The following is a 57,671-nucleotide window of genomic DNA, read 5'->3' as shown; positions in this document are numbered from 1 at the left end:
GGACCATGTCCGTGCACCAGACCTGATGCGGGCAGCCTTCGCGCAGGCTGAGCAGGCCGGTGGTGTGGTCGATCTGGCTGTCCATCAGGATGATCGCGCTGATGCCGGTGTCACGCAGGGCACGGCCCGGTTGCATCGGGGCGAAGCTCTGGAGCTGCGCGCGGATGTCCGGCGAGGCGTTGCACAGCACCCAGTTCACGCCGTCATCGGAAATTGCGATAGACGATTGGGTACGGGCCTTGGCATTCAGGCTGCCGTCGCGAAAACCGGCGCAATTGACGCAGTTGCAGTTCCACTGCGGAAAACCGCCACCGGCGGCCGAACCCAGAATCTGGACGAACATGAACGCTCCATCATTTCAACGCTGAAAATAAAACGCCCCGGCGAGCCGAGGCGTTGCACTGCAATTCTGACGAGGCAGAACTCAGCGGCTGGCGAAGTACATGGTGACTTCGAAGCCGATACGCAGGTCGGTGTAAGCAGGTTTGGTCCAAGCCATCGGGTGACTCCTTCTTCAGGTGGGTGAGATAGCGCTATCCATAGGTATAGTCCACGGCAGCGCTGAGATGTTCCAAATAGTTAGGTGGCTATGTTACTCAAAATTTCAGGGGGTTGGCCCGTGAATCTTTGAGAAAGCTCCTTGCAGCCCCGGTAATGATCATTTTGCCGCTTGCCATGGCGCGCCTGGCGCAGGGTCGCTGGACAGACCGTGCCAGCCGCCTTCGGCGCGGATCAGGCGTTGTGCGGCGGCCAGCAGTGCCGGGCGATCCAGTTGAACGATGGCGCTACGTAGCTGTGGCAGATAATCCGACGAGTGGCCGGCGAGCCGGGCCTGCCACAGGAGCTCGGCTGCCTCTTTGCCGGACAGGACGCTGTCATCGAACTGATCGGCAAGCGTCTGGCGTTGCTGGTCAAGGCTGGCGTCATCGAGTTGTTCGATAAGGGCCGGCAAGCTGTCGAGGACCTGTTGAATGTGCACGAGCAATTGCGCGGCGCTGGTCGTTGGCGATTGCACACCGAACAACAATCCGCTTTGGCCATGGATCTGGCGCAACCCGCTGAAGACTGCATAACCCAGTTGCAGCTCGACTCGCAGGCGTTGGTAGAACGGCGTCTGGCACAGGTGCGCGAGCAGACGCCACGCGGCGTCGTCAGCGATTTCCTGGCTGGCGGCAGGACAGAACAGTAGCAAGGCGTGTTCGCTGGAGTCGCTTTCGATTTGTTGCCACGAGTATTGGGTGTGGGTTGTCGAAGGGGCGGGCAATTGATTGTCCGGTGTGCCGGGGATGCGACTCAGGGCCAGGCCCATGGCGGATTGGGTCTGTGGATTGAGGCCCAGCGCCAGACCGTCCCAACGGGAAGTTGTCCACAGGTGCGCGGCGTCATCGGATTCGCCTACCGTTGGCAGGCACTTTTCGGGCAATGCCTTGAGCAGTTGGCGGATCGGTATCAGCGCAGGTTGCAGCTCGCCTTTCGCGGATTCGGCGCTTACTTGTGTCAGAGATTTCAGCGCATGTTCCAGCACAGCGGGCAGCGTGTCCTGCAGACCGGTCACTTTCAGCAGCCACTGATTACCCGTGGTGCTGAACGACAACTCGACCCCGGACTGACGTGCGTCGCCCGACACTTCCCGCAGACTGTGTTGCAGTTTCGCCTGCAGCTCAGCCGTGGCCGCTGCTTCCGTTTGCCAGCGCACATACACCGCGCCTACGTCGCTGTTATCCGGCAGTGCCTGACTGAACTGCATCGGCGAGCGTTCGCGGCGGCTGCGCGAGCGGTCCTGAGCAAACGTGCGCAGACCCCGGTGAGCGCTGGTCTGGCCACGAATCAGGCCGGCGTTGGCCAGCGGTTCGGCTGTGCGCAGGAACGGGTTGGCGCTCGGCAGACGCCAATGGGGGCTGAAGTTATCCACAGTGCCGATTTTGCCGAGAACCGCTTTGAGCGCCGTAACGGCCGATTCGGACAGGCCGCTTTCGAGTTGTTCGCTGTCGAGCCGCGCCAGTTGCAGTGCACCGCTGACTTGCTGCTGACGCTGAAGCAGTTCCGCGTATTCTGCTCGCAATGCCGGCCAGTCCTGCTGCGCTGCGAAGTAGCCCAGCCAATCCAGAGATTGCGCTCTGATGGCATCGAGTGACCCGTATACGCCAGTGAACTGAAGATGCAGCAACACCTGTCCGGCAAACTGATATTGCACGCAAGCTTGCAGACTGTTTGCGAGACCCTGCTGCTGCAAATGCGCGAGCAAGCCACCGGGTTTGGCGCTGTTCAGCCAGTGACAGAGAAACGCCAGCGCTTCGGCCGACGGCTCCGGCAGGTCTTCCAGCGCAAACAGCAGATTGCCGTGCCGCTCGCCGACCTGTTGATAACTTGCCTGTGGATTGTCCATCAAGCGAACGGGGGCTGCCTGTACAGTTTTATCCCCAGGTGTCAGCGCAGCAGCAAACTGCTCGGCCAGCGTTCGCAGCTCTTGAATGTTCTGCGGTCCAACCAGGCTCAGTGTCATCTGCCCGGTGCGATAAAACTGCTGGTGGAAGTCTTTCAACGCCTGCTGAAACTCCGCTCGTTCTACCGGCAGGCTGTCGCGGTTCCCGGCATGAAAGCCGCGCAACGGATGCGCTGCTGACAGCCCTTCGAACAGCGCTTCTTTCTGTTGAGCAGCGGTGTCCTGCGACCATGCGACAAACTCTGCCTGCAGCACCTCCCGTTCCCGCAACTGATCGTCCGGATTCATACGCGGACGGGCGAGCATGTCTGACAGACGCTCAAGCCCGCCGCTGAAGGACGCTGTCGGCAATTCAAAGAAGAAATCGGTGGTGCGCTCGCGGGTGCTGGCATTCACCTGGCCGCCGTGACCTTGTACGTAGGCCATCAGCCCTTGCTGTGCAGGAAAACGCTCGGTACCGAGGAACAGCAAATGCTCAAGAAAATGTGCCAGTCCCGGCCACGCCAACGGCACGTCATGACTGCCGACAGCCACCCGCAACGCGGCGGCGCTGCGCTTCAGGCCGGGCACGTGACGCAGGGTCACGCGCAAGCCGTTGGCCAGGGTTTCGGTGTGGGGGCGGGGGTGAGTCGGCGCAGGCATGGGCACTTCCAGAACAGTGAAGTGCCCATGCTAGCGGATTAGCGCTTGTTGAGCGCGTCGTAAAGTTCGGGGCGGCGGTCGTTGAAGTAGCGGTTGGCGCTGCGGGAGTCGACCATCAACTGGCGATCCAGCTCACCGACGATCAGTGCTTCATCCAGCCCGGCCTGGGCGATGCGGTTGCCATCCGGCGCGGCAATGCTGCTTTGTCCGCAGTAGTGGATGTCGCCTTCGTGGCCGCAGTAGTTGGCGTAAGCCACGTAGCACTGGTTTTCGAAAGCGCGGGAGCGCACGGAAACATCGGCAATGAAATCGAAAGGAATCATGTTCGCCGTCGGCACCAGAATCAGCTCGGCACCTTCAAGGGCCAGGCGCCGCGCGTTTTCCGGGAACTCCAGGTCGTAGCAGATCAGGAAGCCGAGCTTCCAGCCGTTGAGCTCGACGATGGGAAACTCGCCATCGCCGGGGCTGAACATCGAACGATCCAGATCGCCGAACAGGTGCGTCTTGCGGTAATTGCACAGGCGCTCACCGTTCGAGTCGATCAACTGTACGGCGTTATAGATCTGCCCTTCGGCGGTACGCTCTGGGTAACCGTAGAGAATCGCCAGGCCGGCAGCCTTGGCGATCCGCCCGACCTGTTGCGCCCACTCACCGTTGTAGACCTCGGCCAATGTCGCGACCGCTTCCTTGCCGATGTTGTAGCCGGTCAGGAACATCTCCGGAACCACCAGCAGGTCGGCACCTTTGGCCTCCATCGCCAGTTGATGCAGGCGCTGGAGGTTGGCGGCCGGTTCCAGTGGCAGCGGTGGGCATTGGTAAAGGGCTACACGCATCGGGGATTCCTCTTACTCGGGCAGGGCGATCGGGCCGATGTCGTTGAACACATCACCCGGGCCGGGGTTCTCTTTATGTGTGGACCCGCCAAAGTGCTTCATGATTCCCCACACCGCGTTGAGCGAAGTCTGCACCGCGCCCTCGACCCAGGCCGGCGTCCACGACACGTCGTCGCCGGCGATGAAAATCCCGCGCTGTTCCGGCGGCATGTCGTCCTGCATGAAGTGCGCGTACATGCGCTGGTTGTAGCGATAGTGGCCGGGCAGGGCGCCCTTGAACGCGCCGAGGAAGTGCGGGTCGGCTTCCCAGGACACGGTGATCGGATCGCCGATGATCCGTGCGGCGATGTCAACTTTCGGGTAGATCTTCTTCAATGCGTCCAGCGCCAGTTTCACGCGTTTTTCCACCGGGTGCGGGAGCATTTTCAGCGCATCGCTCATCCACGAGTACGACAGGCAGATCACGCCCGGCTTGTCGTCGCCGTTGTCGAACAGGTAGGTGCCACGGGTCAGGCGATCGGTGAGGGTCATGCTCATCAGGTCGCGGCCGGTTTCCGGGTCCTTGTCCTTCCAGAATGGGCGGTCGACCATCACGAAGGTCTTCGACGATTGCATGTAGCGCGTGCGGTCCAGTGCCATCCACATTTTTTGCGAGAACAGGGTTTCGTCGCATTCGATCTGGGTGGTCAGCAGCCAGCTCTGGCAGGTGGTCAGTACGGCGGCGTATTCACGGGTGTCGCCGTTGTTGTCGGTGACCGCGAAACGCCCGTCAGGCGCGTGGGCGATTTTCTTCACCCCGAGCGCGGCGCGCCATGGTGCAACGATTTCAGGCTGGTGCCTTGAGGCCAGTGCACGCAGCGCTCCGGCGCATGACGCCAGATGCCTTGTGGCACTTGTTCCACACCGCCGACCACCAGGTGCTGGTGATCGTCGCAGTTGGTCATCACCACGCGGAAGATTTCCAGCATCGAGTTGGGGAAGTCAGAGTCCCAGCCGCCGGTACCGAAACCGACCTGGCCGAATACTTCGCGGTGATGGAACGACAGTTTGGCGAAGGCTTTCGACGTGGCGACGAAGTCGTAGAACGTGCGGTCGTCCCACAGCGGCACCAGGGTGTTCCACAGCTCCTTGAGGCGTGGCACATCGCGGTCGCGGATCGCTTGCTGGATATCGGCGAACTGTGAACCAGCTTCGAGAGCATCGGCCCAGGCATCGGCCACTTCCTGGAATAGTGCAGGAAGATCTTTCAGGCTCTGTGCGTAATGGGTTTTGCCTTCCAGGTCGATCACGGTGCTGCCAGAGGCTGGCGTCAACGGGTTGGGGAAGGGCTTGGTCTCCAGGCCGAGTTTGTCGACGTAGTGATAGAACGCGGTGGAGGACACCGGGAAACGCATGCCGCCAAGCTCGGCGACGATGCCGTCAGTGCCGTTGAAGGCCTGGGAACGCAGACGGCCGCCAAGCTTCGAGGCCTCGTAAACGACCGGTTTCAAACCAAGTTTCATCAGCTCGTAAGCGGCCACCAGACCTGCAATGCCGGCACCGACGATCGCCACTTCGGCACCGTGGTTGTGCTCGGGAATGCTGCCCAGACCGGCGGGGTGCTCGATCCAGTCGTCGAAGGCGAACGGAAAGTCCGGGCCGAAAATGGTGATCGGTTTCTTACCGTCTGCAGGATGGCGATTGTTCTTGTTCATGGCTGACCTTGCTGGCGACCCGACGCCGGATGCGCGTCTGAGTATAGGAAAAGATGCCAGCCATTCTAGGGAGCGTAGAACACGTTAATAAGACGCAAAGTGTCGTCGTTTTGAGCGCTGGCGCTGCAATCTGACGAGTGTGATGATCAGACTGGATGCCCGCGATCAATCTTGCTGCTGAGGATGATCGAGGTCGTGGTCTTCTCGACGCCGTCTACGCTGCCGATCTGATCCAGAAGTTGATCGAGCTGTTCCGGCGAGTCGGTTCGCAGCCACGCCACGTAATCAAATTCGCCACTCACCGCGCACAATTGCTGCACCTGGGCCATCGCGCTCAAACGTCGCAACACCTCTTTACCAGAGCGCGGTTGCACCTTGATCCCGACGTACGCTTGCAACCCGCCATCCACCACGCGCTGACCCAGGCGCACGCCATAGCCGGTGATGACTTTGGCCTTTTCCAGTCGCGCCAGCCGCGAAGTCACGGTCGTGCGGGCGATCCCCAATTGCCTGGCCAGCATCGCCACGCTTTCGCGGGCGTTGATTTGCAGGGCAGCGATCAGCTGGCGGTCGATTTCATCGAGCACGGGTGGGCGGATGTCGGGCAAGGGCAGGCTCCAGCGGTACGGATCAATGGGGTCGCATGTTACAGGCTCGTCACGCGAGGCGCTTGTGAGTGCTGATTGAGCGGCTGGGGCCAGGCAGCCGCCGCATCGGGGGATTTTACTGAAACAAAAGATCAGACAAATGATTTGACTTGCCTGCGGCCTTTATCAAAAATGGCCTCAAGAGCGCGAAATCTGCTGCCTTGCAGGGCTTCAGCAGACGTAGGTACCTCAGCGATGCTGCAACATCGGTGTAAGGTGAGACCTCTTCATCCCATTTCCTGAGGATGCCAATATCAGGATTCAAATACTCAAGGGGAGCCAACAGGCTCCCTTTTTGTTTGTCCTGAAGAACGTACCTCTTGTAGAGAAGTTCGCCCTGGCGGTGCTTGTTCATCGCTCTTGCCGAGGCATGCATGAAGTTCCACAGGACGTGTCCGTGCCTGACATCCACCACGACGAGCATGTCATTCTTTGCCTCGTAGGCGTTGATGAAAGCCATGCGGTATCCGCCGTTGTCGTACAGCACTCTCCATATTTCAAAAGGTCCCGTCAGCGTATCAATGGCATGCCGAACGTAGCGCTCTCGTGAGTCAGCGCGTTTTTCGACGATGTGGGCGAGCTTGTCTCTCATGACCGCAACGTTTCCGATCGGGGTGAGGATAGTGACTGCCAGTAATGCCTCATCGATAAATCCGAAGTGAGCCAAGAGGATTCTGAGTGCTCCTTGCGCATCGTCTGCCCTTTTCACTTCCTCAATGGCGGCTGAGCGAAGCTCTCTGGTCAGTGTCCGCAGGTCGGGCAAAGCTAAGTCGATCCATGTTTGTTGGCCACCTGCTTCTTTGACCAGTGGCGCAGCACTCACGAGCATGAAAGTAATCCTTGGCGGGCGGCGGCGCCCGGAGATTACTCGCTCGGAGAAAAGGCCAACAAGGCCGAAAACTGAGTGAAAACACAGCTTGGGAAATAACCTACAGACCTTGCGGTAGTCTTCCGAACATTGCGCTTGTGAAGAACGTAAACGCCAAACGACAGGCGAAAAAAAAGCCGCGCGAGTGCGCGGCTTTTTTCATGTTTGGTGGGCCCACACGGACTTGAACCGTGGACCAAAGGATTATGAGTCCTCTGCTCTAACCAACTGAGCTATAGGCCCTCAGTAGGCCGCGGATTATAGCGACGGTTTCTCGGCTGTGCTATCCGAAAAATCTGATACGGCTATGCGAAGAAACGTCGCGGCGAATTCTTCCGGTGGCAGCGGCAGACTGACGATGTAGCCTTGGATCTGTTCGCAGCCTTCGGCGGCGAGGAATTGTTGTTGGGCCTGGGTTTCCACGCCTTCGGCGATCACGGTGAATTGCATGCTGCGGCCCAGGGCAATGATGGCGCGGACAATCGCCGCGTCGTGGGGGTCGTCGGGCAGGCCACGGACGAAAGACTGGTCGATCTTGAGGATGTCCAGCGGCAGGCGTTTGAGGTAGCTCAGCGAGGAATAACCGGTGCCGAAGTCGTCGATGGCCAGTTGCACGCCGAGGTGTTTGAGTTGGTGCAACACGGCCAGCGCCTCTTCGGCCTGACTCATGATGAAGTTTTCGGTAATTTCCAGTTGCAGTAAATCCGGCCTGAGGCGGTTGTCCTTGAGCAGTTGTTCGATGCGCCCCAACAGGTTCGGCTGGCGCAATTGTGCGCCGGCGAGGTTGACCGAGAGCGGGCCCAGGGATTCGTAGATCTGGCTCCACTCGAACATCTGCCGGCAGGCGGTTTCCAGCACCCAGTCGCCGATTTGCAGAATCATCCCGTTCTCTTCCGCCAGCGGGATGAAATGTTCCGGAGGCACCTCGCCGAAGGTCGGGTGGCGCCAGCGGATCAGGGCTTCGGCCCCGACCAGGCTGTGATCGTCGAGACTGATTTTCGGCTGGTAGTAGAGGTACAGCTCTTCGCGCTCAATGGCCCGGCGCAGTTCATGTTCCAGCGCCACCCGTTCGCTGGCCTGGGCGGTGAGGTCGCGGGTGTAGCTTTCGACACGGTTGCGGCCCTTGGCCTTGGAACGGTACATCGCCGCGTCGGCGTTTTTGATCAAGGTGGCGACGTCGCAGCCGTCACGGGGATAGAGGCTGGTGCCGATGCTGGCACTGATGAAAAACTCGTGCTCGCCGGCCTGAAACGGTGCGCCGAAGCAATTCAGCAGTTTGGTGGCGATGTTGTCGGCATCACCGGCCTGTTGCAGCCCCGGCAGCAGGATGATGAATTCGTCGCCACCCAGTCGCGCCACGGTATCGATATCGCGTAACTGTTCCTTGAGGCGTACGGCGATGCCCTTGAGCAGCAGGTCGCCAACCGGATGGCCGAGGCTGTCGTTGATGTGTTTGAAGCGATCGAGGTCGAGGAACAGCACCGCACCCAGACCGCCGTTTTCTTGCTGGCCGTTCAGCGCCGTCAGCAGACGGCTTTCGAACAGTGTGCGATTCGGCAGGCCGGTCAGTGGGTCATGGTGGGCCTGGTAATCGAGTTTGGCCTGGGCATGCTTGAGGCTGGAGATATCGGCAAACACCGCGACGAAGTGAGTAATGAACCGGTCGCGGTTGCGCACGGCGCTGATGGTCAGCCAGCTCGGGTACAGCTCGCCATTCTTGCGTCGGTTGGAAATCTCGCCCTGCCAGTGGCCTTCGTCAGTCAATTGATGCCACATCGCTGCATAGAATGCGCTGTCGTGCAGCCCGGAAGCCAGCAGGCGCGGGGTATGGCCGAGCGCTTCGCTTTCGCTGTAACCGGTGATTTCGGTAAAGGCGCGGTTCACAGCACTGATGTGCTGTTGCGTATCGGTGATCAATACGCCTTCGGCAGTGCTCTCGAACACCGTTGCGGCCTGTTGCAGCTTTTCCTGCATCAGGTGGCGTTCGGTGATGTCCCGGGCGATGGTCAGCATGCAGTCTTCGTCGCCAATCGGCAGCGGACGGCTGGACACTTCGCAGAGGCGGATTTGCCCGTCGCTGCGGCGGATGTGGCAGGTGAAATCGCGAACGAAACCGTCACGATGCAACAGGTCGAGCATCTGTTTGCGTTCGTTGAGATTGACCCAGATCCCCAGATCCAGCGCCGAGCGATCCACCGACATGGCGCTGTTGAAGCCGGTGATGCGGCTGAAACCTTCGTTGACCTCCAGCAGCAGACCATCGCTCTGACGCGATAGCAGCAGGCCGTCCGGCGAGGCGTGGAAGGCCTTGGCAAACTTTTCTTCGGAGGTTTGCAGCAGCTGTTGGGTTTCCTTGAGCTGGGTGATGTCGCGCACCACCACGACCAGCGCCGGTGTGGTGTCTAGCTCGAACGGTTCGGCGGAAATCAGCCCGGTGAACACCTGCCCGTTGCTGCGACGAAAGGGCATCTCCAGGTTGCGAATACTGCCGGCCTGCAAGCGTTGCAGCAGACCGGGCCCGACGCCGGGAATGCCCCAGATATTGAGCTCGGTAGCGGTCTGGCCAATGACGTCTTCGGCTTTGAGCCCGATCTGTTCTTCAAAGGCTTCGTTGACCTCCAGCAGACAGCCGTCGGACAGCCGCGCAATCACCAGAATGTCCGGGCATTGCTGGAACACCGAGGCGAACTTCTGCTCCGACAGGCGCAAGGCTTCTTCGGTACGCTTGGTTTCGCTGATGTCGATCATCAGGCCGCGCATCACCGGCTCGTGGCCGTGCTCGATCAGGCTGACGATGTCGCGCACCCACAGGCAACGGCCATCAGCGGTGATCACCCGGTAATCGAGACTGTGATCGCGCCCGGCGAGGACTTCGTGATCGCAGAAACTCTGTGCGCGGGTCAGGTCGGCGGGGTGGATAATGTTGCGCCAGAAGCCCGGAATCAGCCAGTGCGACAGTGGATAACCCAGCAGGTCTTCGGCGTGGGGCGACACGTAGCTATAAGTGAAATCGCTGATGCGCGCTTCCCAGGCAATGGCAGACAGGCTCTCCACCAGGCCGCGATAGTGATATTCGCTGCTGCGCAGTTCCTGTTCGAGGTCGATGCGCCGGGCGATTTCCGAGCTCAAGCGGCGGTTGATGCGGATCACCACTGCCAGGATGATCACCAGCAACAGCAGGCCTGGCAGGCCATAGACCAGCAGATCCGACCAGAATGTCCGATGATCGAGGACGTTGCCCACCCAGTGTTCCTGGATGCTGCTGATCTGCTCCGGGGACATGTCGGCCAGTACTTTATCCAGAATACCCACCAGCATTTTGCTGTCCCGGGGAACTCCCATTGCCAGTTGATAGCGATAAGGGGTTTCGCCGCTGACATACAGCCCGTCGAGCTTGAGCTGGCGCAGGCTCCAGACACTGGAGGCGAGATCGCCGACCACCGCGTCCACTTCGTCGGTGGCCAAGGCCTGCAGCGCCGAGCTGACATTGGGCATGGCAACCAGATTCAGATCGGGGTGATGGGTGCGCAGGAGTTCATGGGGGGCGTAGTTTTCGACGACGGCGATCTTCAGCCCGTACAGATCCTCGATCTTGCGCGGCTGCGGGCCGCCGACATGGGCGAGGATGACGATCGGAAAATCCAGGTAGGGTCGGGTGAAGGCCAGGTAATTCTGGCGTTCCGGGGTGGACATGATGCCTGGCAGCAGATCGATCGTGCCGTTTTTGGCCTGTTCGAGCACGGCTGTCCAGCTCGAGGGTTCGATGGGCGTAAGTTTGATGGCCAGACGCTGGCGGATCACGTCGATATAGTCCGCCGCCAGGCCCTGATAGCGGTTCTGGTCATCGCGAAACTCGAATGGCGGCCACGACGCATCGACACCCAGGCGCAAGTCCGGGTGAGCCGCCAGCCAGCTACGTTCTTCGTCGGTCAGAGTCAGCGCGTCAGCCGTTGCGGTCCAGATCATCAGTGACAGCAAAAAAAGCACGGACGCCAGTCTGGGCATAACGGTCTCGTTATGGCACGGGGGAATGTTTCGAGTGTAGACGGGCTGTGCGCGGGGGAGGGCGGTGCGAGGTATTTAATCTGCCATATAAACAAAACCCCCGGCCTGGGCCGGGGGTTCTGGTATTACTCGTCGAGGAACGAACGCAAGTGTTCGCTTCGCGTCGGATGGCGCAGCTTGCGCAGCGCCTTGGCTTCGATCTGACGGATCCGCTCACGGGTCACGTCAAACTGTTTGCCGACTTCTTCGAGCGTATGGTCGGTGTTCATGTCGATACCGAAACGCATGCGCAGTACCTTGGCTTCACGGGCAGTAAGGCCGGACAGCACTTCGCGAGTCGCTTCTTTCAGGCTCTCGACAGTGGCGACATCGATTGGCGACTGCATGGTCGAGTCTTCGATGAAGTCACCCAGATGAGAGTCTTCGTCATCACCGATAGGGGTTTCCATGGAAATCGGCTCTTTGGCGATCTTCAATACCTTGCGGATCTTGTCCTCAGGCATCTCCATGCGCTCACCCAGCTCTTCCGGGGTCGGTTCGCGACCCATTTCCTGCAGCATCTGGCGGGAAATGCGGTTGAGCTTGTTGATCGTCTCGATCATGTGCACCGGAATACGGATGGTGCGGGCCTGGTCGGCGATCGAGCGAGTGATCGCCTGACGGATCCACCAGGTGGCATAGGTCGAGAACTTGTAACCGCGACGGTATTCGAACTTGTCCACCGCTTTCATCAGACCGATGTTGCCTTCCTGGATCAGGTCGAGGAATTGCAGGCCACGGTTGGTGTACTTCTTGGCGATGGAGATCACCAGACGCAGGTTCGCTTCAACCATTTCTTTCTTCGCGCGGCGGGCTTTCGCCTCACCGATCGACATGCGACGGTTGATGTCCTTGATCTCGGCGATGGTCAGACCGGTTTCGGTTTCCAGCGCGGTCAGCTTCTGCTGGCAACGGATGATGTCCGGTTGCACGCGGCCGATGGCCTCGGCGTACTTGCTCTTGCCTTTGGCCAGAGAGTCGGACCAGCTTTCGTCGACTTCGTTGCCCGGGAACTGGCGCAGGAAATCGGCACGCGGCATACGTGCATCACGTACGCACAGCTGCATGATCGCGCGCTCTTGCTGACGCAGACGATCCAGGGCACTGCGAACACGCTCGACCAGGGCTTCGAATTGCTTCGGCACCAGTTTGATCGGCATGAACAGATCAGCCAGGGCCAGCAACTCGGCAACCGCTGCCTTGTTGTGACGACCGTGCTTTTTCAGGGCCTTGCGGGTGATTTCCATCTGGTCGGCCACGGCGCCGAAACGCTGGGCAGCAATGACCGGATCCGGACCGCTTTCGGCTTCTTCTTCGTCATCGGAAGCTTCGGCGTCATCGTCCTCGGAATCGTCGTCCGCTTTCGCGGCTTTCGCATCGATCGGCGGTGGCACTTCGGCAGCCGGCGGCGTAATGCCGTCGTCCGGGTCGATGTAACCGCTCAGGACGTCGGACAGGCGACCGCCTTCGGTGGTGACCCGAGTGTACTCGGAGAGAATATGGTCAACCGTGCCGGGGAAGTGCGCGATTGCGCTCATCACCTCACGGATGCCCTCTTCGATACGCTTGGCGATTTCGATTTCGCCTTCACGAGTCAGAAGCTCGACCGTACCCATTTCACGCATATACATGCGCACTGGGTCAGTGGTGCGACCGATATCGGTCTCGACCGCTGCCAACGCGGCGGCTGCTTCTTCCGCAGCGGCCTCGTCGGTATCGGCGTCGGCCAACATAAGGGCGTCCGCATCCGGAGCACTCTCGTGTACGGGGATCCCCATGTCGTTAATCATGCGGATGATGTCTTCCACCTGCTCCGGATCTGAAATATCCTCGGGCAGGTGGTCGTTGACCTCGGCGTAAGTCAGATACTTCTGCTCACGACCCAGTTTGATCAACTCAATAATACGAGACTGCTGTTGCGCTTTTCCGGACATAACACCCTATCCACTGAAGGTCTTGGCGGGCAAAAAACAAGCCGAGGATTATACCTGAGCTATGACCTCACGCGCCAGTTGAGGTCGGGTTTGATGCAGGAACATCCCGTTTGAGCAATTCGAGCAGCAAAGATTTTTCTTCGGCGCTCAGATCGCTTTGACGTGATTTCCTGAGAAGTTGTTCCAGCTTTCGCTCGCGCTGGCGGGCTGACAAGCTAGTTATGGTGTCGAAAAACTGTTGTTCAAGGTTTTCTCCGTTGATCAACCACTCCTTTTCTGCCAGGCGGGTCAGCAATCGACCTTGTTCGGTGCCATGCCATCGCGAGATCAACTGAAAAGAGTTTAGCTGAGGATTCTTTTGCACGGCTTCCAGTGAGGCCACCAGCAGTTGAGTGTTGGTATTGTCTTCGTCCGCAAAATGGCTGGCCGTCTCGACCTTCAGCGCCAGTTGCGGGTGATGGATCACCGTTCGCAGGGCGGCCATGATCGGTGGCTCGACCGGAGCCGGCACTCTCGGGGCGCGCGGTTGATCGCGATCACCGCCACGCTTGCCGTTCTTGTCCCAGGGCTTTTTGTCCCATTTCTTGCCGCCGGCACCGGGTTTCTTCGGCGTCCACTCCTGCTGCGGCACATACATGTCCTGTGCCTGCGGCTGATGGTAGTCGCTGAAGTCCGGCATCGCGTCGTAATCGATGCCGGGGTCGTAGGCGGGCGGCGCTTCCTGCGGTGTGCTCTGGGCCAGCTGACTGACGGTCTCGCTGCTCAGGCCGGTGATCTCGGTCAGGCGCTGGCGCATCAGGATTCGCAGGTTGGCCCCTGGCACTTTGTCGATCAGCGGTGCGGCAAGCGTCGCCATGTGCGCCTTGCCTTCGAGCGAGCGAGGGTCGGCTTCTTCGGTCAGTTGCTGGAAGAAATAATCTGCCAGCGGCTGCGCATGCTGATTGATCCGTGCACGGAAGGCGTCGGTGCCTTCGGCGCGGATCAAGGTGTCCGGGTCTTCGCCTTCGGGGAGGAACAGGAATCGTGCGCGGCGACCGTCCTGCAGGCTGCTCAGCGTGGCTTCCAGTGCGCGCCATGCGGCGTTGCGGCCGGCCTGGTCGCCGTCGAAGCAGAACAATACGTTCGGCACTACGCGAAAAAGACGTTTCAGGTGCTCTTCGCTGGTAGCTGTGCCCAGGGTCGCGACGGCGTTTCGCAGGCCTTGCTGGGCCAGGGCGATGACGTCCATGTAGCCCTCGACGACGATGATTTCGTCGAGGTTGCGGTTGTTCTTGCGGGCTTCATAGAGGCCGTAGAGTTCCTGGCCTTTATGGAATACCGGGGTTTCCGGCGAGTTCAGGTATTTCGGTTTGTCGTCGCCGAGGACTCGACCGCCGAAGGCGATGATGCGCCCGCGGGTGTCGCGGATCGGGAACATCACCCGATCGCGGAAGCGGTCATAGCGCTTGCCGGTTTCGGCGTTCTCGATCAGCAGACCGGCGTCGATCATGGCTTTCTGCTGCAAGGTGTCGCTGCTCAGGTGCTTGAACAGATTGTCCCAGCCTGGCGGGGCAAAGCCGAGGCCGAAGTCCCGGGCAATCTCCCCTGTCAGTCCGCGGCCCTTGAGGTAGTCCACGGCAGCCTTGCGTGCCGGGTGACTCTTGAGCGCCTGGCGGTAAAAGTCCGCAGCGGCAGTCAGTAGTGGATAAAGCGGCGAATCGGTCGGCTGTCGCGGTTTGTGCGAGCGGCCACCTTCTTCGCGGGGCACTTCCATGCCGGCGGCTTTGGCCAGGTCCTCGACCGCCTGGGGAAAGTCCAGGTTGTCGTGGTCCATGAGAAAACCGAGCGCGTTACCGCCGGCGCCGCAACCGAAGCAGTAATAGAACTGCTTATCGGGGCTCACGCTGAACGATGGGGTTTTCTCTTTATGGAACGGGCAGCAGGCGGTGTAGTTCTTGCCGGCCTTCTTCAGTTGCACGCGCGAGCTGACCACATCGACGATGTCGGTGCGGTTCAGCAGGTCGTCAATGAAGCTCTGGGGAATCAGCCCGGCCATGGCGTTCTCGTCGTCTGCGCTGTAATGAGTCCGATGCGATGGGCGGCCGGACGCGGGTCATGCTTGAAAACGCACGAAGGGTGCGGCTCGACCAGTGTCGTCTGCGTAATCGCTGTCGGGGAGTGTATCTGCCGAAAATCCACTGACGTTAGTACCTATCAGTCTTCGACTTTATGAAAGTGTTGCGCTGAATCCGCTGGCGGCCGGTTGAGGGCCTCGGATAGCTCATGAAGCGGGCACGCAAGCAGGTGCCTTGGGCTGATCGTCGTAAGAGGAATCAGTGGGTGTGCTCGTCAGTAGCCTTGAAAGGCTCGTCAGAAAAGACGTGCACCGCTGGCAAAAGAGCCAGGCCTGACGCGGTGAAGCGGGTTTGTCTCGGTCGCGTGTGCGGCTTCGACGGTGAAGCATCAAGCGTTTTACGCAAATGCCATTAGCCCGGCTGAGGGCCGGGCTTGGCAGAAGCTTGCTACGATCGTCTGTGTATTAGTACAGACGAACGGCGCGGCGCTGTTCGCGCTGAACTTTCTTGGCGTGACGCTTAACAGCGGCTGCTGCCTTGCGCTTACGCTCGGAAGTTGGCTTCTCGTAAAATTCGCGGCTACGAACTTCAGCCAGTACACCGGCTTTTTCGCAGGAGCGCTTGAAACGACGCAGAGCTACGTCGAAGGGTTCGTTCTCTTTAACTTTGACGGCTGGCATCCAGAGCTACCTTCATTCATTACCGGGGTCAACATCCTCGCGGCAAAAGAGCACTTGAAGACGTCGGTTTTTAAGGGTTGCGGATGTTAACCCCTCAACGCTCGGAATGCAAAGCCTCTGATCGAAAACCGCTGGTCGGGGCATCCAGTGGCGACTATTATGCGCGCCTTCGAATTCAGCCTAAACAAGGCGCAAACCCATGCTAGTACTGGGATTAGAAACTTCCTGCGACGAAACCGGCGTCGCTTTATACGACAGCGAGCGCGGTCTGCTGGCCGACGCACTGTTCAGCCAGATCGACCTGCACCGTGTCTACGGCGGCGTGGTGCCGGAGCTCGCCTCCCGCGATCACGTCAAGCGCATGCTGCCCTTGATCCGTCAGGTGCTGGCCGAGGCTGACTGCGTACCGACCGAGATCGACGCCATCGCCTACACCGCCGGTCCTGGCCTGGTCGGCGCTTTGCTGGTGGGTGCTTCCTGCGCTCAGGCGCTGGCGTTTGCCTGGGGCATTCCGGCCCTTGGTGTGCACCACATGGAAGGCCACTTGCTGGCGCCGATGCTGGAGCCAAAACCACCGGAGTTTCCGTTCGTCGCTTTGTTGGTCTCCGGTGGTCATACACAGCTGGTTCAGGTTGATGGCATCGGCCAATACAGCCTGCTGGGCGAGACCCTCGATGACGCGGCAGGCGAAGCTTTCGACAAGACCGCGAAGATGATGGGCCTCAATTATCCGGGTGGTCCTGAAATCGCCAAGCTGGCAGAGAAGGGCGTCGCAGGACGTTTCACCTTCCCGCGTCCGATGTGCGATCGCCCGGGCCTGGATTTCAGCTTCAGCGGTTTGAAGACTTTCGCCCTCAACACTTGGCAGCAGTGCGTCAGCGCCGGGGACGACAGCGAGCAAGCCCGTTGCGACATCGCGCTGGCGTTCCAGCAGGCCGTGGTGGAGACTTTGACCATCAAGTGCAAGCGTGCGTTGAAGCAGGCCGGCATGAAGCGTCTGGTGATCGCCGGTGGCGTCAGCGCCAACAAGGCATTGCGGGTTTCGCTGGAGAAAATGCTCGGCGACATGAAGGGCGATGTGTTCTATGCCCGTCCCGAGTTCTGTACCGACAACGGCGCGATGATTGCGTTTGCCGGTTGCCAGCGTCTGCAGGCCGGCCAGCAGGAAAGCCTGGCGATCAGCGTGCAGGCGCGTTGGCCGATGGAGCAGTTGTCGGCGCTGTGATGAACGGTGCTCACGTACGGTATTTAAAAATGCCGTTCGCGCCCGGCAAACAGGTCGCGTAGATTGCCCCGGTGGCGCCAGACGATCAGCAGTGTGAGCGTGCTCATCGGCAACAGCGCTTCCGGCTCCTGCCAGGCCAGCAATGGCAGGGTCAGGGGCGTGGCAATCAATGCTGCCAGCGAGCTGGTACGGGTCAGGTAGAACGTCAGTAGCCAGGCGCACACGGCCAGCAGCGCGGCGGGCGGATACAGGCCCAGCAGCATGCCGGCCGCCGTGGCGACGCCCTTGCCGCCGCGAAAGCGGAAGTACAGCGGGAACAGGTGACCGATCACGGCGCAGACGCCGATCCATGCCTGATCCTGCAGCGACAGGCCTGCCGCCGAGGCGATCAGTACCGGCAGCAGGCCTTTGCACAGATCACCCAGCAGGGTCAGGATCGCGAGTTTGCGACCGGCCAGGCGCAGCATGTTGGTGGCACCGGCATTACCCGAGCCACTCATTCGCGGATCCGGATTTCCGGTCAGGCGGCTGAGCAAAATGGCGAAGGACAGCGAGCCGAGCAGGTAGGCGAGGATCGCCAGTAACCAAAACATGCTAACTATTCCGGGCGAGGACGCCCTGATTCTAACGGCGCATTGCGCCCTTGTCGTGCAGTGGAGAGAAGTGCTTGGACAGAGTGTTTATCGAGGGCCTGGAAGTCGACACCGTGATCGGTGCCTACGACTGGGAGCGCGGCATCCGACAGTGCCTGCGTCTTGATCTGAGCTTCGCCTGGGACAATCGCCCGGCCGCCGCCGGTGACGACCTGACCCTGGCACTCGATTACGCCAGTGTTTCCACGCGGATCCAGGCCTTTGCCGAGCAGGCACAGTTCCAGTTGGTCGAGACCTTCGCCGAGCGTCTGGTCGAAGTGCTGATGGCCGAATTCAAGATCACCTGGGTACGCCTGAAGCTGACCAAGCCTGGCGCGGTTCCGGCCGCCAAGGGTGGTGTCGGTGTGGAGATCGAGCGCGGATGTCGCTGACTCAGGTCTACCTCGGGCTCGGTAGCAATATCGAGCGCGAAACTCATTTGCGCGCAGGTCTGGATGCCTTGGCCGGTTTTCTGGTGGATATCCGCTGTTCGGCGGTATTCGAGAGCCAGCCGGTGGGGATCAAGAGCGGCCCGTTCTTCAATTTCGTGGTGTCGGCTTACACCGATCTGCCGCTGATGGAGCTGGATCGACGGCTGAAATTCATCGAGGCGGATAACGGTCGTTATGCCCCGGATCGCAAGGGATTGCCGCTGGATATCGACGTCTTGCTGTACGGCGAGCTGGCAGGCAATTTCGACGGGCTGATCCTGCCCCGTGCCGAGATTCTGAAAAATGCCTTCGTGTTGTGGCCGTTGTCGCTGATTGCGCCGGATCGGGTGCATCCAGGTGTGGGAAAAAGCTTTGCCACGCTGTGGTCCGAGGCGCAGATCGATCAGGTGCTGGCACCGGTCGGGTTTGAATGGCGCGGTATTCAGCTCACGCCTCCAGATCTGTTGAACTGACTGACGCCATCGCGACCGGTTCGCGATGGCGTCAGGTGTTCTCAGGACGACGCTGATTCCTTGTAAGCCTTCAACGCCTTGAGCCGTTCGCGTTTGAGTGCTTCGCCCAGTTCCGGGCCTTTGAATCCCTTCTCCAGCAGCGGCTGTACCGCGACGCCCCGAGCAGCGCTGGCGGCACCGCGCAGGTAATCCGCCTGTGGATAACTGCGTTGTTCAAGCCCTTTGCGGCCTCGGGCATCCATCTCGCATGCGACGATAAATTCTTCGAAGCGCTGCGGTCGGCGATAAACATCAAAGCTCTGCAGCAATTCCAGCAAGGTCGAAGCCTTCAGCTCCAGGGCACGATGGCCGTGGGTGTGGTACTGGCCGACCAGTACGGCCAGTTCCTGACAGTCCTTCGGTGCCTTGAAGCGCTCGTTGACCGCTTTGATCAGCTTCAGGCCCTTGTGCTCGTGGGCAATGTGCCGCGGCCATTCCTCTTCCGGCGTCAGGCCCTTGCCGAGATCATGCAGCAGGCAGGCCCAGCGCACCGTCAATGGTTGCTGGTGCAGGGCGGCTTGCTCAAGCACGCTCAGTGTGTGAATGCCGCTGTCGATTTCCGGATGATGGACTTCCGGTTGCGGTACGCCGAACAGGGCGTCTACCTCCGGCATCAGCACCTTCAGAGCACCGCAATCGCGCAATACCTGAATGAACACCTGCGGCTGACTTTCCATCAGTGCGCGGGAAATTTCTTTCCAGCTGCGTTCGGCGGTCAAGGCCTCCAGTTCGCCGGATTCGCTGAGCTGGCGCATCAACTCAAGGGTCTCGGGGGCAACCTTGAAACCGAGTTCTGCGTAACGAGCCGCGAAGCGGGCAACACGCAGGACTCGCAGGGGATCTTCGGCGAATGCGGGGGAAACGTGGCGCAGGATTCGGTCTTCGAGATCGCGCTGGCCGTGATAGGGATCCGTCAGGTTTTGCTGATCGTCCTCGGCCATGGCGTTGATCGTGAGGTCGCGACGGATCAGGTCTTCTTCAAGCGTGACCTCGGGGCTGGCGTGAAAAGTGAATCCGCCATAACCGCGACCGCTCTTGCGTTCGGTGCGGGCGAGAGCGTACTCCTCGCCGCTTTTCGGGTGAAGAAACACAGGGAAATCCGCACCGACCGGGCGAAACCCTTTGGCGAGCATTTCTTCTGCGGTGGCGCCGACCACCACCCAATCGATATCGGTGACCGGTTTGCCCAGCAGGCGATCACGTACCGCGCCGCCGACCTTGTAAATCTGCATAAAAAACCTCCGTTGGCCCGACAGGATAACCCTTGCGCCGGACTTTCGGAGGTCAGGACGGGATCAAAGATGAATCACAGCCAGATCGAGGCGACCGTAATCTCCTTCACCGTGTTCGCTGCGGGGTGGAACGTGGTGGGTTTTCATGATCTGGTCGCCCTGCAGAGTTTCCAGATGAATGTCGAAACCCCATAACCGGTGCAGATGCTTGAGTACCTCGTCGGTGGAGTCGCCCAGCGGTTTGCGGTCATGCTGCTGGTGACGCAGGGTCAGAGAACGGTCACCGCGCCGGTCGATGCTGTAGATCTGCACGTTCGGTTCACGGTTGCCCAGGTTGTATTGCGCAGCAAGCGTTTCGCGAATGATCCGGTAGCCGCCCTCGTCATGGATGGCGGGCACCAGCAGGTCGTCCTTCTGGTCGTCATCGAGGATGCTGAACAGCTTCAGGTCGCGGATCACCTTCGGCGACAGGTACTGCAGGATGAAGCTCTCATCCTTGAAGCTGCTCATGGCGAACTTGATGGTCGACAGCCAGTCGGTGCCGGCGATTTCCGGGAACCAGCGGCGGTCTTCCTCCGTAGGTTCTTCACACATCCGCCGAATGTCGCGGTACATGGCAAAACCCAGGGCATAGGGGTTGATACCGTTGTAGTAGGGGCTGTCGAATCCCGGCTGGAATACCACGCTGGTATGGGACGTCAGGAACTCCATCATGAATCCGTCGGTGACCAGTCCTTCGTCGTAAAGGTCGTTCATCAGCGTGTAGTGCCAGAAAGTCGCCCAGCCTTCGTTCATCACCTGGGTCTGACGCTGTGGATAGAAGTACTGGGCGATCTTGCGCACAATGCGCACGATTTCCCGTTGCCACGGTTCCAGCAGCGGCGCGTGTTTCTCGATGAAGTACAGGATGTTTTCCTGGGGTTCGGCCGGGAACCGTGCATTGTCCTTGTCGCTGAACTTGTCCGCGCCTTTGGGAATGGTGCGCCACAGGTCGTTGATCTGCTTCTGCAGGTGCTCTTCGCGATCCTTCTGCCGGCGCCGTTCTTCCTCGGCGGAAATCGGGTAGGGGCGCTTGTAGCGGTCGACGCCGTAATTCATCAGCGCATGGCAGGAGTCGAGCAGGTCCTCCACTGCGTCGATGCCATGGCGCTCCTCGCACTGCATGATGTACTGCTTGGCGAACACCAGGTAGTCGATGATCGAACTGGCGTCGGTCCAGGTGCGGAACAGGTAATTGCCCTTGAAGAAGCTGTTGTGGCCGTAGCAGGCGTGGGCCACGACCAGTGCCTGCATGCAGATGGTGTTCTCTTCCATCAGGTAGGCGATGCACGGGTCGGAGTTGATCACGATCTCGTAGGCCAGCCCCATCTGCCCGCGGCTGTAGGATTTCTCGGTGCTGAGGAAGTGTTTGCCGTAGGACCAGTGGTGATAGCCCAGCGGCATGCCGACCGAAGCATAGGCATCCATCATCTGTTCGGCGGTGATCACTTCGATCTGGTTGGGGTAAGTATCCAGGGCGTAGCCGGCCGCGATCCGGGCGATTTCGCGGTCGTAGGCCTGGATCAGCTCGAATGTCCATTCGGAGCCGGTGGAAATCGGTTGGCGCTTCTGCTCTTTGGCGGTCATGTCACTAACCTGCGCTGGAAGAGTTCACGGAAGACCGGATAGATATCTCCGGCCGAGACCAGCTGCTGCTGGGCAAAAGTGTCGGAAAAGGCTTCGGCGATGCGTTCGTATTCGTACCACAGGGCCTGATGTTCGCGCGGGGTGATCTCTACGTAAGTGTAGTACTGCACGAACGGCATGATCTGGTTGATCAGGATATCGCGGCAGATCGGCGAATCGTCGTTCCAGTTGTCGCCGTCGGAAGCCTGGGCCGCGTAGATGTTCCATTCGTTGCTCGGGTAGCGCTCGGCCATGATCTCCTGCATCAGTTTCAGGGCGCTGGAGACGATGGTGCCGCCGGTTTCGCGGGAATAGAAAAACTCTTCTTCGTCCACTTCCCGGGCGCTGGTGTGGTGGCGAATGAACACGACGTCGATCTTGTCGTAGTTCCGCTTCAGGAACAGGTACAGCAGGATGAAAAAACGTTTGGCGATGTCCTTGGTCGCCTGGGTCATTGAGCCGGAAACGTCCATCAGGCAGAACATCACGGCTTTGGAGCTGGGGTTCGGCTGTTTGATCAGCAGGTTGTACTTGAGATCGAAGGTGTCGAGGAAGGGCACGCGATGAATGCGTGCGCTGAGCTTCTCTATTTCTGCTTCCAGGTCCTGAATATCGCCGAAATTATCCGGTTCTTCGCGTTTCAGGCGTGCCAGCTCTTCCTTGGCCTCGCGCAGCTTGGCGCGGCTGCTGCCGGACAGCGCGATTCGCCGGGCATGGGCCGAGCGCAGGGTGCGGATGATGTTGATCCGGGACGGGTTGCCCTCGTTGCTGATCCCGGCGCGAACTGTCTTGAAGGTATCGGTACCGGTCAGGTTGCGTTTGACCAGGTTCGGCAGTTCGAGGTCCTCGAACATGAACTCGAGGAATTCTTCCTGAGTGATCTGGAAGACGAATTCGTCCATGCCTTCGCCGGAGTTGCCGGCCTTGCCCGGTCCGCGGCCTCCGCCACCTCCCGGTGGGCGGGCGATGTGTTCGCCGGCGGTGAATTCCTTGTTGCCGGGATGAACCACCGTCTGCTTGCCGCCGCGACCATGGTGAAGCACCGGTTCGTCGATGTCGCGACCGGGAATGCTGATCTGCTCGCCGTGCTCCATGTCGGTGATGGAGCGCCGGCTGACCGCCTCTTCGACAGCCTTCTTGATGTGGTCACGGTAACGCCGCAGGAAGCGCTGACGGTTCACCGTGCTCTTGTTCTTGCCATTGAGACGTCGGTCGATCACATAGCTCATAGGAAGCCCTCCGGGCAGCTTCAAGTAGTGAGCTGCGAGCCGCAAGTGCAGGCATATGCCCTGGCATCAGGCTCATGCGCTTTTTACTTGCAGCTCGAAGCTTGTAGCTTGCAGCTGCTTTACTGCGATTTCCGGACCCGCAGATACCACTCGGAGAGCAGTCGTACCTGTTTGTCGGTGTAGCCGCGTTCGACCATTCGTGTAACGAAGTCGTTGTGTTTCTGTTGATCCTCTTTGCTGGCCTTGGCATTGAAGCTGATGACCGGCAGCAGGTCCTCGGTGTTCGAGAACATTTTCTTCTCGATGACCACCCGCAGTTTTTCGTAGCTGAGCCAGGTCGGGTTCTTGCCGTTGTTATTGGCCCGGGCGCGCAACACGAAGTTGACGATTTCGTTGCGGAAATCCTTCGGATTGCTGATGCCGGCCGGTTTCTCGATTTTTTCCAGTTCCTCGTTGAGGGCGACGCGGTTGAGGATCTCGCCGGTTTCCGGATCGCGGTATTCCTGATCCTGAATCCAGAAGTCCGCGTACAGCACGTAGCGGTCGAAAATGTTCTGGCCATACTCGCTGTAGGACTCGAGGTAGGCGGTCTGGATCTCCTTGCCGATGAATTCGATATAACGCGGCGCCAGGTACTCTTTCAGGTAACGCAGATAGCGTTCGCGGGTCTCGGCCTGGAACTGTTCCTGCTCGATCTGCTGTTCCAGCACGTAGAGCAGGTGCACCGGGTTGGCCGCGATCTCGTGCGGGTCGAAGTTGAAGACCTTGGACAGGATCTTGAACGCGAACCGGGTCGACAGACCGTTCATGCCCTCGTCGACACCTGCAGCGTCGCGGTATTCCTGGATCGACTTGGCCTTCGGATCGGTGTCCTTGAGGTTTTCGCCGTCATACACGCGCATCTTGGAATAGATGTTGGAGTTTTCCGGCTCCTTCAGGCGTGACAGGACTGTGAACTGCGCCAGCATCTTCAGGGTGTCCGGCGCGCAATGGGCCTTGGCCAGGGAGCTGTTGAACAGCAGCTTGTCGTAGATCTTCACTTCGTCGCTGACCCGCAGGCAGTACGGCACTTTGACGATGTAGATCCGGTCGATGAAGGCTTCGTTGTTCTTGTTGTTACGGAAGGTGTGCCATTCCGATTCGTTGGAGTGGGCCAGCAGGATCCCGGTGAACGGAATCGCTCCCAGACCTTCGGTACTGTTGTAGTTGCCTTCCTGAGTGGCGGTCAGCAAAGGGTGCAGCACCTTGATCGGTGCCTTGAACATTTCGACGAATTCCATCAGGCCCTGGTTGGCCCGGCACAGCGCACCGGAATAGCTGTAGGCATCGGCGTCGTTCTGCGGGAATTCCTCCAGCTTGCGGATATCGACCTTGCCCACCAGCGCGGAGATGTCCTGGTTGTTCTCGTCGCCCGGTTCGGTCTTGGCTACGGCGATCTGGTTGAGGATCGACGGATAGAGCTTGACCACGCGGAACTGGCTGATGTCGCCACCGAATTCGGCCAGGCGCTTGGTGGCCCATGGCGACATGATGGTGTTCAGGTAGCGCCGGGGAATGCCGAAGTCTTCTTCGAGGATCGCGCCATCTTCGGTGGCGTTGAACAGACCCAGTGGAGATTCGAATACCGGTGAGCCCTTGATGGCATAGAAGGGCACTTTTTCCATGAGCTGTTTCAGCTTCTCGGCCAGGGACGATTTACCGCCACCGACGGGACCGAGCAGGTAGAGGATCTGTTTCTTCTCCTCGAGGCCCTGGGCGGCATGGCGGAAATACGACACGATCTGGTCGATGCATTCTTCCATCCCGTGGAAGTCTTCAAAGGCCGGATAGCGGCGGATCACCTTGTTGGAAAAGATTCGCGACAGCCTCGAATTGGTCGAGGTGTCGAGCAGCTCCGGTTCGCCGATAGCCATTAACAGACGCTCGGCGGACGAAACGTAGGCGCTGCGATCCTTTTTGCACAGTTCCAGGTATTCCTGCAGCGAGAATTCTTCCTGGCGTGTGGACTCGAAGCGTTGTTGGAAGTGGCTAAAGATACTCATGACGTCACCTCGCTCGATACGTGGAGCCGACGCCGGATCACTCAGTCGATGCTGGCAAGCAGCTGTTTTGGCAGCTGTTGTTTACCCCCAGAACCCCTCCGCGATCGACAACCGCGAAAGTCACTCCCGATGACCCGTGCGCCGGTGTACCGGCTCTCCCCTGTTTTGGATGGCCTGGGCTTAAGGATAGTTGGGAATTCGGGAGGTAAAGGCGAGATACGTAATTAGTTGTGGCAGACCGTTCGTCTGCCACTGCGCGAGCCCACGGGAGCCGGGGCTTGCACGTGACAAAAAAATTATTCGGAGGTGCCTTGCGCGGTTTCCGAAGGAAAAGTCGTACGCCACAGCTCGAAGCCGCCGTCCATGCTGTAGACGTCGGAAAAGCCCTGGCTGACAAGATATGCCGCGGCACCCTGGCTCGAATTGCCGTGGTAGCAGACCACGACGGTTGGGGCGTCGAGGTCGGCGCCCTGGATGAAGGCATGCAGGGAATGATTGTCCAGATGCTTCGAGCCGCTGATGTGCAGCGCCGCGAATGTGGCAGGGTCACGGACGTCGACCACCACGGCACCTTGCTCGCGCAGGGCCTGGGCCTGTTCCGGGGGGATTCGTTTGAATTCGCTCATGGCGGGTTCCTGTGGCTCGGCTGAAAACCCAGTCTAACGCGGGGCGCTGACTGGCGAGGATTCGGTGATCAATGGTGCGACGGGAGGCAGGACACCGCCGTGTTCGTCGCATTTGCACGACAGCCGTTCAAAACTGTCGACGTTCATCAGGGTCAGGCTGCCGCCCCACACGCATCCGGTGTCGAGGGCCGAAATGCCGGGCTCGTGGACATCGCCCTCAAGCGCCGCCCAGTGGCCGAAAATGATCCGCAGGCCACGGGTCTTGCGTTCCTTGTGCTGGAACCACGGTTTGTAGCCCGGTGGCGCCGTGTCCAGACCTTCCTTGCTCTTGAGGTCGAGCTTGCCTTCGGCGGTGCAGAAGCGCATGCGCGTGAAGTAGTTGGTGATGACCCGCAGGCGGGCTACGCCTTTGAGTTCGCTGTCCCACTTCGCCGGTTCGTTGCCGTACATGCCGTCGAGGAAGGCCGGGAGCAGATTGTCGTCGCGCAGGGCGGTCTCGACTTCTTCGGCGTACTTCAGGGCCTTGCGCAGCGACCATTGCGGCGGGATGCCCGCGTGGGTCATGGCGACTTCACGTTGCTCGTCGTAGTGCATCAGTTTCTGCTGACGCAGCCACTCCATCAGTTCGGCGCAGTCCGGTGCTTCGAGAATCTCGCGCAGGGTGTCGGACTTCTTCATCCGCTCGATGTTTTTCGCCGCCGCCAGCAGGTGCAGATCGTGATTGCCGAGGACGCAGACCAGCGACTCACGCATGCCATAGAGAAAGCGCAGGGTTTCCAGCGATTGCGGGCCACGGTTGACCAGGTCGCCTACCAGCCACAACCGGTCCACTGCCGGGTTGAACGCGACTTGCCTGAGCAGGCACTTGAGCGGTTCGAGGCAGCCTTGCAGGTCGCCGACGGCATACGTCGCCATTAGTGCAGGGCTCCGGGAACGGCGAGGCGGAAGGGTTTGATAATCGCATCGAAATGCTTGCCGTCACTGGCGACCATTTCATAGCTGCCCTGCATGGTGCCGACCTTGGTGGTCATGACCGTGCCGCTGCTGTAGGTGTGGCTTTGTCCTGCATCGATCAGGGGCTGCTGGCCGACCACGCCGGCACCGCGCACTTCTTCGACATGCCCGTCGCCATCGGTGATCACCCAATGCCGGGACATCAGCCGGGCGGGTTGCTCGCCATTATTCTGCACAGTGATGGTGTAGGCGAAGGCGAAGCGGTCGTGCTCGGGTTGCGATTGGTCTGCCAGGTAGTGAGTAACGACACTGACATCGACCTGATAACGAGGATCAGACATGCAAAGGGCCTTAAGGACAAAGCGGGACGCGGGGGGTAGCCGATGAGTTGAGTCTAGGCAAGTATCGGGCAGGAGACCAGAGCGGCGTCCTGCCCGAGTGCGATGCTTGCCTGTCAGTCGGCTGCAGGTGTTTTCGCGGGCTGTTCGGCAAGCTTGTCGGCCAGACGCACGAATGCGGCCAGATCAAGCTGCTCGGGACGCAGGCTGCCATCGACGCCGGCGGCCTCGATTTCAGCGTTGCTCAGCAATTGCTTGAGGGTGTTGCGCAGGGTCTTGCGGCGCTGGTTGAAGGCTTCGCGCACCACGCGCTCCAGCAGGCGGTGATCCTTGGCCGGGTGCGGCAGTACCGCGTGCGGCACAAGACGCACGATGGCCGAGTCGACCTTCGGCGGCGGGTTGAAAGCCCCCGGGCCGACGTTGAACAGATGTTCGACCCGGCAGTGGTACTGAACCATGATCGACAGACGGCCCCAGTCGCCGCCACCCGGGCCGGCGGCCAGGCGCTCCACGACTTCCTTCTGCAACATGAAGTGCATGTCGCGAATGATGCCTGCATTGTTCAGCAGGTGGAAAATCAGCGGCGTGGAGATGTTGTACGGCAGGTTGCCGACCACGCGCAGGCTGTTCGGCGCAGCGTTCAGGGTGTTGAAGTCGAACTTCAGCGCATCGCCCTGATGCAGGTTGAAATTGCTCTTTCCGGCGAACTGCTGGTTGAGGATCGGGATCAGGTCCTTGTCCAGTTCCACCACGTCCAGCTGTGCGCCGGAATTGAGGATGCCGGCAGTCAGCGCGCCCTGGCCCGGGCCGATTTCCAGCATCCGGTCACCGGACTTGGCACTGATGGAGCGCAGGATGCGGTCGATGACGCCAGCATCGTGAAGGAAGTTCTGGCCAAAGCGTTTGCGCGCCTTGTGTTGGTATTGCTCGGTCATAAACGGGTCTCGGCCATCTGGTAGGCGGTTTCCAGGGCGACCTGCAGGCTGCCGGTGTCGATCTTGCCGCTGCCGGCCAGATCCAGGGCGGTGCCATGGTCGACGGAGGTGCGGATGATCGGCAGGCCCAGGGTCACGTTGACCGCTGCGCCGAAGCCTTTGTACTTGAGCACGGGCAGGCCCTGGTCGTGGTACATCGCCAGCACTGCGTCGCAGTGCTCCAGATATTTGGGGGTAAACAGAGTGTCGGCAGGCAGCGGGCCACGAAGGTCCATGCCCTCGCCGCGCAGGCGCTCCAGGGTGGGTTCGATGATGTCGATTTCTTCATGGCCCAGGTGTCCGCCTTCACCGGCGTGCGGGTTGAGCCCGCAGACCAGGATGCGCGGTTGGGCAATGCCGAATTTGTCTTGCAGGTCGGCGTGCAGGATCCGCGTGACCCGCTCCAGTCGCTCCGGCGTGATCGCATCGGCGATATCGCGCAGGGGCAGGTGAGTGGTGACCAGCGCCACGCGCAAACCGCGGGTGGCGAGCATCATCACCACCTGGGCGGTGTGGGTCAGGTCGGCGAGGAATTCGGTGTGGCCGGAAAAGGCGATGCCGGATTCATTGATCACGCCCTTGTGCACCGGGGCGGTGATCATCCCGGCGAAGTCGCCGTTCAGGCAGCCATTGCCGGCGCGGGTCAGGGTTTCGAGGACGAATGCGGCGTTGGCCTTGTCCAGCTGCCCGGCGACCACGGGGGCGCTGAGCGGGGTGTCCCAGACGTAAAGGCTGTTGGCGGGTGCCGGAACGTCCGGCCAGTGATCGGGCGAAACGGGCAGCAGGCTGACGGCCAGCCCCAGCTGCGCGGCCCGCTCTTGGAGCAGGTCACGGCTGGTGATGGCAATCAGGGGGTGTGGCTGGGCTTGCGAGGCGAGCAGCAGGCACAGGTCAGGACCGATGCCGGCTGGTTCGCCGGGTGTCAGCGCGAAACGCTTGGGTTTCACTGCGCTGCCTGGTCTGCACCAGGGAGTTTGATCTCTACGTACGCTTCGTCACGGATCTGACGCAGCCAGGTCTGCAGCTCTTCGTCGTACTTGCGGTTACGCAGTACGGTCATCGCTTGCTGTTCACGGGCCTGCTCGGTGCTGTCAGTGGCGCGACGGCCAAGGACTTCCAGAACGTGCCAGCCGTACTGAGTCTGGAATGGCTTGGACAGCTGACCCTGCGGGGACTTGGCCATCACGGCGCGGAATTCCGGTACCAGTGCGTTCGGGTCGATCCAGTTCAGGTCGCCGCCGTTGAGGGCAGAACCCGGGTCTTCCGAGTATTTCTTCGCCAGTTCGGCGAAGTCTTCGCCGGCTTCGATGCGGTTATACAGCGACTGGACGAGTTCCTTGGTCTTGGCTTCGTCACGAACCGGACTTGGCTTGACCAGAATGTGGCGCACATGCACTTCGTCACGCATCTGGCTTTCGCCGCCGCGTTTTTCCAGCAGCTTCAGGATGATGAAACCACCTGGAGTGCGTGCCGGTTGAGTGATGTCGCCCGGCGACATGGCGCTCAGTTCACGATCGAACGGCGGTGGCAATTGAGCGGCTTTACGCCAGCCCATGTCGCCGCCTTCCAGGGCGTTGTCGCTGCCGGATTTGGCTACGGCCAGTTGACCGAAGTCAGCGCCTTGCTTGAGTTGCTGGTAAACCTCCATCGCCTGGCGTGCAGCGCTCTGAATCGCTTCAGAGTTGGCGCTTTCCGGGGTAGGAATCAGGATGTTGGCCAGGTGCAGCTCTTCGGACAGCTGCATCTTGCCCAGGTCGGAGGCGAGGAAGTTCTTCACTTCCTGTTCCGATACCTGAATGCGTTCTGCAACACGACGCTGGCGCACACGGCTGATGATCATTTCGCGGCGGATCTGCTCGCGGGCGTCCTCATAGGACAGGCCGTCGCGGGACAGGGCGGCGCGGAACTGGTCGACAGTCATGTTGTTGCGCTGGGCGATGGTGCCGACAGCCTGGTTCAGCTCTTCATCGGTGATGCGGATGCCGGAACGTTCGCCGATCTGCAGTTGCAGGTTTTCGACGATCAGGCGCTCGAGCACCTGTTGATCCAGCACACCCGGAGGCGGCAAGCCGCCGCCACGCTTGGCAATGGTTTGCTGAACCTCGTGGACGCGTTGATCCAGCTGGCTCTGCATGACCACGTCGTTGTCGACGATGGCCACAACCTTATCGATGGACTGTACTGCGGCGTTTGCCGCAGTACCCAGGAACAGCGCGCCCAGCATCAGCGGGCGCAGACAATCAGAAAGCTTGGTCTTCACGTTGACGATAACCTTGGATGCCTTTGTCGAGGAAGCTCTCTACCTTGGCGCCAGTCAGGCCGCCGAGTCCCTTCAGAACAATTTGGAGGAAGACGCCGTGGTCGCCTTTTTCGTTTTGCGGAGCTTCCTGACTGAATTCGTCGTAGGAAACCCAGTAACGGTTGATCAGGCGAAGTTTCCAGCAGCAGTTGTCGTATTCGAAACCACCGAAGGCTTCCAGCGTACGGTTGCGGTTGTAGTCGTACTGCCAGCGGCTGATCGCGTTCCACTGTGGAACGATCGGCCAGATGACCGAGAAGTCATGCTGCTGGATCTTGTAGTAGTCCTTCACGTAGCCAGGCTGGCCCGGCGTGCCGTAGTCACCGCCACCCACCGACCACTTACCGGTGTTCTGGTCGAACCGGACCTGATCGTTACGATAGCGATAACCGACGTTGACCACCTTGTTCGGGTTGTCTTCAGGCTGGTAGTGGAACATCGCGCTGCCGGAACGGGGGCTGCGGCTGTCCGGGTCCCAGTTGTAATCGGCTGTGGTGCGCCAGTCGCGGTTCCAGCGGTATTCGTATTCCAGCGCATAAGGCGAAACGTTGGCTTTCGCGTCGTCACGGTCCTTGAATGCAATGCCTGGCAGTTGAACTTCGCGGTCCTTGAAGTACAAGGCTTGGCCGACGCTGATGCGTTGACGCTCGAAACCATCGTCTTCGATCCAGCGGCTGGTCACGCCCAACGACAGTTTGTTCTCGTCACCGACACGGTCGGAGCCGGAGAAGCGGTTGTCGCGGAACAGCGATGCGTAGTTGAAGGTGTATTCACTGGTATCGAATACCGGAATGTCTTCCTGGTCTACCTTCGGCACATAGAGGTAGAACATGCGCGGCTCCAGCGTCTGGCGGTAGTTCTTGCCAAAGTAGGAGGTGTTGCGGTCGAAATACAGACCACCGTCGATGCTGGCGATCGGTACGCCGCGGCTCTGGTTGCTGTCGAAGGTGCCGTTGAGTTTGTCCTGTTCGGCAGTCTGCGCAGCAATCTGCGATTTACCGGTACCGTCCAGATCCAGTTGGTACTGGGTGTATTGGTACTTGAGCGATGGCTTGAGGAAGCCATAGGTCCAGTTCATCGGCAGGCTGACACCAGGTTTCAGGTTCAGACGGTCGCCATTGGCACGAGCCAGCCCCTGAATGTTGGTGTCAAGACGTGGTGTAACACTGCCATCTTCGTTAGTGAAATCGCCATTTTTCAGATCACGATCAAACCGCACGATCTCGGTCTCGTAATCGAAGTTCAGGCCTTCCGGATGATACGGCAGCTGACCATTGAAGGTGATCTGCGGCAGACGGTCGTACGGTGTGATGTTCGAAACGGTCGCCAGTTGGTAAGCCTGGGCATTCAAACGTGCCGTGTAGCTGTCGCCACGGTAGGTCACCGAACCCTGCTGGTTGACATAGTCGGCACTCTTCACGCCGATCTGATCGGTAGTCAGATCCTGGAAGTAGTACGGATCGCTGATCTTGGTGTAGTCAACCTGGGTGAACACGCGGGAGTCGAGACCACCCTTGTGCTGCCAGTTGTACATGTAGCGATTTTTTTCGTAATCGCTCTGCTTGCTGCGATCGGTGTCTTCGTCGTTGAGGAACGCGGCGCCGAACTGACCTTCGCTGGACTTGGTCAGGTAACGGAACTCGCCTTCCATCAACAGGCCGCGCTTGCTCATATAACGCGGGTACAACGTGGCATCGTAGTTCGGTGCCAGGTTGAAGTAGTACGGGGTGACCAGCATGAAGCCGGTGTCGCTGCCGGTGCCGATGGTCGGCGGCAGGAAACCCGACTGACGGCGGTCGTCGATTGGGAAATAGATGTACGGGGTGTACAGGATCGGAATGTCCTTGACCCGCAGTGTCACGTTGGTCGCGGTACCGAAGCCGGTGGCAGGGTTCAGGGTGATGTTGTTGCCCTTGAGCTGCCAGGCGTTGCTGTTCGGTTCGCACGTGGTGTACGTGCCGTCCTTCAGGCGGATGATCGCGTTTTCGGCGCGCTTGGCGTACAGCGCGTTACCGCGGATGCGCGATTTGTGCATCACGTATTCGGCGTTGTCGACTTTCGCTTCACCGGTGTCGAGTTGCACATCGGCGTGGTCGCCGACGATCAGCGCGCCGTTGTCGCGGATGCGCACGTCGCCCTTGAGTTCGGCGCGGCTCTCGGCCTGGTAGAGGCTCGCTTCCTGGGATTCGACTTGCATGCTGCCCTGACGCAGAACCACGTCACCGGCCAGCGTGCCGACCTGATCTTCGGTGTTGTAGCGCGACGCTTTCGCACCGATGAAGGTCGGGGCGTCACTTTTATTCGTCTTGTCATTCATGCCAGGACGAATCGGTTCGATATAGGAACCAGAGCAGTAAGGACCTGTCTCGGCCAGTTGGGCGGCGGTGAGCTTCTCGCGCGGAACCCAGTCGAGGTGACTGTAGTCTTCGCTACGGGATTTCAGGCCACGGCCCTTGGCTTCGGTGACCAGCATGGGTTTTGGCCCGGAGTCCGAAACCGTACCGTTCTCGGCCGGAGCCTGGCCGGTAGCGCTGACAGCGCTGCCGTCATGCACCGGACGCGGCGGCAATGCCGCCGTCGGCGTCTTCGGCGAACAGGCCCAGCCGCCCGTAGCCGAGACCGCGCAGTCATACTGCTCGGCGGCGACAACGAATGAACTGGCCAGAGGTTGCATAGCCAGCAGACTGCCGGTTACCAACAACGGAAATTTTTTACGAAACGCGGGGGATTTCAATGCCATCTTATTAGTCCGGGCTTCCTGCGTGCCATCTGCCCGCGGTGTGGGCCGCACGCCTCTCGATGGTCTGAAAAAGATGCTGGATAATAAAGCATGACCCGCTTGACGGCTAGCGCCGTCGGAGACCCTTGCAATGCCTGACCAAGATGTACGCTTGCAACACCTGAAAGTTTGGCTCGATGAACAGTTGGCGACCCTTTTTGCCGAACAGGGCTGGGGTGCCGTACCCCCGGCCACGTTGACTGCGGCCAGCAGCGACGCGAGTTTCCGCCGTTATTTCCGTTGGGAAGGCGCCGGTCGCAGTTTCGTCGTGATGGACGCACCGCCCCCCAGGAAAACTGCAAACCGTTCGTGGATATCGCCTTTTTGCTGGCGAAATCCGGTATCAACGTGCCGAAAATTTATGCAGAAGACCTCGATCGCGGATTTCTTTTGCTCAATGACCTGGGCAACAAGACCTATCTCGACGTGATCAATGGCGAAAATGCCGACGCATTGTTCAGCGATGCCTTGCAGGCGCTGTTGGCTTTTCAGCAATTGCCGATGGTGGCACCGCTGCCGAGCTACGACGTTGCGCTGCTGCGCCGTGAGCTGGAACTGTTCCCCGAGTGGTACGTGAAGCGCGAGCTGGGCATCGAATTCGACGCGACCCAACAGCAACAATGGCAGCAGGTCAGCGATCTGCTGATCGACAGCGCGCTGGCCCAGCCCAAAGTGCTGGTGCACCGCGACTACATGCCGCGCAACCTGATGCTCAGCGAACCGAACCCCGGCGTGCTGGATTTCCAGGACGCGGTGTACGGCCCGGTGACCTACGACGTGACCTGCCTGTTCAAGGATGCCTTCCTCAGCTGGACTGAAGAACGTGTGCGTGGCTGGCTCGAAAGCTACTGGCAGCAGGCGACGGCACTCAACATTCCGGTACAGCCGGACTTCGAAGACTTCCTGCGCGCCAGCGACCTTATGGGTGTGCAGCGTCACTTGAAGGTCATCGGAATCTTCGCCCGCATCTGTCACCGCGATGGCAAGCCTCGATACCTGGCCGACGTGCCGCGTTTCTTCGCTTATATAGAAGCGGTGATCGCACGCCGTCCCGAGCTCGCAGAACTACAGGCGCTGCTGGTCAGCCTGCGTGGCGGAGCGACTGCATGAAGGCAATGATTCTGGCGGCGGGAAAAGGCGAGCGCATGCGCCCGCTGACCCTGACCACCCCAAAACCGCTGGTGCGTGCCGCTGGCGTGCCATTGATCGATTACCACCTGCGCGCCCTGGCGGCGGCGGGTTTCAGCGAGATCGTGATCAACCATGCCTGGCTCGGCCAGCAGATCGAAGATTACCTGGGTGACGGCTCGCAATTCGGCCTGAGCATCCGTTATTCGCCCGAAGGCGAGCCACTGGAAACCGGTGGTGGGATCTTCCGCGCCTTGCCGCTGCTCGGTGACGAAGCGTTCCTGGTGGTCAACGGCGATATCTGGACCGATTACGACTTCAGCGTCCTGCACCAGCCGATCAGCGGACTGGCGCATCTGGTGCTGGCGGACAACCCGGCCCATCACCCGACCGGTGACTTCAGTCTGGTCGGTGATCAGGTACAGGACGGCCAACCGGGCTCGCCGACCCTGACCTACAGCGGCATCGCCGTGCTGCATCCGCAGTTGTTCGCCGGCTGCACGGACGGCGCCTTCAAACTGGCACCGTTGCTGCGCAAGGCCATGGCGGACGGGCAGGTCAGCGGTGAGCGACTGAAAGGTCAGTGGGTCGATGTCGGTACGCATGAGCGTCTGGCTGAGGCCGAAACCTTGATAGAAGCGAGTCGCTGATATGTTGTGGCCAGGGACTCTGATTGGAGCCGGAGCGGGTTTTGCTATCGCCAGCATTCCGGGGGCCATGCTTGGGGCTTTGTTGGGGCAGGCGCTGGATCGGCGCCTGCATTTGCAGAGCTGGGGACATTTGCGGGAAAAACTCGGCGGCCAGCCGATGTTGCGCAACGACGAGTTGTTGTTCGTCCTGCTCGGGCGTCTGGCCAAGAGCGACGGGCGGGTCACCGACGGGCATATCCAGCAGGCGCGTCAGGAGATGCGCGCGCTGGACATGAGCGAGCCGGCGCAGCGCCGGGCCATTGCCGCGTTCAATCGCGGCAAGTCCGGCGGGGATCGTCTGCGCGGTTATCTGCGGCGCCTCAGCGCTCAACCCCATGCTGCCGAAGGGGTATTGCGAGCCTGCTGGCGGATGGTCTGGGCCGACGGTCGGGCCGGCAGCAGCGAGCGCGAACTGCTGGCGCAGTGGGGCAAGTGGCTGGGCTGGACGACTCACCAGATTCAGGCGCTGGCGGCGGATTACGAGCCGCACAAGCGCCCGATCGTCAGCGCCGCGGTGAGTTATCAGGACGCGATGCGCCTGCTCGGCGTGTCGGCGACCAGCGAACCGGCACAGATTAAACGCGCCTATCGACGCCTGCTCAGTCGTCATCATCCGGACAAGGTGGCCGGGACGGGGGCGACGGCGGCCCAGGTGCTCGAGGCGACTGAAAAGACCCGCGAATTGCACAATGCCTACACATTGATTCGCGAGCGGCGGGATTTCCGCTAGACGAAAAAAAGATCGCAGCTCTGGCTGCGATCTTTTTTTGTGTGGCCGGTCAGTCCGGGTTTTGCGGATTCAACCAGCCGCGCACCCGGCGGAACAATTGCTCCTGCTCGGCCTTGTTGTCGGGCAGCGCCTTAAGTGCGACCTGGCTGAACGACGACGTCTTCAAGCGCTTGCTGGCCTGCAATCGTTCCAGCGCGGCGTTGCGATCCAGCGGCTTGTCCATATAGAAGATATCGGCCGTCGGCAGTTTCAACAGTGGCGTCAGCTCTGCCAGTTCAGGCTTGGCCTTGGGCGGCACTTGCGCGGCGACCATCAGCAGTTTTTCCACTTGCGCGGTCTGCTTTTCGTTGAGGAAACGCGCGGCCCAATAGGCGCCGGTGCCGTGACCCAGCACCACGATGCTGTGCGCGCCTTGCTGTTCGGCGTAGGAAATCGCCGCGTCGATGCGGGCGAAGATTCGCTCGGCGTCGGCCTTGGATTGTTCTTCAGTGGTCTCGGCAACGACTTTGTCAGCCACATCGGCTTCACCGCCGGCGGCTTGCTCGATCGGTTGGGCGGTGGTCGAATCCTTGCTGCCGGCATCGGCGGTTTTCGGTGCTGCGGGTGCTTCGACCACGCGCGGAGCGATGGCATCGCTTTGCAGGTCGGGCAGGGTGATACTCAGGCTGTTCCACTCGACGTCCGGCAATTTACGCCGCAGCGGGCCGATCGCCTGGGGCCAGTCAGCGGTTTCGCCGGCACCGGGGATGAGGATCACCACGCCTTTTGGGTCGGCGGTGTTGGCCGGTTTCCACAGGGCGAGGAAGGTGTCGCTGCCGGCCTGCAACTGTTGTTGTTCCTGGGCCGGGACTTTGCGTTCGAGTGCCGAGGCCTCTTCCTGACTACGCTCAAGCAGTGGCTGGCGTTCGACCGGTTTTTCTTCGGCGGGTTTTTCCGCGGCAGGGGCGGGTGCCGGATCGGCGGCTTCGACGGAAAAGGCACAAGGCAGGATCAGCGACAGGCACAATGCTGGCATTGCCAGGCGAGAGACAGGGGGCATCGGTTATTCCAGGCCAGAAAGTATCCCGGCAGCCTAATGGGTTGGTCAGAATTTGTCAGTGTATGGGATTTCAATGATGCGTTTTTGCTGCCTGTGGGTTATCGGCTGTCTGGCGTTTCCCTTGATGGGCTGGGCCGCGCCTGCGCCGCCGAGTCATGCTGCGCAGCTGTCGGCGAGCCAGCATCAGTGGTTGGCCGAACACAATGAGTTGCGTGTCGGTCTGATTCTGCAGGCGCCGTACGCGCAATACGACCGGCGTTTACAGCGGCTGTCCGGGGCCAATGTCGAGTTGATGAAGTGGATGGCCAAGGCCCTCGACATCGAACTCAGCTGGCGCAACTTCCCCGATCTGGAACAACTGGAAGCCGCCGCACGGGACGGCGAGATCGATATCGCCCCGGGCCTGACCCAGACACCCGGCTCACTGCGTCTCTGGCAGTTCTCCGATCCCTATATGCGCGTGCCGCAACTGGTGGTCAGCGATCAGAAAGTCAGCAGTTCGGTCGAACTGGAAAAGCTCGACAGCCAGGCCCGGGTGGCCGTGCGCATGCCCAGCGTCACCGCCGATTACCTGCGCGGCAACTATCCCCATCTGAATCTGCAAGGCGTGCCGCTGGAGCGTCAGGCCTTGCAGTTGCTGTTGAGTCAGCAAGCGTCTTACGCGGTGGTGGACGAAGCGCAATTGGGGCGGCTGTCGACCGAGCCGGAGTTTGCCGGACTGGTGGTGGTTGGCGATATCGGTCTGCCGCAACTGCTGCGAGTCGCCACCCGTCGCGACTGGCCGGAACTGGCCGGGATCGTCGAAAGCGCCTTGCGGGCGATCCCGGCGAAAGATCTGGAACGCCTGCACACGCAATGGCTACAACCCAAATACCCACGGCTTTCGGAATCGCCAGGGTTCTGGCAGAACCTGAGCCTGTTGTTCGCCGTGTTGTTGCTCAGTTGTGCGGCAATTGTTTTTTGGCAGCGGCGTCAGCAACGCAGTCTCGAACAACGCCTGCTGGCCGCCCGGGAAGACATCGCCCTGCGCGCCGCCAGCGAAGAAGCCCTGCGCCTGACCCAGTTTTCCATCGACCAGAGCACCGTCGGCATTCTCTGGGTCAACTGGGACAGCCATGTGCGTTACGCCAACCGCGCGGCGGAACACATGCTCGGTTATCCACAGGGCGCACTGATAGAGCGACCGCTGATCGACTTCGAACCCGGCCTGCACATGGATCGCTGGCTCAATTTATGGAAACGTGCCCGGGCCAGCGAGGAAGGGCCGCTCAGTTTCGAGACGAACTGCGTGCGGGCCGATGGCAGTGTTTTGCCGGCGGATGTGTCGCTGAGTTTTCTGCGCTTTCGCGACAGCGAGTATCTGGTGGTCTACCTCACCGACGTGACCGAACGCCGTCGGGCCCTGGCCGCGTTGCAGGAAAGCGAGGCGCGCCTGCAAGGCATCGCGGCCAACGTGCCGGGGCTGGTGTTCCGCCTGGAGCGGGCACCGGTGACCGGGCAGATCGACTTTGCCTACATCAGCGAGGGCAGCGAGAGTCTGGTGGGCTACGCACCGGCTGCCATCGCCCATCGCGACATGGGTTTGCGCAGCCTGGTGCATCCGGACGACAAGGCCGGTTATCACCAGACTCAGGATCATGCGCTGGACACCGACAGCGACTGGTCGTGGCAGGGGCGGATCCTGACGCGCCAGGGCGAACAGCGTTGGGCCGAGATCAAGGCCATCACCCGGCAACTGGAGGACGGCGCCTACGTCTGGGACGGCATCGTCTGGGACATCACCGAAAGCAAACGCATCGAACTGGAACTGGCGGCATCGCGCGAACAACTGCGCGAACTGTCGGCGCACCTCGAAAGCGTACGGGAAGAAGAGAAGGCGCGCATCGCCCGCGAAGTTCACGATGAACTGGGGCAGATGTTGACGGTACTGAAACTGGAGACCTCGATGTGCGAACTGGCCTACGCGCAACTCGATCCCGGGCTTAACGAACGTCTGAACAGCATGAAGCGCCTGATCGCCCAGTTGTTCCAGTTGGTGCGCGACGTCGCGACGGCGTTGCGCCCGCCGATCCTCGATGCCGGGATTGCCTCGGCGATCGAATGGCAGGCCCGGCGCTTCGAGGCGCGCACGCAGATTCCGTGTCTGGTGCAGGTGCCGGACAATCTGCCACCGCTGAGCGACGCCAAGGCCATCGGCCTGTTCCGCATCCTCCAGGAGGCGCTGACCAACGTCATGCGCCACGCCCGGGCGCATACTGTGGAACTGACGCTGGCGCTGGAAGGCACCGATTTGTGTCTGACCGTCAGCGATGATGGCGTAGGATTTGTCGCCGCTGCGGGCAGGCCGACATCCTTTGGACTGGTGGGCATGCGCGAGCGGGTGTTGATCATGGGCGGGCAGTTGTCACTCGACAGCGCGCCGGGCGAAGGCACCACACTGAGCGTGCGGGTGCCACTGGATGAGGAGAAGTAAGTGATCCGTGTACTGGTAGCCGAAGACCACACCATCGTTCGCGAAGGCATCAAGCAATTGATCGGCCTGGCCAAGGATCTGCAAGTGGTGGGGGAGGCGAGCAATGGCGAGCAGTTGCTCGAAACCCTGCGCAGCGTGCCGTGCGAGGTGGTGCTGCTGGATATTTCCATGCCCGGGGTCAACGGGCTGGAAGCGATTCCGCGCATCCGCGCACTGAACAATCCGCCGGCGATTCTGGTGCTGTCTATGCACGACGAAGCGCAGATGGCCGCCCGGGCGCTGAAGGTCGGCGCCGCCGGGTATGCGACCAAGGACAGCGATCCGGCGCTGCTGCTGACGGCGATCCGCAAGGTCGCGGCGGGTGGACGCTACATCGATCCGGAACTGGCCGACCGCATGGTCTTCGAAGTCGGCCTGACCGATACGCGGCCGCTGCATTCGTTATTGTCCGAACGCGAGTTCTCGGTGTTCGAACGCCTGGCCCAGGGCGCCAACGTCAACGACATCGCCCAGCAACTGGCCCTGAGCAGCAAGACCATCAGCACCCACAAGGCGCGGCTGATGCAGAAACTCAACATCACCTCACTTGCCGAACTGGTGAAGTACGCGATGGAACACAAGCTCCTCTGACCCGGCTACAAAACATGAGAGTGTGCACATATCTGTTCGCGACGGCCGCTTTTGCCGTTACTTGCGGCTCGCAGCTTGCCACTCACCACTGCTTTGTCTATTAGCGCCATCCTTGTAGGGCAATCCCTACCCCCGGCCTTCCATCCGGCTGAGGCGATTCTCTCCTGCGCCCCGATTTGCGTGACTGCAGGCAGCCACTAGGCTTAATCCCACAGCAGTCATCAATAACAAAGGTGTGGGTATGAGCCAGGTCGAATCAAACGCAGGGGCCAGCGATGTGCTGGTCAGCTTTCGTGGAGTGCAGAAGAGCTACGACGGCGAGAACCTGATCGTCAAAGACCTCAACCTGGACATCCGCAAGGGCGAGTTCCTGACCCTGCTCGGGCCGTCCGGCTCCGGCAAGACCACCAGCCTGATGATGCTCGCCGGTTTCGAAACGCCGACCGCCGGGGAAATCCTCCTGGCCGGGCGCGCGATCAACAATGTGCCGCCGCACAAGCGCGACATCGGCATGGTGTTCCAGAACTACGCGCTGTTCCCGCATATGACCGTGGCTGAGAACCTGGCGTTTCCACTGACCGTGCGTGGCCTGAACAAGAGCGACGTCAGCGACAAGGTCAAGAAAGTCCTGAGCATGGTCCAGCTCGATGCCTTCGCTTCGCGCTACCCGGCGCAACTGTCCGGCGGCCAGCAACAGCGTGTGGCACTGGCCCGCGCGCTGGTGTTCGAGCCGCAACTGGTGCTGATGGACGAACCCCTCGGCGCCCTCGACAAACAGCTGCGCGAACACATGCAGATGGAGATCAAACACCTGCACCAGCGCCTCGGCGTGACCGTGGTCTACGTGACCCACGACCAGGGCGAAGCCCTGACCATGTCCGACCGTGTCGCTGTATTCCATCAGGGCGAGATCCAGCAGATCGCTCCGCCGCGCACCCTCTACGAAGAACCGAAAAACACCTTCGTCGCCAACTTCATCGGCGAGAACAACCGCCTCAACGGTCGCCTGCTCAGCCAGAACGGCGAGCGCTGTGTGGTCGAGCTGGGACGTGGTGAAAAGGTCGAGGCGCTGGCGGTCAACATCGGCCAGACCGGCGAACCGGTCACCCTGTCGATCCGTCCGGAGCGCGTCAGTCTCAACGGTTCGAGCGACCAATGCGTCAACCGCTTCTCCGGGCGGGTGGCCGAATTCATCTATCTGGGCGACCACGTCCGGGTGCGCCTGGAAGTCTGCGGCAAGACCGACTTCTTCGTGAAACAACCGATTGCCGAGCTCGATCCAGCGCTCGCGGTCGGCGACGTGGTTCCGCTTGGCTGGCAGGTCGAGCACGTTCGCGCGCTCGACCCACTAGGGGACGCCCTCACCTAGTTTCCACACCGCGCCGGGTCTGCTGTTGTGCAGGGCAAGGCGCGAGAAGCGTGGTTTGGTCATTCCAAATAAGCTTCGAGCAACGCAGCCCTGCACAACAGCAGGCCCGGCCCTTCGGGTTGTGCCTTAAAGCGGGCCATGCTGCGTTGCAGGCCTTGGAAAGGGAACACCATTCCCTTCGGCCTGCGCCTTGCCTGGCCCGCTTTAAGGCGACAACGCGGTGAGGAAACTAAGTGAGGGCGTCCCCATGAGGCGCACTGAAACGCCCCGCAATACCAACACCAACCCTGCACGTGGAGAGAACAATAAATGTTGAGATCCCTGAAGTTCACAGCCCTGACCCTGGGCCTGATGGGTGCGGCAAGCGCAATGGCCGCCGGCCCGGATCTGACCGTGGTGTCGTTTGGCGGGGCGAACAAGGCGGCGCAAGTCAAAGCCTTCTACGCACCGTGGGAAGCGGCGGGCAACGGCAAGATCGTCGCCGGTGAGTACAACGGTGAGATGGCCAAGGTCAAAGCCATGGTCGATACCAAGAGCGTGTCCTGGGATCTGGTGGAGGTTGAATCGCCGGAACTGTCCCGTGGCTGCGACGAAGACATGTTCGAGCAGCTCGATCCTGCGCTGTTCGGCAAGACCGAAGACTACGTCAAAGGCGCGATCCAGCCGTGCGGCGTGGGCTTCTTCGTATGGTCGACCGTACTGGCCTACAACGCCGACAAGCTGAAAACCGCACCGACCAGCTGGGCGGATTTCTGGGACACCAAGAAATTCCCGGGCAAGCGTGGCCTGCGCAAAGGCGCCAAGTACACCCTCGAATTCGCGTTGATGGCCGACGGCGTTGCGCCGAAAGACGTCTACAAGGAACTGGCCAGCAAGAACGGCCAGGACCGTGCGTTCAAGAAACTGGATGAGCTGAAACCGAACATCCAGTGGTGGGAAGCCGGCGCCCAGCCGCCGCAGTACCTCGCCTCCGGTGACGTGGTCATGAGCTCGGCCTACAACGGTCGCATCGCTGCCGTGCAGAAAGAATCCAACCTGAAAGTGGTGTGGAACGGCGGCATCTACGACTTCGACGCCTGGGCCATCCCGAAAGGCCTGGACAAGGCGCGTGCCGAAGCGGCGAAGAAATTCATCGCGTTCTCGGTGCAGCCGCAGCAGCAGAAGACCTACTCGGAAAACATCGCCTACGGTCCGGCCAACTCCCAGGCCGTGCCTTTGCTGGACAAGGCGATCCTGAAAGACATGCCGACCACCCCGGAAAACATCGCCAACCAGGTGCAGATCGACGTCAGCTTCTGGGCTGACAACGGTGAGCAACTGGAGCAGCGTTTCAACGCCTGGGCTGCGAAGTAAGGTGTGATGCATACGCGGCGTCACCCCAAGGGTGGCGCCGTCATTCAAAAGTTTTCCGGAGTACGTCATGGCTATCGCCGTTCCCCTGAACGAGGGCAACAGCCCCACCTTGAAGCAGCGGCTCAAGCACGCCGAGCGGGTCAACCGCTGGAAGGCCCAGGCGCTGATCGCGCCACTGGTGCTGTTTCTGTTGCTGGTGTTCCTGGTGCCGATCGTGGCGCTGCTCTACAAAAGCGTTGGCAACCCGGAAGTGGTGGGCGGCATGCCTCGCACCGTGGCAGCCATTGCCAGTTGGGACGGTCGCGGACTGCCCGCTGAACCGGTCTACAAGGCCGCCGGCGAAGACCTCGCCGAAGCGCGCAAAAACCAGACCCTGGGCGATCTGTCCAAGCGCTTGAACATGGAGTTGGCTGGCTATCGCAGCTTGTTGACCAAAACTGCCCGTTCGCTGCCCTTCGCCAGCGAGCCGGCCTCTTATAAAGAAGCGCTGGAAGGTCTCGACGAGCGTTGGGGCGATCCGGCGTATTGGCAGGCCGTGAAGCGCAACGTCAGCAGCATCACCCCATTCTATCTGCTGGCGGCGGTGGACCATCGTATCGACGACCTCGGCGAACTGGCCCCGGCCACCCCGGATCAGGCGATCTACCTCGACATCTTCGCCCGGACCTTCTGGATGGGCCTGATCATCACCGTGATCTGCCTGGTGCTGGCCTATCCGCTGGCGTACTTGCTGGCCAATCTGCCGTCGCGTCAAAGCAACCTGCTGATGATTCTGGTGCTGCTGCCGTTCTGGACTTCGATCCTGGTGCGAGTCGCGGCGTGGATCGTGTTGCTGCAATCCGGCGGCTTGATCAACAGCGCGCTGATGGCGATGGGCATCATCGATAAGCCGCTGGAGCTGGTGTTCAACCGCACCGGGGTCTACATCTCGATGGTGCACATCCTGCTGCCGTTCATGATCCTGCCGATCTACAGCGTGATGAAAGGCATCTCGCCGACCTACATGCGCGCCGCGATTTCCCTGGGTTGCCATCCGTTCGCCAGTTTCTGGCGGGTGTACTTCCCGCAGACCTATGCCGGTGTCGGCGCCGGCTGCCTGTTGGTGTTCATCCTTGCCATCGGCTACTACATCACCCCGGCGCTGCTGGGCAGCCCGAACGATCAGATGGTCAGCTACTTCGTCGCGTTCTACACCAACACCAGCATCAACTGGGGCATGGCCACCGCGCTCGGCGGGCTGTTGCTGCTGGCGACCGTGGTGCTTTATCTGATCTACAGCTGGCTGGTGGGCGCCAGTCGCCTGCGCCTGAGCTAAGGGGAATTTGAAATGCTGAGTCCTTATATGTCGCCCGTCGAGCGGGTGTGGTTCTACAGCTTGCGGATCCTCTGCGGCTTGATCCTGTTGTTCCTGATCCTGCCGGTGCTGGTGATCGTGCCGCTGTCGTTCAACTCGGGCAGTTTCCTGGTGTACCCGCTGCAGGGTTTCTCGCTGCACTGGTATCAGGACTTCTTCGCCTCGGCGGAATGGATGCGCTCGCTGAAGAACAGCATCATCGTCGCCCCGGCCGCGACGGTGCTGGCGATGGTGTTCGGCACGCTGGCGGCCATCGGCCTGACCCGTGGCGACTTCCCCGGCAAGGCGCTGGTGATGGCGCTGGTGATCTCACCGATGGTGGTGCCGGTGGTGATCATCGGTGTGGCCAGTTACCTGTTCTTCGCGCCGCTGGGCCTGGGCAACAGTTTCTTCTCGCTGATCGTGGTGCACGCGGTGTTGGGTGTGCCGTTCGTGATCATCACGGTGTCGGCGACCTTGCAGGGCTTCAACCACAACCTGGTGCGGGCGGCGGCCAGCCTTGGGGCCTCGCCGCTGGTGACATTCCGCCGGGTGACCTTGCCGCTGATTGCGCCGGGGGTGATTTCCGGGGCGCTGTTTGCCTTTGCGACATCGTTCGATGAAGTGGTGGTGACGCTGTTCCTTGCCGGGCCTGAACAGGCGACGTTGCCTCGGCAGATGTTCAGCGGGATTCGCGAGAACCTGAGTCCGACGATTGCGGCGGCTGCGACATTGTTGATCGCGTTTTCGGTGATCTTGCTGCTGACGCTGGAATGGTTGCGGGGGCGGAGTGAGAAGCTGCGTACTGCTCAGGTTTAGTGTTCGGCTTGAGATCGTTACCCCCTCACCCCAGCCCTCTCCCCCAAGGGGGCGAGGGGGAAAGGGAGCTGATCTTCATGCTTGTCAAAACCTGAGTTCGACTTGATCGTTCAGGTCGATGTAACTCGAAAGCTCACCGCGGTCAGTCCCCTCTCCCCCGGGAGAGGGCTAGGGTGAGGGCGCTCTTGATCCTGCTTCAGCCATTCACAACCTGAATACCAGACAACCCCAATTCCCCAGCTACGCTTGTGCTCAGCTCCCACATCTATAAGAGGCTGCGCACGATGAGTCTTTCCTCGTTCAAGATCGCTCACAAACTGATCACCGGCGCCGGGGCCATCGAGCAACTGGTGGCCGAGCTCACGCGGCTGGATATCGACAACCCGCTGATTGTCACCGATGCCGCGCTGGTCAAGTCCGGCACGGTGGAGCTGGCGCTGGCGCAGATCGGCGAGCGCGAGTACGAAATCTTCGACCGCGTGCTGCCGGATCCGGAAATCGCCATCGTCGAGGACTGCATGCGCGTCTACCGAGAGGGCGGGCATGACGGGCTGATCGGTTTGGGCGGCGGCAGTGCCATTGACATCGCCAAGAGTGTTGCCGCGTATGCCGGTTATCACGGTGCGCTGGAGGATCTGTTCGGCGTCGATCAGGTGCCGCGCAAAGGCCCGCCGCTGATCGCCATCCCGACCACGGCCGGCACCGGTTCCGAGGTGACCAATGTGGCGATTCTTTCGGACAAGGTCGCGCAACTGAAGAAAGGCATCGTCAGCGACTACCTGTTGCCGGACGTGGCGCTGGTCAGCCCGCAAATGACCCTGACCTGTCCGCGCAGCGTCACCGCCGCCAGTGGTGTCGATGCGCTGGTGCATGCCATCGAGTCCTACCTGTCGTTGAATGCTTCGCCAATCACCGACTCGCTGGCCATCGGCGCAATCAAATTGATCGCCCGATCCTTGCCCAAGGCATACGCCAATCCGTCCAACCTGCAGGCCCGGGAAGACATGGCCACCGCCAGCCTGATGGCCGGTATGGCGTTCGGCAATGCCGGGGTCGGCGCGGTGCATGCGCTGGCGTATCCGCTGGGCGGGCGCTTCAACATTGCCCACGGCGTCAGCAATGCGCTGTTGCTGCCGTATGTCATGACCTGGAACAAGATGGCCTGCGTCGAACGGATGCAGGATATTGCCGAAGCCATGGGGGTGAAGACCGCTCATCTGAGTCTCAATGAAGCGGCCGACAGCGCCGTCACGGCGATGGCCGAATTGTGCGCGACAGTGGAAATCCCGCCGGGCCTGCGCAGTTTCGGCGTGCCCGAAGACGCGATCCCGGCCATGGCCGTAGAGGCCGCGGGGATCGAGCGCCTGATGCGCAACAACCCGCGCAAGCTCAGCGCTGGCGACATCGAGAAGATCTACCGGGCGGCGTACTGAGAACCCGCCGGTCATCGGTCATGGCAGAACCCAATCATCGCGGTCACGGTGCGCGCGCGGAAACTTGAGGTATACAATGCGCGCCATCGTGATTTAGCTCAGAAAAGGTGCGTCATGCAGCCCTTCGTTATTGCTCCGTCGATTCTCTCCGCCGACTTCGCCCGCCTGGGCGAGGAAGTGGACAACGTTCTGGCCGCCGGTGCCGACTTCGTTCACTTCGATGTCATGGACAACCACTACGTGCCGAACCTGACCATCGGCCCGATGGTCTGCGCCGCGCTGCGCAAGTACGGCGTGACCGCGCCGATCGACGCGCACCTGATGGTCAGCCCGGTGGATCGCATCGTCGGCGACTTCATCGAGGCCGGCGCCACCTACATCACCTTCCACCCGGAAGCCACGCTGCACGTCGATCGTTCGCTGCAACTGATCCGTGAAGGCGGCTGCAAATCCGGCCTGGTGTTCAACCCGGCGACCCCGCTGGACGTGCTCAAGTACGTGATCGACAAGGTCGACATGGTCTTGCTGATGAGCGTCAACCCGGGTTTCGGCGGGCAGAAATTCATCCCCGGCACCCTCGACAAACTGCGCGAAGCCCGCGCGATCATCGATGCCTCGGGCCGTGACATCCGCCTGGAAATCGACGGCGGCGTCAACGTCAACAACATCCGTGAAATCGCCGCTGCCGGCGCCGACACCTTCGTGGCCGGCTCGGCGATCTTCAATGCGCCGAACTATCAGGAAGTCATCGACAAGATGCGTTCCGAACTGGCGCTGGCCCGCCCATGAGCGGTTTTGAGCAGCTGTTCCCGGGGCAACTGCCGCGGTTGGTGATGTTCGATCTGGATGGCACGCTGATCGACTCGGTACCCGACCTGGCGGCGGCGGTGGATAACATGCTGCTCTCCCTCGGGCGCAAGCCTGCCGGTATCGAGTCGGTGCGCGAGTGGGTCGGCAACGGTGCGCCGGTGCTGGTGCGCCGGGCGCTGGCGGGCGGCATCGACCATTCCGCCGTGGATGACGTCGAAGCCGAGCATGCGCTGGAGGTGTTCATGGAAGCCTATGGCGCCAGCCATGAGCTGACCGTGGTCTATCCCGGCGTGCGCGACACCCTGAAATGGCTGCACAAGCAGGGCGTGGCCATGGCGCTGATCACCAACAAGCCGGAGCGCTTCGTCGCTCCGCTGCTGGATCAGATGAAGATCGGTCGCTACTTCAAGTGGATCATCGGCGGCGATACCCTGCCGCAGAAGAAGCCCGATCCGGCGGCGCTGTTCTTCGTGATGAAGATGTCCGGCATTCCGGCCTCGCAATCGTTGTTCGTCGGTGATTCGCGCAGCGACGTGCTGGCGGCGAAAGCGGCGGGGGTCAAATGTGTTGCGCTGAGTTATGGCTACAACCATGGCCGGCCGATTGCCGAGGAATCCCCGGCGCTGGTGATCGACGATCTGCGCAAGTTAATTCCCGGTTGCCTGGATACGGCCGCTGAGATAACGTTGCCCGACGCTTCTCAATCCCCTTCTGGAAACGCCATCGTGGTGGTCACCCGCAAACTCTGGATGAAAGTCATCAAGGCCCTGGCCCGCTGGCGTTGGCGCGCCTGACTTGTTCCTGGCCGGCCTGCCGGCGCGTTTGCACACCTGACTGATTTGCACCTCACACCACGAGGCACCCTATGATCCGCGAAGAATTCCTGCGTCTGGCCGCTGACGGCTACAACCGCATCCCGCTGGCCTGCGAAACCCTGGCCGACTTCGACACCCCGCTGTCGATCTACCTGAAACTGGCCGACCAGCCCAACTCCTACCTGCTCGAATCGGTGCAGGGCGGCGAGAAATGGGGCCGTTACTCGATCATCGGCCTGCCGTGCCGCACCGTGCTGCGGGTTCATGACCATCACGTCAGCATCACCGTCGATGGCGTCGAGACCGAAAGCCACGACGTCGAAGACCCACTGGCCTTCGTCGAAACCTTCAAGGCTCGCTACAACGTGCCGACCATCGCTGGCCTGCCGCGCTTCAACGGCGGCCTGGTGGGTTACTTCGGCTACGACTGCGTGCGTTATGTAGAGAAGCGCCTCGGCAAGTGCCCGAACCCGGATCCGCTGGGTGTGCCGGACATTCTGCTGATGGTCTCCGATGCGGTGGTGGTGTTCGACAACCTCGCCGGCAAGATGCACGCGATCGTGCTGGCCGACCCGGCGCAGGCCGATGCCTACGAGCAGGGTCAGGCACAGTTGCAGGAACTGCTGGAAAAACTGCGTCAGCCGATCACCCCGCGTCGTGGCCTGGATTTCAGCAAGCAGCAGGCGGCCGAGCCGGTGTTCCGCTCCAGTTTTACCCAGGATGACTACGAAAAAGCCGTCGACACCATCAAGGAATACATCCTCGCCGGTGACTGCATGCAGGTCGTGCCGTCCCAGCGCATGTCGATCGACTTCAAGGCGGCGCCGATCGACCTGTATCGCGCGCTGCGTTGCTTCAACCCGACGCCGTACATGTACTTCTTCAACTTCGGCGATTTCCACGTCGTCGGCAGCTCGCCGGAAGTGCTGGTGCGGGTCGAAGACAACCTGATCACCGTGCGCCCGATTGCCGGCACCCGTCCTCGCGGGGTTACCGAAGAGGCCGACGTGGCGCTGGAAGAAGACCTGCTGTCCGACGACAAGGAGATCGCCGAGCATCTGATGCTGATCGATCTCGGTCGCAACGACACCGGTCGCGTTTCGGAAATCGGCTCGGTGAAACTCACCGAGAAAATGGTCATCGAGCGTTATTCCAACGTGATGCACATCGTGTCCAACGTCACCGGCCAGCTGAAATCCGGCCTGACCGCCATGGACGCACTGCGGGCGATTCTGCCGGCGGGCACCCTGTCCGGCGCGCCGAAGATCCGCGCGATGGAAATCATCGACGAACTGGAACCGGTCAAGCGTGGCGTGTATGGCGGCGCGGTCGGGTACTTCGCCTGGAACGGCAACATGGACACCGCGATTGCGATCCGCACTGCCGTGATCAAGAACGGCGAGCTGCATGTGCAGGCCGGTGGCGGCATCGTTGCCGATTCGGTGCCGGCGCTGGAATGGGAAGAAACCATCAACAAGCGCCGGGCGATGTTCCGCGCTGTTGCGCTGGCGGAGCAAACCCCGGACTGAGTGACGGGGGATTCAGCCATAAAAAAACGCGGCGCCTGTGAGGGCGCCGCGTTTTTTATGGCCTTCTGATCAGAAGTCGAGACTTACGCCAACATTGATGCCTTGCTGGGTAAAGTCGTCATCCTTGCGAATGTTGTAACTGGCGCGCAGGGCGACTTCCTTGGTGAGGTTGTGGCTCACGCCCAGGTTCAGGCGGTTGAGATTGGTCTGAGGTGTGTAGCCTTCCAGGGTGTAGCGATTGTTCGGCAGGCTGTTGAGGTTCATCGTCAGATCCTGGGCGTCGTCGTTGTACTCGCGCTCATGGGCGAATTCGCCGAAGACCTGGGTCTGTGCGGTGATCTGGTATTTGCCTTGGATGCCGAGACCGAGACGGCGGGAGTTGCGCGACTGGTCGTCGAAGGTCAGCGCCGTGGAGTCCGCACCTTTTTCCGAGTAGCCATCCACTTCGACCTTGCCGAAGTCGGCGCTGACGAAAGGCGACAGATGCCATGGGCTGCTCGCCTCTGGCGCGATGTCGTAGCCGACACGGCCGCCGATAGCCAGTACATAGCCGTCGGTATCACCTTTCTCGCCACGTTCGTTGACCCCGAGCTGGAACTTGCGCTTCAGGCTGTCGTAGTCCAGATGTCCGGCGGTAACGGCCAGGTCACCCCACCAGCGGTTTTGCTGGTACTGGGCGAATGCGGTGCCCATATAGGAGTTGAGTTTGTACTCGGAGTCGTTGTCGCCGGCTTCGATTTTCTGGTGATAGAAACCCGCCGCCACACCGACACGCCAGGCGTCGTCGAGACGGTAGCTGCCACCGATGTTCAGGTTGTAACCGTTGCCGTCGGCGCTTGCCCCGGCGTGCTGGTCGTCGAAGTCCTGATGCTGGCCGCCAGCGGAGACAATCGCCCGCCATTGGCCAACGCCTTGCCAGTTTTCCCAGTCGGCCAGCCATTGATTGCGCAGTTCATCCTGATGCGCGCGCAACGTGCCCTGGGCCATTTCCGGCAGCAGGGTCAGTTCCCAAGGCGCAGCCAGCAACGAGTAGGCGTAGTCGGCGATCAAGCGTTGCCCGGCTTCGGTCGGGTGCACCGAGTCGTTGTAGATCAGCTTGGTCGGATCCGGCGTGGCGCTGTTGATCCCGTACCGGGCGTTCTCGGTGCAACCATCGCCGCTGAAGCAGGTGGCGACCAGGTTCTGATCGGTGGCCAGGCCGAACTGGGCCGGGTTGGCAAATGCTTCCTTGAGCAGGACTGGAATGTTCAGCGGAATGACGTTGGCATTGACCGTCTGTAGCTGGCTCACCAGTTCGGTGTTGAACTGGGCGCTGAGTTGCGAGGTGAAGGCCTGCAGCGGCGAGCCATTGATGGCCGGGGTCAGGCCGATGTCCGGCAGCAGCCAGACCATGATGTAGCGGGCGCCCGCGCCTTGCAGGGTGCGCACGCTGTCGACCAGTCGGTCGGCGGCGGCATTGGCCTGAGGCAGGCTGGTGACGCGGCCCTGCAGGAAGTCGTTGCCGCCTCCGGTCAGGTAATACAAGGCATTCGGGTCGGCGCGGAAACCGTTCGACGGCAGATAACCGGCGCGGGTGCGTTCGTCGGTGGTGGACGTGCTGGTGATCGAGTCGAGAATCTGGTCGGTGCGATAGCCGCCGACCGCCCAGTTGTTACCGTCCGGCAAACCCTGGCCTGCACGTACCGCCGAGTCGGCGGAAGCGGTCTGGTTCGGTGTGAAGCCCAGGCGGCCGCCGAGCAGTTGGGTGGCGTTCAGCGAGTAGAATTCGCCACTGCCGTCCTGATAGTTGGGGCCGGTACGGTTGGTGAATCGTTTGACCGAGCCGGCCGGACCGTCCGGATCGGAAAACGTCCCCGCGTCGCTGAGACTGTCACCGAAGACAACGAAATTCGAATAAGGATTGGGTGCGGCATTCGCCTGGGCGCAGGCCATCGCGAGCAGGCATCCGGCGAGCGGTACAAACAACGTCTGTTTGATCATGAGCAAGTCCGTTTATTTATTGTTGTATGGAACGAAACGACAGTACCAAAAACTTCCGGCGTTTTGCCATCGGTCGTCAACCCTCCCATAGTTTTCCCCCGTCAGGCCCGGCCATATTGCACGCTCTGCCCAGCTAAGTTACTGTGCGGGAACGTATGAACGAGACCTTCCCCGTGTTGATCACCAGCAAACTTCTGGATCAAGTCATCAAGGCACACGCCCGCTGGCGTTGGCGCGCCTGAATCTTTTCTGCCGGCCCCGCCGGATCTGTATCGCTCCGCCTTCCTTGCCCGTTTGAAATGCCGCCTTGCCGTCGCCACTTGCGCGTCCGACTTTGTGCAGCGTCCTGGCAAGTCATCCGAAGGTTGTTTTCAAGTCAGAATTCAAGAGGTTCGAAACGCCATGTTGCTGATGATCGACAACTACGACTCCTTTACTTACAACGTTGTGCAATACCTCGGCGAGCTGGGTGCCGAGGTCAAGGTCGTGCGCAACGACGAGCTGACCATCGCCGAAATCGAAGCGCTCAACCCGGAGCGCATCGTGGTGTCCCCCGGTCCGTGCACACCGACCGAAGCCGGTATCTCCATCGACGCCATCAAGCACTTCGCCGGCAAACTGCCGATCCTCGGCGTCTGCCTTGGCCATCAGTCCATCGGCCAGGCCTTTGGCGGTGACGTGGTACGTGCCCGCCAAGTGATGCACGGTAAGACTAGCCCGGTATTCCACGAGGACAAGGGCGTTTTTGCCGGTCTGAATCATCCGCTGACGGTTACTCGCTATCACTCGCTGATCGTCAAGCACGATACTTTGCCCGACTGCCTGGAACTGACCGCGTGGACGCAGCATGACGACGGCTCGGTCGACGAAATCATGGGCCTGCGTCACAAGACCCTGAACATCGAGGGCGTACAGTTCCACCCGGAATCGATCCTCACCGAGCAGGGCCATGAACTGTTCGCCAACTTCCTCAAACAAACCGGCGGCACGCGCTAAGGACTCTCCATGAATATCAAGACAGCCCTGAGCCGTATCGTCGATCACCTCGACCTCAGCACCGAAGAAATGCGCGACGTGATGCGCGAAATCATGACCGGCCAATGCACCGACGCGCAGATCGGTGCGTTCATGATGGCCATGCGCATGAAGAGCGAGAGCATCGACGAAATCGTCGGTGCGGTGTCGGTGATGCGCGAGCTGGCCGATCAGGTCGAACTCAAGACCCTCGACGGCGTGGTCGACGTGGTTGGCACCGGTGGTGACGGCGCGAACATCTTCAACGTTTCCACGGCTTCGGCATTTGTCGTTGCCGCTGCCGGCTGCACCGTGGCCAAGCACGGCAACCGTGCGGTGTCGGGCAAGAGCGGCAGCGCCGACCTGCTGGAAGCGGCCGGCATCTACCTCAACCTGACCCCGGTTCAGGTGGCACGTTGCATCGACAACGTCGGCATCGGTTTCATGTTTGCCCAGACTCATCACAAAGCCATGAAGTACGCCGCCGGCCCGCGCCGCGACCTCGGCCTGCGTACCCTGTTCAACATGCTCGGCCCGCTTACGAATCCGGCCGGCGTCAAACATCAGGTAGTCGGCGTCTTCACTCAGGCCCTGTGCCGGCCCTTGGCAGAAGTCTTGCAGCGTCTGGGCAGCAAACATGTGCTGGTGGTGCATTCGAAGGATGGCCTGGACGAGTTCAGTCTCGCCGCACCAACCTATGTGGCCGAACTGAAAAACAACGAAATCACCGAGTATTGGGTCGAGCCGGAAGATCTGGGCATGAAGAGCCAGAGCCTGCACGGTCTGTCGGTCGAAGGCCCGGAAGCGTCGCTGGCGCTGATTCGCGATGCACTGGGCAAGCGCAAGACCGAGAACGGCCAGAAGGCTGCGGAAATGATCGTGCTCAATGCCGGTGCGGCGCTGTACGCCGCCGATCTGGCGACCAGTCTTAAAGAAGGCGTGGCACTGGCCCACGACGCTCTGCACACCGGTCTCGCTCGGGAGAAACTCGAGGAGTTGGGTGCCTTTACCGCGGTATTCAAAGTGGAGAATGAGGGATGAGTGTACCGACGGTTCTGGAAAACATTCTGGCCCGCAAGGTTCAGGAAGTCGCCGAGCGTAGCGCCCGTGTGAGCCTGAGCGAGCTGGAACGTCTGGCCAAGGCGGCCGATGCACCCCGCGGTTTTGCCCAGGCATTGCTGGCACAGGCCAAGAAGAAACAACCGGCCGTGATCGCGGAAATCAAGAAGGCTTCGCCGAGCAAAGGCGTGATCCGCGAGAACTTCGTTCCCGCCGACATCGCCAAAAGCTACGAGAAGGGCGGGGCGACCTGCCTGTCGGTACTGACTGATATTGATTACTTCCAGGGCGCCGATGCCTACCTGCAACAGGCCCGCGCCGCGTGCTCGCTGCCGGTGATCCGCAAGGACTTCATGATCGATCCGTACCAGATCGTCGAAGCCCGTGCCCTGGGCGCTGATTGCGTGCTGCTGATCGTCTCCGCACTGGATGACGTGAAAATGGCCGAACTGGCTTCGGTGGCCAAAGGCGTCGGCCTCGATGTGTTGGTAGAAGTTCACGACGGCGATGAGCTGGAGCGTGCACTGAAGACCCTCGATACGCCGCTGGTCGGGGTCAACAACCGCAACCTGCATACATTCGACGTAAGCCTGGAAACCACCCTCGACCTGCTGCCGCGCATTCCGCGCGATCGTCTGGTGATCACCGAGAGCGGCATCCTCAATCGAGCCGATGTCGAACTGATGGAAATCAGCAACGTTTACGCGTTCCTGGTCGGCGAAGCGTTCATGCGCGCCGAAAGCCCGGGCATTGAACTGCAACGTCTGTTCTTCCCTGAGCGCGGCGTTCCGGTGAGCGGTTCGACCCTCGACTGATCGACTCTTCGCAGGCGCCCGTATCCCTGTGGGAGCGGGCTTGCCCGCGAAGGCAGCATAAGATTCACCTCAGGCTCAACGTCCTATGGAAACCTTATGATCCCCACTTCCCTGACCATCGAAGCCGGCCTGCAAGCCGAACAGGATCTGCTGGCTTCGGTCTGCGCCGGTGATGCCGAATTCGGCCTGCTGTTCTGGCAACCCAGCGATCGTGCGCTGGTCATGCCGCGCCGTTTGAACCGCCTCCCCGGATTCGATCATGCCTGCGAAGTCTCCGCCGCTGCCGGCTGGCCGGTGCTGCTGCGTGAAACCGGTGGTGAACCTGTTCCGCAATCGGCGTCGACGATCAACATTGCACTGGTCTACGCGCCGCCTCGCAGCGAGGGTGATCTGAACCGTATTGAAACCGGATACCGGCGTCTGTGTGATCCGATTTGTCAGTTGTTGGATGAGTTGGGCGGCGTGTCTTCGCTGGGTGAAATCGACGGTGCGTTCTGTGACGGTCGTTTCAACGTCAACCTCGATGGCCGCAAGATGGTCGGCACCGCCCAGCGCTGGCGCCAGAGTCAGGGTGGGCAGCGCCCGGTAGGCCTGGTGCACGGTGCGATGCTGCTGGAGGACGAGCGCGAATCGATGGTGGCGGCGGTCAACCGCTTCAATGAGGCGTGTGGCCTGGAGCAACGGGTACGCGCTGCAAGCCACATCGCGTTGCATGAGAAATTCCCGGCGCCCCATGCCTTGGCGCGTCTCGATGAACTCTTTCGTTTGATGCTGGCGCAGATCTACGCCGGCTGAGTTTTCTAACTCAGCGAGTGCCGAAGACCACCATGGTCTTGCCTTTCACATCCACCAGGTTGCGTTCCTCAAGATCCTTGAGCACGCGACCGACCATCTCCCGCGAACACCCGACAATCCGCCCGATTTCCTGACGGGTGACTTTGATCTGCATACCGTCCGGGTGGGTCATCGCGTCGGGTTGCTTGCACAGCTCCAACAGGCAGCGAGCGACACGGCCCGTGACGTCGAAGAACGCCAGATCGCCGACCTTGCGCGTGGTGTTGCGCAAGCGTTGTGCGATTTGTCCGCTGAGCACGTAAAGAATGTCTGGATCCTGCTGCGACAATTCACGGAATTTGGCGTAGCTGATTTCCGCGACTTCGCACTCGACCTTGGCCCGCACCCAGGCACTGCGCTCCTGTTCCTGGCCGGCCTGTTCGAACAGGCCCAGCTCACCGAAGAAGTCCCCGGCATTCAGGTACGCGATGATCATCTCGCGGCCGTCGTCGTCCTCGATCAGGATCGTGACCGAGCCACGGATGATGAAGTACAGCGTGTCCGAGCGATCCCCGGCGCAGATGATGTTGCTTTTGGCCGCATGGCGCCGGCGCTGGCAATGCATCAGCAGCTTGTCGAGGTTCTTGATTTTGGGTGTGGGGGTAATACCAACCATGGTTGTATCCCGAAAAGACTGCACGGTTATATGTGGTTTTTATATGAGGCGCTGAGGTGATCGCTACAAATACCGGCTTGGGGCGCCAGTGAATTGGCGCCAGCTTACCAGACACTTCGTCGAAAATTCGAGAAATTACCTACGCAGTAAAGGCATCGGTCCTAGGATCACCGTTCGCAGTCAAACCGGGGCCCTGTGCTAAGCTGGCGACCCTTTTTTCTACAGTGGAGTCTTGGCGATGAAGGCACGCATCCAATGGGCTGGCGAAGCCATGTTCCTCGGCGAATCCGGCAGCGGTCATGTCGTGGTCATGGATGGTCCGCCGGACGCCGGTGGTCGCAATCTGGGTGTTCGCCCGATGGAGATGCTCCTGCTGGGCGTTGGCGGTTGCAGCAATTTCGACGTGGTCAGCATTCTGAAGAAGTCCCGTCAGGCCGTTGAAAGCTGCGAGGCTTTCCTGGACGCCGAACGTGCGACCGAAGATCCGAAGGTGTTCACCAAGATCCACATGCACTTCGTGGTCAAGGGCCGTGGTCTGAAAGAAGCCCAGGTCAAACGCGCCATCGAGCTGTCGGCGGAGAAGTACTGCTCGGCGTCGATCATGCTTGGCGCCGCCGGTGTGGCGATCACCCACGACTACGAAATCGTCGAACTCGGCTGAGCCGACATTCAACTATCATAAAAGCAGTGCAGACTCTGGCGATCCCCCGCTGACGTCTGCATAATGCGCCACTTTTTTCAGGGCAGTGATCGGTCAGCCGACGGGTCATCCGCCTGAACAGATAACCAAAATCGCCATCGCGAAGAGGTGTTAACCGTCCTACGCAGGTGCGTCGTTCGCACTTGACGGGCATGCTTGATCACGCGGCCGGGCCGCATACATAGAGAGTTTTTAACGGTGAAAAGCAAACTCAAGCTCCACGGGTTCAATAACCTGACAAAGACCTTGAGCTTCAACATCTATGACATCTGCTACGCGGAAACCCCGCAAGACCAGCAGGCTTACGTCGAGTACATCAATCAAGAGTACAACGCCGAACGCCTGACGCAGATCCTCACGGAAGTTGTCGAAATCATTGGTGCCAACATTCTGAACATTGCCAGTCAGAACTATGAGCCTCAGGGTGCCAGCGTCACGATTCTGATCTCGGAAGAACCGGTCACCCCGACCGAAAGCCAGATCGAAGAGTCCCCGGGTCCGCTGCCGGAAATCATCCTGGCCCACCTCGACAAGAGTCACATCACGGTGCATACCTACCCGGAAATCCATCCGGACGCCGGTATTGCGACGTTCCGTGTGGACATCGACGTGTCGACCTGTGGTGTCATTTCACCGCTCAAAGCGCTCAACTTCCTCATTCACCAGTTCGATTCGGACATCGTGACCGTGGATTACCGTGTGCGCGGCTTCACCCGTGACGTTGAAGGCAACAAGCACTTCATCGACCACGAGATCAACTCGATCCAGAACTACCTCTCCGAAGACACCCGCGACGCGTACCAGATGACCGACGTGAACGTGTACCAGGAAAACCTGTTCCACACCAAAATGCTGCTGAAAAACTTCGAACTGGATAACTACCTGTTCGGTGATGCCACCAGCAACCTGTCGTCCGAGCAACGTGCTCAGGTGACCGAGCGTGTGAAACACGAAATGCTGGAAATCTTCTACGCGCGCAATATGCCGAGCTAAGAAATCCGGGTACAAAAAAGGCGACTGCTTTGCGGCAGTCGCCTTTTTTATGGGCGTTTTTCAGATGCGGTAGGTGCTTTTGGTCATCACTTTGGCCAACAGGCTCATGCCGAACTTTACCGGTGCCGGGAAGCGGAAACCGCCAGCTTCCAGTGCACTTTCTGCGTGATGCTCTTCATCGATACGCATCTGCTCAAGAATTGCCCGGGATTTTTCATCCTCGGCCGGCAGTTGCTCCAGATGCTCGTTCAAGTGTTTGCACACCTGATGCTCGGTCGCCGCGACAAAACCGAGGCTGACCTTGTCGCTGATCAGCCCGGCGACTGCGCCGATCCCGAACGACATGCCATAGAACAGCGGATTGAGCACGCTGGTGTGGCTGCCCAACTGATGAATACGCTGTTCGCACCAGACCAGGTGATCGATCTCTTCTTCGGCCGCATGCTCCATGGCTTCCCGCACTTGCGGCAGCTTGGCGGTCAGGGCCTGACCTTGGTACAGCGCCTGAGCACAGACTTCACCGGTATGGTTGATGCGCATCAGGCCGGCGACGTGGCGGGTGTCTTCGTCGCTCATCTGTACGTCGGGCTGCACGATGGCCGGCGACGGACGGTACGGCTGGCCGCTGAAGGGCAGCAGGGTTCGCATTGCGGCATCGGCTTGCAGCAGAAGACGGTCAATTGGCGAATAGTGACGTTGGGTAGTCATGCTGACCTCCGGGAAGAATCTCGGC

At 60.6% G+C, this 57,671-nt stretch carries 47 protein-coding genes, 1 tRNA gene and 2 pseudogenes (1 of these 50 only partly in view); 22 read left to right on the top strand and 28 right to left on the bottom strand.

Annotation, left to right across the window (positions count from 1 at the left end):
• From pqqB to rpsU, 12 genes and pseudogenes are all read right to left on the bottom strand, one after another.
• Positions 1-343, bottom strand: the start of a protein-coding gene (gene pqqB, locus R1A29_RS26240) for a pyrroloquinoline quinone biosynthesis protein PqqB (protein ID WP_438299963.1). It extends 569 nt beyond the left edge of the window; only the first 343 of its 912 coding nucleotides appear in the window; its start codon is at positions 341-343; the stop codon falls past the left edge of the window.
• 81 nt (positions 344-424) lie between these two features.
• Entirely contained in the window at positions 425-499 is a 75-nt protein-coding gene (gene pqqA / locus R1A29_RS26235; protein WP_003444522.1) for a pyrroloquinoline quinone precursor peptide PqqA, read from the bottom strand.
• A gap of 159 nt (positions 500-658) precedes the next feature.
• The gene (pqqF, locus tag R1A29_RS26230) at positions 659-3,085 is read right to left on the bottom strand and encodes a pyrroloquinoline quinone biosynthesis protein PqqF (RefSeq protein WP_438299962.1); all 2,427 of its coding nucleotides are present in this window, start codon (positions 3,083-3,085) and stop codon (positions 659-661) included.
• Positions 3,086-3,123: 38 nt separating this feature from the next.
• The gene (locus R1A29_RS26225; RefSeq protein ID WP_438299961.1) at positions 3,124-3,918 is read right to left on the bottom strand and encodes a carbon-nitrogen hydrolase family protein; all 795 of its coding nucleotides are present in this window, start codon (positions 3,916-3,918) and stop codon (positions 3,124-3,126) included.
• Between the two features lie 12 nt (positions 3,919-3,930).
• A pseudogene (locus R1A29_RS26220) lies at positions 3,931-5,612 on the bottom strand (flavin monoamine oxidase family protein).
• Between the two features lie 146 nt (positions 5,613-5,758).
• Entirely contained in the window at positions 5,759-6,220 is a 462-nt protein-coding gene (locus R1A29_RS26215; protein ID WP_007959884.1) for an Lrp/AsnC family transcriptional regulator, read from the bottom strand.
• Positions 6,221-6,335: 115 nt separating this feature from the next.
• Positions 6,336-7,088, bottom strand: coding sequence for a PBECR2 nuclease fold domain-containing protein (locus R1A29_RS26210; protein WP_438299960.1), 753 nt, complete (start codon positions 7,086-7,088; stop codon positions 6,336-6,338).
• A gap of 205 nt (positions 7,089-7,293) precedes the next feature.
• Positions 7,294-7,370: transfer RNA gene (locus tag R1A29_RS26205), tRNA-Ile, on the bottom strand.
• Positions 7,371-7,385: 15 nt separating this feature from the next.
• Positions 7,386-11,132, bottom strand: a complete 3,747-nt coding sequence (locus R1A29_RS26200) for a bifunctional diguanylate cyclase/phosphodiesterase (RefSeq protein ID WP_438299959.1) — start codon at positions 11,130-11,132, stop codon at positions 7,386-7,388.
• Positions 11,133-11,257: 125 nt separating this feature from the next.
• On the bottom strand, positions 11,258-13,105 hold the full coding sequence (rpoD, locus tag R1A29_RS26195) for an RNA polymerase sigma factor RpoD (protein ID WP_438299958.1): 1,848 nt from the start codon (positions 13,103-13,105) through the stop codon (positions 11,258-11,260).
• Positions 13,106-13,172: 67 nt separating this feature from the next.
• Complete coding sequence (gene dnaG / locus R1A29_RS26190) at positions 13,173-15,140, bottom strand: DNA primase (RefSeq protein ID WP_438299957.1); 1,968 nt, start codon at positions 15,138-15,140, stop codon at positions 13,173-13,175.
• Positions 15,141-15,623: 483 nt separating this feature from the next.
• The gene (rpsU, locus tag R1A29_RS26185; RefSeq protein ID WP_002551877.1) at positions 15,624-15,839 is read right to left on the bottom strand and encodes a 30S ribosomal protein S21; all 216 of its coding nucleotides are present in this window, start codon (positions 15,837-15,839) and stop codon (positions 15,624-15,626) included.
• 199 nt (positions 15,840-16,038) lie between these two features.
• Here rpsU and tsaD point away from each other — a divergent pair, with 199 nt between their 5' ends.
• Positions 16,039-17,064, top strand: coding sequence for a tRNA (adenosine(37)-N6)-threonylcarbamoyltransferase complex transferase subunit TsaD (gene tsaD, locus R1A29_RS26180; protein ID WP_039768071.1), 1,026 nt, complete (start codon positions 16,039-16,041; stop codon positions 17,062-17,064).
• A 23-nt stretch (positions 17,065-17,087) separates the two neighbouring features.
• Here the strand turns inward: tsaD and plsY are convergent, their stop codons facing one another.
• Positions 17,088-17,657, bottom strand: coding sequence for a glycerol-3-phosphate 1-O-acyltransferase PlsY (gene plsY, locus R1A29_RS26175; protein WP_085709211.1), 570 nt, complete (start codon positions 17,655-17,657; stop codon positions 17,088-17,090).
• A gap of 74 nt (positions 17,658-17,731) precedes the next feature.
• Here plsY and folB point away from each other — a divergent pair, with 74 nt between their 5' ends.
• Complete coding sequence (gene folB, locus R1A29_RS26170) at positions 17,732-18,088, top strand: dihydroneopterin aldolase (protein WP_016772885.1); 357 nt, start codon at positions 17,732-17,734, stop codon at positions 18,086-18,088.
• Positions 18,079-18,600, top strand: coding sequence for a 2-amino-4-hydroxy-6-hydroxymethyldihydropteridine diphosphokinase (folK, locus tag R1A29_RS26165; RefSeq protein WP_085709213.1), 522 nt, complete (start codon positions 18,079-18,081; stop codon positions 18,598-18,600). The genes folB and folK overlap by 10 nt, the downstream gene beginning before the upstream one ends.
• 41 nt (positions 18,601-18,641) lie before the next feature.
• On the opposite strand, the gene R1A29_RS26160 is transcribed toward folK, so the two are convergent.
• The 11 genes from R1A29_RS26160 to R1A29_RS26110 all read right to left on the bottom strand — a co-directional run bounded on the left by R1A29_RS26160 (position 18,642) and on the right by R1A29_RS26110 (position 32,738).
• Positions 18,642-19,871: a multifunctional CCA addition/repair protein gene (locus R1A29_RS26160; protein WP_438299956.1), complete on the bottom strand. Its 1,230-nt coding sequence runs from the start codon at positions 19,869-19,871 to the stop codon at positions 18,642-18,644.
• Positions 19,872-19,934: 63 nt separating this feature from the next.
• Positions 19,935-21,497 carry a SpoVR family protein gene (locus tag R1A29_RS26155; protein ID WP_438299955.1) on the bottom strand — a complete coding sequence of 521 codons (1,563 nt, stop codon included), beginning with the start codon at positions 21,495-21,497 and terminating at the stop codon, positions 19,935-19,937.
• Complete coding sequence (locus R1A29_RS26150; protein ID WP_169432164.1) at positions 21,494-22,765, bottom strand: YeaH/YhbH family protein; 1,272 nt, start codon at positions 22,763-22,765, stop codon at positions 21,494-21,496. The genes R1A29_RS26155 and R1A29_RS26150 overlap by 4 nt, the downstream gene beginning before the upstream one ends.
• Before the next feature lie 119 nt (positions 22,766-22,884).
• The gene (locus tag R1A29_RS26145; RefSeq protein WP_438299954.1) at positions 22,885-24,807 is read right to left on the bottom strand and encodes a PrkA family serine protein kinase; all 1,923 of its coding nucleotides are present in this window, start codon (positions 24,805-24,807) and stop codon (positions 22,885-22,887) included.
• Positions 24,808-25,103: 296 nt separating this feature from the next.
• The gene (glpE, locus tag R1A29_RS26140) at positions 25,104-25,433 is read right to left on the bottom strand and encodes a thiosulfate sulfurtransferase GlpE (RefSeq protein WP_007959911.1); all 330 of its coding nucleotides are present in this window, start codon (positions 25,431-25,433) and stop codon (positions 25,104-25,106) included.
• Between the two features lie 33 nt (positions 25,434-25,466).
• Entirely contained in the window at positions 25,467-26,348 is an 882-nt protein-coding gene (locus R1A29_RS26135) for a symmetrical bis(5'-nucleosyl)-tetraphosphatase (RefSeq protein ID WP_438299953.1), read from the bottom strand.
• The gene (gene apaG / locus R1A29_RS26130) at positions 26,348-26,728 is read right to left on the bottom strand and encodes a Co2+/Mg2+ efflux protein ApaG (protein ID WP_085709218.1); all 381 of its coding nucleotides are present in this window, start codon (positions 26,726-26,728) and stop codon (positions 26,348-26,350) included. Before apaG ends, R1A29_RS26135 begins: the two co-directional genes overlap by 1 nt.
• A 113-nt stretch (positions 26,729-26,841) precedes the next feature.
• Complete coding sequence (gene rsmA, locus R1A29_RS26125; RefSeq protein WP_085709219.1) at positions 26,842-27,660, bottom strand: 16S rRNA (adenine(1518)-N(6)/adenine(1519)-N(6))-dimethyltransferase RsmA; 819 nt, start codon at positions 27,658-27,660, stop codon at positions 26,842-26,844.
• Complete coding sequence (gene pdxA, locus R1A29_RS26120; protein ID WP_438299952.1) at positions 27,657-28,646, bottom strand: 4-hydroxythreonine-4-phosphate dehydrogenase PdxA; 990 nt, start codon at positions 28,644-28,646, stop codon at positions 27,657-27,659. Before pdxA ends, rsmA begins: the two co-directional genes overlap by 4 nt.
• Positions 28,643-29,959, bottom strand: coding sequence for a peptidylprolyl isomerase SurA (surA, locus tag R1A29_RS26115; protein ID WP_438299951.1), 1,317 nt, complete (start codon positions 29,957-29,959; stop codon positions 28,643-28,645). The genes pdxA and surA overlap by 4 nt, the downstream gene beginning before the upstream one ends.
• On the bottom strand, positions 29,940-32,738 hold the full coding sequence (locus tag R1A29_RS26110) for an LPS-assembly protein LptD (protein ID WP_438299950.1): 2,799 nt from the start codon (positions 32,736-32,738) through the stop codon (positions 29,940-29,942). Before R1A29_RS26110 ends, surA begins: the two co-directional genes overlap by 20 nt.
• A gap of 130 nt (positions 32,739-32,868) precedes the next feature.
• On the opposite strand from R1A29_RS26110, the pseudogene R1A29_RS26105 reads away from it, so the two are divergent.
• The 3 genes and pseudogenes from R1A29_RS26105 to R1A29_RS26095 all read left to right on the top strand — a co-directional run bounded on the left by R1A29_RS26105 (position 32,869) and on the right by R1A29_RS26095 (position 35,324).
• Positions 32,869-33,887, top strand: a pseudogene (locus R1A29_RS26105) (aminoglycoside phosphotransferase family protein).
• A complete protein-coding gene (murU, locus tag R1A29_RS26100) occupies positions 33,884-34,555 on the top strand; it encodes an N-acetylmuramate alpha-1-phosphate uridylyltransferase MurU (RefSeq protein ID WP_438299949.1) in 672 nt (223 codons plus the stop codon). The pseudogene R1A29_RS26105 and the gene murU overlap by 4 nt, the downstream one beginning before the upstream one ends.
• Position 34,556: 1 nt before the next feature.
• Complete coding sequence (locus R1A29_RS26095; RefSeq protein WP_438299948.1) at positions 34,557-35,324, top strand: TerB family tellurite resistance protein; 768 nt, start codon at positions 34,557-34,559, stop codon at positions 35,322-35,324.
• 49 nt (positions 35,325-35,373) lie between these two features.
• Here the strand turns inward: R1A29_RS26095 and R1A29_RS26090 are convergent, their stop codons facing one another.
• The gene (locus tag R1A29_RS26090; RefSeq protein ID WP_438299947.1) at positions 35,374-36,363 is read right to left on the bottom strand and encodes an alpha/beta hydrolase family protein; all 990 of its coding nucleotides are present in this window, start codon (positions 36,361-36,363) and stop codon (positions 35,374-35,376) included.
• Between the two features lie 73 nt (positions 36,364-36,436).
• On the opposite strand from R1A29_RS26090, the gene R1A29_RS26085 reads away from it, so the two are divergent.
• The 10 genes from R1A29_RS26085 (at position 36,437) to trpE (ending at position 48,927) form a co-directional block, all read left to right on the top strand.
• On the top strand, positions 36,437-38,836 hold the full coding sequence (locus R1A29_RS26085; protein WP_438299946.1) for a PAS domain-containing sensor histidine kinase: 2,400 nt from the start codon (positions 36,437-36,439) through the stop codon (positions 38,834-38,836).
• On the top strand, positions 38,837-39,466 hold the full coding sequence (locus tag R1A29_RS26080; RefSeq protein WP_003228820.1) for a response regulator: 630 nt from the start codon (positions 38,837-38,839) through the stop codon (positions 39,464-39,466).
• Between the two features lie 241 nt (positions 39,467-39,707).
• Positions 39,708-40,835 carry an ABC transporter ATP-binding protein gene (locus R1A29_RS26075; RefSeq protein ID WP_108563389.1) on the top strand — a complete coding sequence of 376 codons (1,128 nt, stop codon included), beginning with the start codon at positions 39,708-39,710 and terminating at the stop codon, positions 40,833-40,835.
• Between the two features lie 309 nt (positions 40,836-41,144).
• Positions 41,145-42,188 carry an ABC transporter substrate-binding protein gene (locus R1A29_RS26070; protein ID WP_085709228.1) on the top strand — a complete coding sequence of 348 codons (1,044 nt, stop codon included), beginning with the start codon at positions 41,145-41,147 and terminating at the stop codon, positions 42,186-42,188.
• 67 nt (positions 42,189-42,255) lie between these two features.
• Complete coding sequence (locus R1A29_RS26065) at positions 42,256-43,503, top strand: ABC transporter permease (RefSeq protein ID WP_438299945.1); 1,248 nt, start codon at positions 42,256-42,258, stop codon at positions 43,501-43,503.
• Between the two features lie 12 nt (positions 43,504-43,515).
• A complete protein-coding gene (locus tag R1A29_RS26060; protein WP_085709230.1) occupies positions 43,516-44,340 on the top strand; it encodes an ABC transporter permease in 825 nt (274 codons plus the stop codon).
• 284 nt (positions 44,341-44,624) lie between these two features.
• The gene (locus tag R1A29_RS26055) at positions 44,625-45,773 is read left to right on the top strand and encodes an iron-containing alcohol dehydrogenase (RefSeq protein ID WP_438299944.1); all 1,149 of its coding nucleotides are present in this window, start codon (positions 44,625-44,627) and stop codon (positions 45,771-45,773) included.
• A gap of 114 nt (positions 45,774-45,887) precedes the next feature.
• Positions 45,888-46,562, top strand: a complete 675-nt coding sequence (gene rpe / locus R1A29_RS26050) for a ribulose-phosphate 3-epimerase (RefSeq protein WP_007918813.1) — start codon at positions 45,888-45,890, stop codon at positions 46,560-46,562.
• Positions 46,559-47,377, top strand: coding sequence for a phosphoglycolate phosphatase (locus R1A29_RS26045; RefSeq protein WP_085688443.1), 819 nt, complete (start codon positions 46,559-46,561; stop codon positions 47,375-47,377). The genes rpe and R1A29_RS26045 overlap by 4 nt, the downstream gene beginning before the upstream one ends.
• 71 nt (positions 47,378-47,448) lie before the next feature.
• Positions 47,449-48,927, top strand: a complete 1,479-nt coding sequence (trpE, locus tag R1A29_RS26040; RefSeq protein ID WP_438299943.1) for an anthranilate synthase component I — start codon at positions 47,449-47,451, stop codon at positions 48,925-48,927.
• 69 nt (positions 48,928-48,996) lie between these two features.
• Here the strand turns inward: trpE and estP are convergent, their stop codons facing one another.
• A complete protein-coding gene (estP, locus tag R1A29_RS26035) occupies positions 48,997-50,907 on the bottom strand; it encodes an esterase EstP (protein ID WP_438299942.1) in 1,911 nt (636 codons plus the stop codon).
• Between the two features lie 402 nt (positions 50,908-51,309).
• Here estP and R1A29_RS26030 point away from each other — a divergent pair, with 402 nt between their 5' ends.
• The 4 genes from R1A29_RS26030 to R1A29_RS26015 all read left to right on the top strand — a co-directional run bounded on the left by R1A29_RS26030 (position 51,310) and on the right by R1A29_RS26015 (position 54,590).
• Positions 51,310-51,903 (top strand): aminodeoxychorismate/anthranilate synthase component II, encoded by a 594-nt coding sequence (locus tag R1A29_RS26030; RefSeq protein WP_114885865.1) that lies wholly within the window; start codon positions 51,310-51,312, stop codon positions 51,901-51,903.
• A gap of 9 nt (positions 51,904-51,912) precedes the next feature.
• On the top strand, positions 51,913-52,962 hold the full coding sequence (gene trpD, locus R1A29_RS26025) for an anthranilate phosphoribosyltransferase (protein ID WP_085709235.1): 1,050 nt from the start codon (positions 51,913-51,915) through the stop codon (positions 52,960-52,962).
• The gene (gene trpC, locus R1A29_RS26020; RefSeq protein ID WP_438299941.1) at positions 52,959-53,795 is read left to right on the top strand and encodes an indole-3-glycerol phosphate synthase TrpC; all 837 of its coding nucleotides are present in this window, start codon (positions 52,959-52,961) and stop codon (positions 53,793-53,795) included. The genes trpD and trpC overlap by 4 nt, the downstream gene beginning before the upstream one ends.
• A 96-nt stretch (positions 53,796-53,891) precedes the next feature.
• A complete protein-coding gene (locus R1A29_RS26015; RefSeq protein WP_438299940.1) occupies positions 53,892-54,590 on the top strand; it encodes a lipoate--protein ligase family protein in 699 nt (232 codons plus the stop codon).
• Positions 54,591-54,600: 10 nt separating this feature from the next.
• Here R1A29_RS26015 and crp read toward each other — a convergent pair whose 3' ends face one another.
• Positions 54,601-55,245 (bottom strand): cAMP-activated global transcriptional regulator CRP, encoded by a 645-nt coding sequence (gene crp / locus R1A29_RS26010; RefSeq protein ID WP_085709238.1) that lies wholly within the window; start codon positions 55,243-55,245, stop codon positions 54,601-54,603.
• A gap of 238 nt (positions 55,246-55,483) precedes the next feature.
• On the opposite strand from crp, the gene R1A29_RS26005 reads away from it, so the two are divergent.
• Together R1A29_RS26005 and speD are read left to right on the top strand one after the other, a co-directional pair.
• On the top strand, positions 55,484-55,906 hold the full coding sequence (locus tag R1A29_RS26005) for an OsmC family protein (RefSeq protein WP_016772921.1): 423 nt from the start codon (positions 55,484-55,486) through the stop codon (positions 55,904-55,906).
• Between the two features lie 237 nt (positions 55,907-56,143).
• Positions 56,144-56,938, top strand: coding sequence for an adenosylmethionine decarboxylase (gene speD, locus R1A29_RS26000; RefSeq protein ID WP_007956315.1), 795 nt, complete (start codon positions 56,144-56,146; stop codon positions 56,936-56,938).
• 60 nt (positions 56,939-56,998) lie between these two features.
• Here the strand turns inward: speD and coq7 are convergent, their stop codons facing one another.
• Positions 56,999-57,646 carry a 2-polyprenyl-3-methyl-6-methoxy-1,4-benzoquinone monooxygenase gene (coq7, locus tag R1A29_RS25995; RefSeq protein WP_007956317.1) on the bottom strand — a complete coding sequence of 216 codons (648 nt, stop codon included), beginning with the start codon at positions 57,644-57,646 and terminating at the stop codon, positions 56,999-57,001.
• Positions 57,647-57,671: the final 25 nt, after the last annotated feature.

Origin of the sequence: Pseudomonas sp. NMS19W (assembly GCF_051554255.1) — a bacterium.
Classification (GTDB): domain Bacteria; phylum Pseudomonadota; class Gammaproteobacteria; order Pseudomonadales; family Pseudomonadaceae; genus Aquipseudomonas; species Aquipseudomonas kribbensis.
This window is presented reverse-complemented; position numbering and strand designations above follow the sequence as displayed.

Coding starts and splice junctions, on each gene's coding strand:
- rsmA (WP_085709219.1), bottom strand. CDS start 27,660: ATGACCGAGCAATACCAACACAAGGCGCGCAAACGCTTTGGCCAGAAC.
- rpsU (WP_002551877.1), bottom strand. CDS start 15,839: ATGCCAGCCGTCAAAGTTAAAGAGAACGAACCCTTCGACGTAGCTCTG.
- apaG (WP_085709218.1), bottom strand. CDS start 26,728: ATGTCTGATCCTCGTTATCAGGTCGATGTCAGTGTCGTTACTCACTAC.
- R1A29_RS26210 (WP_438299960.1), bottom strand. CDS start 7,088: ATGCTCGTGAGTGCTGCGCCACTGGTCAAAGAAGCAGGTGGCCAACAA.
- trpC (WP_438299941.1), top strand. CDS start 52,959: ATGAGTGTACCGACGGTTCTGGAAAACATTCTGGCCCGCAAGGTTCAG.
- R1A29_RS26110 (WP_438299950.1), bottom strand. CDS start 32,738: ATGGCATTGAAATCCCCCGCGTTTCGTAAAAAATTTCCGTTGTTGGTA.
- R1A29_RS26225 (WP_438299961.1), bottom strand. CDS start 3,918: ATGCGTGTAGCCCTTTACCAATGCCCACCGCTGCCACTGGAACCGGCC.
- coq7 (WP_007956317.1), bottom strand. CDS start 57,646: ATGACTACCCAACGTCACTATTCGCCAATTGACCGTCTTCTGCTGCAA.
- R1A29_RS26150 (WP_169432164.1), bottom strand. CDS start 22,765: ATGAGCTATGTGATCGACCGACGTCTCAATGGCAAGAACAAGAGCACG.
- tsaD (WP_039768071.1), top strand. CDS start 16,039: ATGCTAGTACTGGGATTAGAAACTTCCTGCGACGAAACCGGCGTCGCT.
- R1A29_RS26135 (WP_438299953.1), bottom strand. CDS start 26,348: ATGGCGACGTATGCCGTCGGCGACCTGCAAGGCTGCCTCGAACCGCTC.
- rpe (WP_007918813.1), top strand. CDS start 45,888: ATGCAGCCCTTCGTTATTGCTCCGTCGATTCTCTCCGCCGACTTCGCC.
- trpE (WP_438299943.1), top strand. CDS start 47,449: ATGATCCGCGAAGAATTCCTGCGTCTGGCCGCTGACGGCTACAACCGC.
- R1A29_RS26145 (WP_438299954.1), bottom strand. CDS start 24,807: ATGAGTATCTTTAGCCACTTCCAACAACGCTTCGAGTCCACACGCCAG.
- crp (WP_085709238.1), bottom strand. CDS start 55,245: ATGGTTGGTATTACCCCCACACCCAAAATCAAGAACCTCGACAAGCTG.
- glpE (WP_007959911.1), bottom strand. CDS start 25,433: ATGAGCGAATTCAAACGAATCCCCCCGGAACAGGCCCAGGCCCTGCGC.
- folK (WP_085709213.1), top strand. CDS start 18,079: ATGTCGCTGACTCAGGTCTACCTCGGGCTCGGTAGCAATATCGAGCGC.
- pqqF (WP_438299962.1), bottom strand. CDS start 3,085: ATGCCTGCGCCGACTCACCCCCGCCCCCACACCGAAACCCTGGCCAAC.
- R1A29_RS26065 (WP_438299945.1), top strand. CDS start 42,256: ATGGCTATCGCCGTTCCCCTGAACGAGGGCAACAGCCCCACCTTGAAG.
- R1A29_RS26060 (WP_085709230.1), top strand. CDS start 43,516: ATGCTGAGTCCTTATATGTCGCCCGTCGAGCGGGTGTGGTTCTACAGC.
- R1A29_RS26085 (WP_438299946.1), top strand. CDS start 36,437: ATGATGCGTTTTTGCTGCCTGTGGGTTATCGGCTGTCTGGCGTTTCCC.
- R1A29_RS26045 (WP_085688443.1), top strand. CDS start 46,559: ATGAGCGGTTTTGAGCAGCTGTTCCCGGGGCAACTGCCGCGGTTGGTG.
- R1A29_RS26160 (WP_438299956.1), bottom strand. CDS start 19,871: ATGCAGATTTACAAGGTCGGCGGCGCGGTACGTGATCGCCTGCTGGGC.
- estP (WP_438299942.1), bottom strand. CDS start 50,907: ATGATCAAACAGACGTTGTTTGTACCGCTCGCCGGATGCCTGCTCGCG.
- R1A29_RS26200 (WP_438299959.1), bottom strand. CDS start 11,132: ATGCCCAGACTGGCGTCCGTGCTTTTTTTGCTGTCACTGATGATCTGG.
- R1A29_RS26030 (WP_114885865.1), top strand. CDS start 51,310: ATGTTGCTGATGATCGACAACTACGACTCCTTTACTTACAACGTTGTG.
- R1A29_RS26070 (WP_085709228.1), top strand. CDS start 41,145: ATGTTGAGATCCCTGAAGTTCACAGCCCTGACCCTGGGCCTGATGGGT.
- R1A29_RS26075 (WP_108563389.1), top strand. CDS start 39,708: ATGAGCCAGGTCGAATCAAACGCAGGGGCCAGCGATGTGCTGGTCAGC.
- rpoD (WP_438299958.1), bottom strand. CDS start 13,105: ATGTCCGGAAAAGCGCAACAGCAGTCTCGTATTATTGAGTTGATCAAA.
- R1A29_RS26015 (WP_438299940.1), top strand. CDS start 53,892: ATGATCCCCACTTCCCTGACCATCGAAGCCGGCCTGCAAGCCGAACAG.
- trpD (WP_085709235.1), top strand. CDS start 51,913: ATGAATATCAAGACAGCCCTGAGCCGTATCGTCGATCACCTCGACCTC.
- R1A29_RS26095 (WP_438299948.1), top strand. CDS start 34,557: ATGTTGTGGCCAGGGACTCTGATTGGAGCCGGAGCGGGTTTTGCTATC.
- plsY (WP_085709211.1), bottom strand. CDS start 17,657: ATGTTTTGGTTACTGGCGATCCTCGCCTACCTGCTCGGCTCGCTGTCC.
- R1A29_RS26055 (WP_438299944.1), top strand. CDS start 44,625: ATGAGTCTTTCCTCGTTCAAGATCGCTCACAAACTGATCACCGGCGCC.
- dnaG (WP_438299957.1), bottom strand. CDS start 15,140: ATGGCCGGGCTGATTCCCCAGAGCTTCATTGACGACCTGCTGAACCGC.
- R1A29_RS26090 (WP_438299947.1), bottom strand. CDS start 36,363: ATGCCCCCTGTCTCTCGCCTGGCAATGCCAGCATTGTGCCTGTCGCTG.
- murU (WP_438299949.1), top strand. CDS start 33,884: ATGAAGGCAATGATTCTGGCGGCGGGAAAAGGCGAGCGCATGCGCCCG.
- R1A29_RS26005 (WP_016772921.1), top strand. CDS start 55,484: ATGAAGGCACGCATCCAATGGGCTGGCGAAGCCATGTTCCTCGGCGAA.
- R1A29_RS26155 (WP_438299955.1), bottom strand. CDS start 21,497: ATGACCGCCAAAGAGCAGAAGCGCCAACCGATTTCCACCGGCTCCGAA.